This is a genomic window from Streptomyces sp. NPDC012935 (genome assembly GCF_042900345.1).
Classification (GTDB): domain Bacteria; phylum Actinomycetota; class Actinomycetes; order Streptomycetales; family Streptomycetaceae; genus Streptomyces.
Genome location: NZ_JBIBBC010000007.1, coordinates 57,672 through 113,945, shown reverse-complemented (window position 1 = coordinate 113,945; position 56,274 = coordinate 57,672). Strand labels below are relative to the sequence as shown.

At 69.8% G+C, this 56,274-nt stretch carries 50 protein-coding genes, 1 pseudogene and 1 riboswitch (2 of these 52 running past the window's edge); of the genes and pseudogenes, 12 read left to right on the top strand and 39 right to left on the bottom strand.

Annotated elements, in window-relative coordinates; all coding sequences use genetic code 11:
- Positions 1-1,465, bottom strand: partial view of a putative bifunctional diguanylate cyclase/phosphodiesterase gene (locus tag ACFY5C_RS18985; protein ID WP_389445604.1) — the 5' end (the start) only. The gene continues 1,586 nt to the left of window position 1, outside the view; the window shows 1,465 of its 3,051 coding nt (coding positions 1-1,465); the start codon lies at positions 1,463-1,465; its stop codon lies beyond the left edge, outside the window.
- Positions 1,466-1,918: 453 nt separating this feature from the next.
- Entirely contained in the window at positions 1,919-2,869 is a 951-nt protein-coding gene (locus ACFY5C_RS18980) for a 2-hydroxyacid dehydrogenase (RefSeq protein ID WP_389445602.1), read from the bottom strand.
- Positions 2,870-2,945: 76 nt separating this feature from the next.
- On the opposite strand from ACFY5C_RS18980, the gene ACFY5C_RS18975 reads away from it, so the two are divergent.
- Together ACFY5C_RS18975 and ACFY5C_RS18970 are read left to right on the top strand one after the other, a co-directional pair.
- Positions 2,946-3,944 carry an aldo/keto reductase gene (locus ACFY5C_RS18975; RefSeq protein WP_389445601.1) on the top strand — a complete coding sequence of 333 codons (999 nt, stop codon included), beginning with the start codon at positions 2,946-2,948 and terminating at the stop codon, positions 3,942-3,944.
- A 787-nt stretch (positions 3,945-4,731) separates the two neighbouring features.
- Positions 4,732-5,868: a PQQ-dependent sugar dehydrogenase gene (locus ACFY5C_RS18970; RefSeq protein WP_389446104.1), complete on the top strand. Its 1,137-nt coding sequence runs from the start codon at positions 4,732-4,734 to the stop codon at positions 5,866-5,868.
- A 10-nt stretch (positions 5,869-5,878) separates the two neighbouring features.
- Here the strand turns inward: ACFY5C_RS18970 and ACFY5C_RS18965 are convergent, their stop codons facing one another.
- The 7 genes from ACFY5C_RS18965 to ACFY5C_RS18935 all read right to left on the bottom strand — a co-directional run bounded on the left by ACFY5C_RS18965 (position 5,879) and on the right by ACFY5C_RS18935 (position 13,778).
- Entirely contained in the window at positions 5,879-6,094 is a 216-nt protein-coding gene (locus ACFY5C_RS18965; protein WP_389445600.1) for a DUF6191 domain-containing protein, read from the bottom strand.
- Positions 6,095-6,141: 47 nt separating this feature from the next.
- A complete protein-coding gene (locus ACFY5C_RS18960; protein ID WP_389445599.1) occupies positions 6,142-9,186 on the bottom strand; it encodes an AAA family ATPase in 3,045 nt (1,014 codons plus the stop codon).
- 158 nt (positions 9,187-9,344) lie between these two features.
- A complete protein-coding gene (locus tag ACFY5C_RS18955) occupies positions 9,345-9,527 on the bottom strand; it encodes a hypothetical protein (protein WP_389445597.1) in 183 nt (60 codons plus the stop codon).
- 215 nt (positions 9,528-9,742) lie between these two features.
- Positions 9,743-10,321, bottom strand: a complete 579-nt coding sequence (locus ACFY5C_RS18950) for a hypothetical protein (RefSeq protein WP_389445595.1) — start codon at positions 10,319-10,321, stop codon at positions 9,743-9,745.
- Between the two features lie 55 nt (positions 10,322-10,376).
- Complete coding sequence (locus ACFY5C_RS18945; RefSeq protein ID WP_389445593.1) at positions 10,377-10,952, bottom strand: GNAT family N-acetyltransferase; 576 nt, start codon at positions 10,950-10,952, stop codon at positions 10,377-10,379.
- The gene (locus ACFY5C_RS18940) at positions 10,930-13,158 is read right to left on the bottom strand and encodes an MMPL family transporter (protein WP_389445592.1); all 2,229 of its coding nucleotides are present in this window, start codon (positions 13,156-13,158) and stop codon (positions 10,930-10,932) included. The genes ACFY5C_RS18945 and ACFY5C_RS18940 overlap by 23 nt, the downstream gene beginning before the upstream one ends.
- 212 nt (positions 13,159-13,370) lie before the next feature.
- Positions 13,371-13,778, bottom strand: a complete 408-nt coding sequence (locus ACFY5C_RS18935; RefSeq protein ID WP_389445590.1) for a hypothetical protein — start codon at positions 13,776-13,778, stop codon at positions 13,371-13,373.
- A gap of 187 nt (positions 13,779-13,965) precedes the next feature.
- Here ACFY5C_RS18935 and ACFY5C_RS18930 point away from each other — a divergent pair, with 187 nt between their 5' ends.
- On the top strand, positions 13,966-14,772 hold the full coding sequence (locus ACFY5C_RS18930) for an SAM-dependent methyltransferase (protein WP_389445589.1): 807 nt from the start codon (positions 13,966-13,968) through the stop codon (positions 14,770-14,772).
- A 57-nt stretch (positions 14,773-14,829) separates the two neighbouring features.
- Here ACFY5C_RS18930 and gatB read toward each other — a convergent pair whose 3' ends face one another.
- The 6 genes from gatB to ACFY5C_RS18900 form a co-directional block, all read right to left on the bottom strand.
- Complete coding sequence (gene gatB, locus ACFY5C_RS18925; RefSeq protein ID WP_389445587.1) at positions 14,830-16,344, bottom strand: Asp-tRNA(Asn)/Glu-tRNA(Gln) amidotransferase subunit GatB; 1,515 nt, start codon at positions 16,342-16,344, stop codon at positions 14,830-14,832.
- A 15-nt stretch (positions 16,345-16,359) separates the two neighbouring features.
- Entirely contained in the window at positions 16,360-16,599 is a 240-nt protein-coding gene (locus tag ACFY5C_RS18920) for a hypothetical protein (RefSeq protein WP_328423132.1), read from the bottom strand.
- Positions 16,596-18,089: an Asp-tRNA(Asn)/Glu-tRNA(Gln) amidotransferase subunit GatA gene (gene gatA / locus ACFY5C_RS18915; RefSeq protein WP_389445585.1), complete on the bottom strand. Its 1,494-nt coding sequence runs from the start codon at positions 18,087-18,089 to the stop codon at positions 16,596-16,598. The genes ACFY5C_RS18920 and gatA overlap by 4 nt, the downstream gene beginning before the upstream one ends.
- Before the next feature lie 5 nt (positions 18,090-18,094).
- Complete coding sequence (gene gatC, locus ACFY5C_RS18910) at positions 18,095-18,391, bottom strand: Asp-tRNA(Asn)/Glu-tRNA(Gln) amidotransferase subunit GatC (RefSeq protein ID WP_007384860.1); 297 nt, start codon at positions 18,389-18,391, stop codon at positions 18,095-18,097.
- 93 nt (positions 18,392-18,484) lie between these two features.
- Positions 18,485-18,979, bottom strand: coding sequence for a cupin domain-containing protein (locus ACFY5C_RS18905; protein ID WP_389445583.1), 495 nt, complete (start codon positions 18,977-18,979; stop codon positions 18,485-18,487).
- A gap of 40 nt (positions 18,980-19,019) precedes the next feature.
- Entirely contained in the window at positions 19,020-19,391 is a 372-nt protein-coding gene (locus tag ACFY5C_RS18900) for a DUF4267 domain-containing protein (protein ID WP_389445581.1), read from the bottom strand.
- Positions 19,392-19,478: 87 nt separating this feature from the next.
- Here ACFY5C_RS18900 and ACFY5C_RS18895 point away from each other — a divergent pair, with 87 nt between their 5' ends.
- Complete coding sequence (locus tag ACFY5C_RS18895) at positions 19,479-20,066, top strand: TetR/AcrR family transcriptional regulator (protein WP_389445580.1); 588 nt, start codon at positions 19,479-19,481, stop codon at positions 20,064-20,066.
- Between the two features lie 197 nt (positions 20,067-20,263).
- Here ACFY5C_RS18895 and ACFY5C_RS18890 read toward each other — a convergent pair whose 3' ends face one another.
- The 5 genes from ACFY5C_RS18890 to ACFY5C_RS18870 form a co-directional block, all read right to left on the bottom strand.
- A complete protein-coding gene (locus ACFY5C_RS18890; RefSeq protein ID WP_389445579.1) occupies positions 20,264-22,498 on the bottom strand; it encodes a putative bifunctional diguanylate cyclase/phosphodiesterase in 2,235 nt (744 codons plus the stop codon).
- A 272-nt stretch (positions 22,499-22,770) separates the two neighbouring features.
- Positions 22,771-24,963 (bottom strand): NAD-dependent DNA ligase LigA, encoded by a 2,193-nt coding sequence (gene ligA / locus ACFY5C_RS18885; protein ID WP_389445578.1) that lies wholly within the window; start codon positions 24,961-24,963, stop codon positions 22,771-22,773.
- A 15-nt stretch (positions 24,964-24,978) separates the two neighbouring features.
- Positions 24,979-25,989 carry a methionine synthase gene (locus tag ACFY5C_RS18880; protein WP_389445576.1) on the bottom strand — a complete coding sequence of 337 codons (1,011 nt, stop codon included), beginning with the start codon at positions 25,987-25,989 and terminating at the stop codon, positions 24,979-24,981.
- Between the two features lie 195 nt (positions 25,990-26,184).
- On the bottom strand, positions 26,185-26,874 hold the full coding sequence (locus ACFY5C_RS18875) for an SDR family oxidoreductase (protein ID WP_389445574.1): 690 nt from the start codon (positions 26,872-26,874) through the stop codon (positions 26,185-26,187).
- Positions 26,875-26,901: 27 nt separating this feature from the next.
- Positions 26,902-27,441 carry a TIGR00730 family Rossman fold protein gene (locus tag ACFY5C_RS18870; protein WP_328879048.1) on the bottom strand — a complete coding sequence of 180 codons (540 nt, stop codon included), beginning with the start codon at positions 27,439-27,441 and terminating at the stop codon, positions 26,902-26,904.
- Between the two features lie 50 nt (positions 27,442-27,491).
- Between ACFY5C_RS18870 and ACFY5C_RS18865 the strand changes: the two genes are divergently transcribed.
- Both ACFY5C_RS18865 and ACFY5C_RS18860 read left to right on the top strand, forming a co-directional pair.
- Positions 27,492-27,815, top strand: a complete 324-nt coding sequence (locus ACFY5C_RS18865; protein WP_389445572.1) for a DUF427 domain-containing protein — start codon at positions 27,492-27,494, stop codon at positions 27,813-27,815.
- Positions 27,816-27,852: 37 nt separating this feature from the next.
- The gene (locus ACFY5C_RS18860; protein WP_389445570.1) at positions 27,853-28,632 is read left to right on the top strand and encodes an alpha/beta fold hydrolase; all 780 of its coding nucleotides are present in this window, start codon (positions 27,853-27,855) and stop codon (positions 28,630-28,632) included.
- Positions 28,633-28,693: 61 nt separating this feature from the next.
- On the opposite strand, the gene mnmA is transcribed toward ACFY5C_RS18860, so the two are convergent.
- Positions 28,694-29,824 (bottom strand): tRNA 2-thiouridine(34) synthase MnmA, encoded by a 1,131-nt coding sequence (gene mnmA, locus ACFY5C_RS18855; protein ID WP_389445568.1) that lies wholly within the window; start codon positions 29,822-29,824, stop codon positions 28,694-28,696.
- Positions 29,825-29,884: 60 nt separating this feature from the next.
- Here mnmA and ACFY5C_RS18850 point away from each other — a divergent pair, with 60 nt between their 5' ends.
- Positions 29,885-30,550, top strand: a complete 666-nt coding sequence (locus ACFY5C_RS18850) for an N-acetylmuramoyl-L-alanine amidase (RefSeq protein WP_389445566.1) — start codon at positions 29,885-29,887, stop codon at positions 30,548-30,550.
- 3 nt (positions 30,551-30,553) lie between these two features.
- On the opposite strand, the gene ACFY5C_RS18845 is transcribed toward ACFY5C_RS18850, so the two are convergent.
- The 3 genes from ACFY5C_RS18845 to ACFY5C_RS18835 form a co-directional block, all read right to left on the bottom strand.
- Positions 30,554-31,729, bottom strand: coding sequence for a cysteine desulfurase family protein (locus tag ACFY5C_RS18845; RefSeq protein WP_389445564.1), 1,176 nt, complete (start codon positions 31,727-31,729; stop codon positions 30,554-30,556).
- A 754-nt stretch (positions 31,730-32,483) separates the two neighbouring features.
- Positions 32,484-32,756, bottom strand: coding sequence for a DUF4190 domain-containing protein (locus ACFY5C_RS18840; RefSeq protein WP_389445563.1), 273 nt, complete (start codon positions 32,754-32,756; stop codon positions 32,484-32,486).
- A gap of 57 nt (positions 32,757-32,813) precedes the next feature.
- On the bottom strand, positions 32,814-32,966 hold the full coding sequence (locus ACFY5C_RS18835) for a hypothetical protein (RefSeq protein ID WP_328879055.1): 153 nt from the start codon (positions 32,964-32,966) through the stop codon (positions 32,814-32,816).
- Positions 32,967-33,114: 148 nt separating this feature from the next.
- On the opposite strand from ACFY5C_RS18835, the gene ACFY5C_RS18830 reads away from it, so the two are divergent.
- Complete coding sequence (locus tag ACFY5C_RS18830) at positions 33,115-33,741, top strand: TetR family transcriptional regulator (RefSeq protein WP_389445562.1); 627 nt, start codon at positions 33,115-33,117, stop codon at positions 33,739-33,741.
- A gap of 754 nt (positions 33,742-34,495) precedes the next feature.
- Here the strand turns inward: ACFY5C_RS18830 and ACFY5C_RS18825 are convergent.
- Positions 34,496-35,359 (bottom strand): thioesterase family protein, encoded by an 864-nt coding sequence (locus ACFY5C_RS18825; RefSeq protein WP_389445560.1) that lies wholly within the window; start codon positions 35,357-35,359, stop codon positions 34,496-34,498.
- A gap of 189 nt (positions 35,360-35,548) precedes the next feature.
- On the opposite strand from ACFY5C_RS18825, the gene ACFY5C_RS18820 reads away from it, so the two are divergent.
- Complete coding sequence (locus ACFY5C_RS18820) at positions 35,549-35,674, top strand: hypothetical protein (protein WP_389446123.1); 126 nt, start codon at positions 35,549-35,551, stop codon at positions 35,672-35,674.
- A gap of 70 nt (positions 35,675-35,744) precedes the next feature.
- Here the strand turns inward: ACFY5C_RS18820 and ACFY5C_RS18815 are convergent, their stop codons facing one another.
- The 5 genes and pseudogenes from ACFY5C_RS18815 to ACFY5C_RS18795 all read right to left on the bottom strand — a co-directional run bounded on the left by ACFY5C_RS18815 (position 35,745) and on the right by ACFY5C_RS18795 (position 43,080).
- Positions 35,745-36,500 (bottom strand): hypothetical protein, encoded by a 756-nt coding sequence (locus tag ACFY5C_RS18815; protein WP_389445558.1) that lies wholly within the window; start codon positions 36,498-36,500, stop codon positions 35,745-35,747.
- 8 nt (positions 36,501-36,508) lie between these two features.
- Positions 36,509-41,017, bottom strand: a complete 4,509-nt coding sequence (locus ACFY5C_RS18810; RefSeq protein ID WP_389445557.1) for a putative T7SS-secreted protein — start codon at positions 41,015-41,017, stop codon at positions 36,509-36,511.
- Entirely contained in the window at positions 41,014-41,457 is a 444-nt protein-coding gene (locus ACFY5C_RS18805; RefSeq protein ID WP_389445556.1) for a hypothetical protein, read from the bottom strand. The genes ACFY5C_RS18810 and ACFY5C_RS18805 overlap by 4 nt, the downstream gene beginning before the upstream one ends.
- Complete coding sequence (locus ACFY5C_RS18800; protein WP_389445554.1) at positions 41,450-41,809, bottom strand: hypothetical protein; 360 nt, start codon at positions 41,807-41,809, stop codon at positions 41,450-41,452. Before ACFY5C_RS18800 ends, ACFY5C_RS18805 begins: the two co-directional genes overlap by 8 nt.
- Positions 41,810-41,970: 161 nt before the next feature.
- A pseudogene (locus ACFY5C_RS18795) lies at positions 41,971-43,080 on the bottom strand (IS630 family transposase).
- A gap of 203 nt (positions 43,081-43,283) precedes the next feature.
- Between ACFY5C_RS18795 and ACFY5C_RS18790 the strand changes: the two are divergent.
- Positions 43,284-44,522, top strand: a complete 1,239-nt coding sequence (locus tag ACFY5C_RS18790; protein ID WP_389445552.1) for an alpha/beta hydrolase — start codon at positions 43,284-43,286, stop codon at positions 44,520-44,522.
- Here ACFY5C_RS18790 and ACFY5C_RS18785 read toward each other — a convergent pair.
- From ACFY5C_RS18785 to ACFY5C_RS18745, 9 genes are all read right to left on the bottom strand, one after another.
- Positions 44,431-45,087 carry a trimeric intracellular cation channel family protein gene (locus tag ACFY5C_RS18785; RefSeq protein WP_389445550.1) on the bottom strand — a complete coding sequence of 219 codons (657 nt, stop codon included), beginning with the start codon at positions 45,085-45,087 and terminating at the stop codon, positions 44,431-44,433. The genes ACFY5C_RS18790 and ACFY5C_RS18785 overlap by 92 nt on opposite strands.
- 63 nt (positions 45,088-45,150) lie before the next feature.
- Positions 45,151-46,494: an ABC transporter ATP-binding protein gene (locus ACFY5C_RS18780; RefSeq protein ID WP_389445548.1), complete on the bottom strand. Its 1,344-nt coding sequence runs from the start codon at positions 46,492-46,494 to the stop codon at positions 45,151-45,153.
- Complete coding sequence (locus ACFY5C_RS18775) at positions 46,491-47,588, bottom strand: ABC transporter ATP-binding protein (protein WP_389445546.1); 1,098 nt, start codon at positions 47,586-47,588, stop codon at positions 46,491-46,493. The genes ACFY5C_RS18780 and ACFY5C_RS18775 overlap by 4 nt, the downstream gene beginning before the upstream one ends.
- A complete protein-coding gene (locus ACFY5C_RS18770; protein ID WP_328879062.1) occupies positions 47,585-48,592 on the bottom strand; it encodes an ABC transporter permease in 1,008 nt (335 codons plus the stop codon). The genes ACFY5C_RS18775 and ACFY5C_RS18770 overlap by 4 nt, the downstream gene beginning before the upstream one ends.
- Before the next feature lie 69 nt (positions 48,593-48,661).
- A complete protein-coding gene (locus ACFY5C_RS18765; RefSeq protein WP_389445544.1) occupies positions 48,662-50,434 on the bottom strand; it encodes an ABC transporter substrate-binding protein in 1,773 nt (590 codons plus the stop codon).
- 37 nt (positions 50,435-50,471) lie between these two features.
- The gene (locus tag ACFY5C_RS18760; RefSeq protein WP_383607520.1) at positions 50,472-51,470 is read right to left on the bottom strand and encodes an ABC transporter permease; all 999 of its coding nucleotides are present in this window, start codon (positions 51,468-51,470) and stop codon (positions 50,472-50,474) included.
- A 362-nt stretch (positions 51,471-51,832) separates the two neighbouring features.
- Positions 51,833-52,591, bottom strand: a complete 759-nt coding sequence (locus ACFY5C_RS18755) for an enhanced serine sensitivity protein SseB C-terminal domain-containing protein (RefSeq protein WP_389446103.1) — start codon at positions 52,589-52,591, stop codon at positions 51,833-51,835.
- Between the two features lie 211 nt (positions 52,592-52,802).
- Positions 52,803-53,594, bottom strand: a complete 792-nt coding sequence (locus ACFY5C_RS18750; protein WP_389445542.1) for an enhanced serine sensitivity protein SseB — start codon at positions 53,592-53,594, stop codon at positions 52,803-52,805.
- Positions 53,595-53,676: 82 nt separating this feature from the next.
- Positions 53,677-54,351: an AAA family ATPase gene (locus ACFY5C_RS18745; RefSeq protein WP_389445540.1), complete on the bottom strand. Its 675-nt coding sequence runs from the start codon at positions 54,349-54,351 to the stop codon at positions 53,677-53,679.
- Positions 54,352-54,519: 168 nt separating this feature from the next.
- Positions 54,520-54,618: riboswitch (glycine riboswitch) on the top strand.
- A gap of 166 nt (positions 54,619-54,784) precedes the next feature.
- Between ACFY5C_RS18745 and gcvT the strand changes: the two genes are divergently transcribed.
- Positions 54,785-55,906 (top strand): glycine cleavage system aminomethyltransferase GcvT, encoded by a 1,122-nt coding sequence (gene gcvT, locus ACFY5C_RS18740; RefSeq protein WP_389445538.1) that lies wholly within the window; start codon positions 54,785-54,787, stop codon positions 55,904-55,906.
- Positions 55,907-56,026: 120 nt separating this feature from the next.
- Positions 56,027-56,274: the 5' portion of a glycine cleavage system protein GcvH gene (gcvH, locus tag ACFY5C_RS18735; RefSeq protein ID WP_328423188.1), read on the top strand. It continues 130 nt past the right edge of the window; 248 of the gene's 378 nt are visible here — the first part of the coding sequence; it begins with the start codon at positions 56,027-56,029; its stop codon lies beyond the right edge, outside the window.

Below are 56,274 nucleotides of genomic sequence, written 5' to 3'. Positions count from 1 at the left end.
CGTCTCCGGACCGGAAGCGGCACTCGATGCGCGTAGTGGGTTCCTCAAGTGGGCTGGCGGCGAGGAAGCGGCGCACCTCGTGCACCACGCAGCCCAGGTCCTCCGGGTGGATGAGATTGGCCAGTTCCGAGCCCACCAGCTCCTCCGCGGAGCGGCCGTAGACCCCGGCGGCGGCCGGGGACACGTACCGGAGGATGCCGTTCGGCGCTGCGATCATGATGACGTCGCTGGAGCCCTGCACCAGGGAGCGGAAGTGGTTCTCCTTCTGGGCGAGTTCCTGGGTGAGCGTGATGTTGTCGAGCAGCATGATGCCCTGGCGCATCACGAGGGCGAGCACGACGGTGCCGCCGGTGATGAGCACGACCCGGTCGACGCTGCGGCCGTTGAGGACGTTGTAGAGGATCCCCAGCGTGCAGACGGCGGCCGCGAGGTACGGCGTGAGGGCGGCCAGGGAGCCGGCGATCGGCCGGGTGACCGGGTACCGGCTGTGCTCACCTCCCTGCGGGGGCGTGTGGTGATGGCTTCCACCACGCTGCCCGGGCACCTGTCCGGGCACGTGCTCGTGCACCACACGCGTGTGCCCGGCGCCTTCCTCCCGCTCACCGTCTCCGTGCCGGGGCGCGGCCCACGGGGCGTACGCCAGGAGCAGCGAGCCGGCGAACCAGCCCGCGTCGAGCAGTTGGCCGGAGCGGTAGCTGTTGTGCATCAGCGGCGAGGTGAACAGGGCGTCGCACATCACGGTCAGCGCGAGCGCGCCGATCGCGGTGTTGACCGCGGTGCGGTTCGCCGACGAGCGACGGAAGTGCAACGCGAGCACCATGCTGACCAGGGCGATGTCGAGGAGCGGGTAGGCGAGCGAGAGCGCGGTGTGCGCCACGCTGTCTCCCCCGCTCGAGTCGATCTTGGCCGCCTGGGCGAGGGCGAGGCTCCATGCCAGCGTCAGCAGCGAGCCGCCGATCAGCCAGGCGTCCAGCGCGAGGCAGACCCAGCCGGCCTTCGTCACCGGTCGCTTGGCGAGCACGAGGAGTCCCACGATGGCGGGCGGCGCGAAGCACAGGAAGAACCCGTCTGCGTAGGACGGGCTGGGCACGGGTCGCTGCAGGACGACCTCGTACCATCCCCAGACCAGGTTGCCGAGGGCGGCCATCGCCGAGGAGAGGGCGAACAGCAGCCAGGCGGGGCGAAAGCGGATACGGCGGCTACGGGCGTAGCGGAAGCAGGACACGGCGGCGGCGCCCGCGGCGGCGGCCAGCCCGAAGTCGCCCATGATCAGCGCGAGTTGCTCCGAACCCCAGCCGAGCGCGGAACCGACGGCGTATCCCGCGCACACCAGGGCCAGAACGAGCTGCGGAACCACTCCCGAGCCGCCCCCGAAGGATGACGGACGGGGCAGCAGCGCCGCCGACGAGGGCTGAGCCCGCAGCCCGGCGTCCAGCGTGGTCGTGGAGGGCGGTGGCGAGCTCACCGGACCCTCCCGGTCCGCGCCGCTCGCGGGTCCCGAGGATCCCGGTGCGCTGGGTGCGCATGCCGCCTGCGGCTGCTGTGCCCGCGGTGGTGATGGCTGTGACGACAGCCGTGAGTGCCGTGTGGGCCGCGGCTGCGCGCAGCCGTTCGCCAGGGTCGCCGCCGACGGCCCCGCCGCGTCGGATTGCTCGTCCATAGGCCGTGCATCGCCCGTCGCCCCCCTCACAAATCTGAAATGTCCATCCCCGGCGCCGAAAGGTGCACGGCGCAGCCCCTGTCGGGGACGATACACCAGTCTCGTCACTCAGGGACATAGCATCTCTACGCTCCGTGACGACCAGCGCATATGCGAGTACGCACCGCTTCCGGAAGGTTGCGGACGGTACTCGAAGCGGGTTTCGGACCTGTTGCGCGCGGCGCACACGGCACCCGCGGGAAGCTCAGCCCGCGAGCGTCACGCGCTTGCCGCGCCCGTCGTAAGGATCACGTTGCGAAGGGGCTCACGGTTCACGTAACGAGTGAGCTGGTCCACCAGCAACCGCTTGGCGCGCGGCAGGAACGCCGACGTCGGTCCGCCCACGTGCGGGCTGATCAGCACGCCCGGCGCACGCCACAGCGGATGCTCCCGAGGCAGCGGCTCGGGGTCGGTGACGTCCAGGGCCGCCGTGATGCGCCCGGTCTCCAGCTCCGTAAGCAGCGCCTTCGTGTCCACGACGCCGCCACGCGCGACGTTGACCAGCAGCGCGCCGTCCTTCATGCGGGCGAGGAAGTCGGCGTCGGCCAAGTGCCGGGTGGCCGCCGTGAGGGGCGTGGAGAGGATGACGACGTCCGCTTCCGGAAGCAGGGCGGACAGTTCGGTGAGCGGAAGCACGGGTCCGCGCGCCGTGGTGCGCTCAGAGCGCGCGACGCGCGCCACCCGCGCGAGTTCAAAGGGTGCGAGCCGGTCCTCGATGGCGGCGCCGATCGAGCCGTATCCCACGATGAGAACGTTCTTGTCCGCCAGCGCGGGCCGGAAGCCACTGAGCCACTCCCCTCTGTCCTGGGCCCGCACGAAGTCGGGAACGCCGCGCAGCGAGGCGAGGATCAGCGTGAGGGTGAGCTCGGCGGTGCTCGCCTCATGCACCCCGCGCGCGTTGCACAGCCGTACGCCCGGACGCAGGTGCTTCAGGCCCGACTCCACGTGATCGATGCCGGCCGAGAGTGTCTGCACGACCTCCACGGAGCTCATTTCCGGCAGGGGACGCTGTCCGATTCCCGGCGGCTTCATGTAGGGGACGACGTAGAAGGCGCACTCGGCCGGATCGGCCGGGAAGGTCTCCTCGCCGTTCCAGAACCGGTACTGCGGGCCCTCCGGGAGGCCCTCGATCTCTTCCGGCGGGATGGGGAGCCACACGTCAGCAGTCATGCCTTGGAGGCTATGTCAGGCGAACAGGAGTGCAGAGGTTAGGTTGGGGTGCCGAAAGAGGGAGGGTTACGGCCACGTGGAGCGCAGGACGATCGGCGCGGCGGCGCTCGCGGTGGGAGCCGTGGGACTCGGGTGCATGCCGATGAGCTGGGCCTACAGCTCGTCGCGACAGCGGGGCGAGGAGTCGCTCAGGGCGGTGCACCGGGCGCTCGATCTGGGCTCGACACTGCTGGACACGGCCGACATGTACGGCCCGTTCACCAACGAGCTGCTGTTGGGGCGGGTGTTGAAGGAGCGCCGCCAGGACGCGTTCGTGTCGACCAAGGTCGGCCTGCTCGTGGGCGAACAGCACATCGTGGCCAACGGCCGTCCCGGCTATGTGAAGCGCGCTTGCGACGCCTCCCTGCGCCGCCTGCAGACGGACGTCATCGACCTCTATCAATTGCACCGTGCGGACCCCGAAATACCGGTCGAGGAGACCTGGGGCGCGATGGCGGAGCTCGTTCGGGCCGGAAAGGTACGGGCGTTGGGACTGTGCGCGGTGGGTGCGCGAGGTGGCCGCCGCTCCGGAAACCGTCTGCACGACGCGACGATCCGCCAGCTGCAGCGGGTGCAGCAGGTCTTCCCCGTGAGCGCCGTACAGGCGGAGCTGTCGGTGTGGTCGCCGGAGGCACTGGAGACGCTGCTGCCGTGGTGCGAGGCCCGCGGCATCGGCTTCCTGGCCGCGATGCCGCTGGGCAACGGCTTCCTCACCGGCAGGCTCACCCCCGGCGAGGGCTTCGAACCGGACGACGTCCGCGCCCGGCACCCGCGGTTCACCGCGGAGATGATGGCAGCGAACCAGCCGATAGTCGCCGGCCTGCGCCGCATCGCCTCCCGACACGGGGAGGGCGTCACAGCGGCGCAGGTGGCACTGGCGTGGGTACTGGCCCAGGGCCGGCACGTGGTCACGGTGCCGGGGGCGAAGCAGGAGCGCTGGGTGGACGAGAACGCGGCGGCCGGGGGGTTGCGGCTGACGGAGACGGACCTGGCGGAGGTGGCGGAGTTGCCGGGAGCCCTGGGCTCCTGGGACTGACACCGCCAGATCACGCAACACCGCCCTGGCTGCCGACACCGAGCGCCATTTGATCCCGGCTCCCCGGTCCCCGGTCCCCGGTTCGAAGTCCCAGGCCCCAGGTCCCAGGTCCCGGCCAAACGGAAGCACCGGGTTTGCTGGAACGCCAGGACCGGAGCAATGCGGCCGACGCAGACCACCTTGCTGGAAGCGGCGCAACTGCCGGGAGCCCAGGCGCCCCGGCCGCCCCGAAGTCCCGGCCGGGCGGAAGAGCCGGGTTGGTGAGCAGGCCAGGACCGGACGCAGCCGCCGGAGGCGCACACGGCGGGGTTTCGCGGCTGCCTGGGACCACCAGGAGCCCCTGGGCCTGACGACACAAGGGTCCTGGTTCGAAATCGCCGGGCCACAAGCGGATATTGGGCCGGACGGCCGGAGGGCGGACGGACCGAGAGCAGGGGCGGCCAGCCGGAGGGCAGGCTGCCGGGGGCTGGCGGACTGCCGGAGGGCCGCCGGGTCGAAGGGCCGGCCGGCCCGCTGTGAACCCCTTCTCGGTGGCCCGCAGCCCTGCTTCGGGCCCGTCCCGTAGGGAAGTCTCGGTCGCGGGACGCTGCCCCCGCTGACCGCCGAGACGGGACTCGACCGCAGGTCACAGGCGCCGGCTGCCTGCCAGACACGGACGGGACGCCCGCACGGCGGAGGTTCGAGGTTCATGGTTCGGGAACCTGTGAGGCGCGAGCGGTGTAAGAAAAGTAGAAGCCGCCGCGTCGAAGGGACCTTGATCGTGCAACGTCGAGTTGTGACGGCCGTGATGGCCGCGGCCGCACTCCTGCTGACGGCCGGCTGTTCCTCCGACGACGGGGGATCTCCGGGCGAGGGCGGAGCCGCGGCGCCGAGCAGGAGTACGGCCGAGGGGTCGCCCTCCGGGCAGGCCGCCGAGGAGACCCCGTCGGCGAAGGGCTCCGCCAAGGTGGTGCGCACGGTCACCGAGGGCCTGAACACCCCCTGGGGCCTGGCTCCGCTCCCCGACGGCGACCTGCTCGTCTCCTCCCGCGACGAGGCCACGATCACGCGGGTCGACGGCGAGACGGGCAAGAAGACTGAGCTGGGCGAGGTACCGGGGGTGTCCCCGGCGGGCGAGGGCGGCCTCATGGGCCTGGCACTGTCGCCGGACTACGCCTCGGACCACATGATCTACGCGTACTTCACCTCGGCCTCGGACAACCGCATAGTCCGCGTCCTGTATGACGAGCAGCGGCCCAGCGGTGAGCAGCTCGGCGCACCCGACACGATCTTCAGGGGCATCCCCAAGGGCTTCATCCACAACGGCGGCCGGATCGCCTTCGGCCCCGACAAGATGCTGTACGCGGGTACGGGCGAGAGCGGTGACACGGGCCTGTCCCAGGACAAGGAGTCCCTGGGCGGCAAGATCCTCCGCATGACGCCGGAGGGCGAACCGGCTCCGGGCAACCCGATCGCCGACTCCCCCGTGTACTCGTACGGCCACCGCAACGTCCAGGGCCTGGCCTGGGACTCCAAACAGCGCCTGTTCGCAGCCGAGTTCGGCCAGGACACCTGGGACGAGCTCAACGCGATCAAGCCCGGCGACAACTACGGGTGGCCGGAAGTCGAGGGCAAGTCGGACAACGCCGATTACCGCAGCCCCCTCGCCCAGTGGGGCACCGACGAAGCCTCCCCCAGCGGTATCGCCTACGCCCAGGGGTCCGTCTGGATGGCGGGCCTGAAGGGCCAGCGTCTGTGGCGCACCCCCCTCAAGGGGACCGAGGCGTCGGCCGACCCCCAGGCCTTCCTGGAGGGCGAGTACGGCCGACTGCGGACGGTCGTTCCCGCGGGCGGCGACAAGCTGTGGGTGACGACGAGCAACACGGACGGTCGGGGCAGCCCGAAGGACGGGGACGACCGGATCCTGGAGGTGCAGGTGACCTGAGCGGCCGCCGTCACTCCTCCCCGTCGCGCGTCCCGTCAGCCCCTTCGCCATCCCCCTCGACCCTCGGTTCTGGTGGCCGTACGACGACCTTCCCGGACGCGAGATCTATCGGTCCGCGCCCGGGGTCGTTGTCCCCGACGTCCTCGCGGGTCAGTTCCAGGCGGTTCTGTTCGTCGGTGGTGTGCTTGCGGCCGGGCGCGAAGAGTTCCTCGAACGCGTTGAACACGGAACCTCCCTGAGCCTGCGGCGTCCCTTACAGCGTAAACCTCGGGTTCATGTCCCGGAGGTGAGCGTTTCGGTCGCGAACATCCCCGTCCGATGCGCCACGGCCGCAGCCTCGCCCCTCCCCGAGACGCCGAGCTTGCCCAGGATGTTCGACACGTGGACGCTGGCCGTCTTGGGGGAGATGAAGAGTTCCTCGGCGATCTGGCGGTTGGTGCGGCCGGCGGAGACCAGGCGGAGGACGTCTCGTTCGCGGGTGGTGAGGCCGAGGGAGTCGGCCGGGTCGGCCGGGGGCGGGGCCGTCGTGAGGGCGAGGCGGGCTCGCTGGGCGAGCTGCGTCGTGGCGTCGACGAGCGGGCGGGCGCCCAAGTGGGTGGCGGCGGCCCGGGTCAGGCGGAGCAGTTCCGAGGCGCGGGCGCGCTCGTCGTCGCCGCCGACGGCGAGCAGGGCCTCGGCCAGGCGGTGGCGGACCCGGGCGAGGTCGTAGGGCCGCTCCAGGGCCTCGAAGGCGGTGACCACGTCCGACCAGGTGTCGGTTTCGGTCCGGCCGTCGGCCCGGTCGAGTTCGGCCCGGGCCCACTTCTCGTATGCGAGCCACAGGGGCGCGCCCGTGGTGAGCTTGCGCACGGCCTCGTAGAGCCGTTGCAGGAAGGCAGCGCGGCCCTCCTGGGCGGTGGACAGCGACTGGACGCGGGCGTCGGACTCGGCCACGGCGGCGGCCAGCAGCAGCGGCCAGGCGTAGCGGTGGGTGCCGGGCGGGAAGCCGGCGTCCAGGACCCGGTCGGCCTCCGCACGGGCGTCGAGGAGACGGCCCTCGGCGGCGGCTGTGCCGAGGGCCAGCGAGGCCATCGGCAGGTTGTTCTGCGGCATGGGGTCGTGGGTGCCGTAGGAGGCGCGGGCGGCGGCGAGATGGCGGGCGGCCTCGGTGACCTCTCCGCGGGCGAGTGCGAGATGGGCGAGGCTGTTCGAGGCCCCGCCGCGCGGCTTGGCGGACTGCCCCGTGCGCTGGGCGTTCACCGCGGCGTCGGCGGCCTCGTCCCAGCGGCCCAGGGAGACCAGCGACTCGGCGAGGTTCGTCCAGACCCACGCCTCGGAGTCGCGCAGCCCCCACTCCTGAGTGAGGCGAAGTCCCTCGCGCAGGATGCCGACGGCGTCCTGCGAACGGCCGATGCCTTCGAGCGCGGACGGCAGGTTCACATGGCTCCGGCCCACCACCGTGGTGATGCCACGGGTCAGTACCTCTTCCTTGACCTCGTACATCTGGGCCAGTCCGGCGTCGATGTGGCCGGCGTCGACCATGAGGCCGCCGAGGGTGAGGCGCGCGTTGAGTTCGATGTCCTCGGCGCCCACCATGCGGGCGTACTCCACGGCCCGCTCGGCGGCCGACATGGCGTCAGGGCCTGGGGCACGCAGCATCGACCAGTTGGCCGCGGTGGCCAGCACCTCGGCGTGCACCTCGGACGGGGGCAGGCCGCGCACCAGCTGCTGGGCGGTGCCCAGCTCCTTCCAGCCGTCGCCGCGGGCCAGTGACTGGACGAGCCGGGAGCGCTGGACCCAGAACCAGGCTGCGCGCATCGGATCGCTCTCGTCCTCCAGCAGGTGCAGGGCGCGTTTGGTGATCTTCAGGGCGCGTTCGCGTTCCCCGCAGAGCCGTCCGGCGACGGCGGCCTCGGCCATCAGGTCGAGGTAGCGCAGGGGTGTGGTGTCGGGGTCGCAGCCGCAGGGAGGGTAGACCTCGGTGTAGTCGACGGGGCGCAGGGTGGCCCGGATGTCCTCGGGGGCGGAGTCCCACAGCTCCATCGCGCGTTCCAGCAGCCGCAGTTGCTCGGAGTGTGCGTGCCGGCGGCGGGCGGTGACGGAGGCGTCCAGGACTGCGGGCAATGCCTTGGCCGGGTCGTGGGCGTGGTACCAGTAGCTGGCCAGCCGCATCACGCGCTCGCCGGCGGGGACGAGCGTGGGGTCGGCCTCGAGGGCTTCGGCATAGCGGCGGTTGAGACGGGAGCGCTCGCCGGGCAGCAGGTCGTCGCCGACGGCCTCGCGGACCAGGGAGTGCCGGAAGCGGTAGCCGTCGCCGCCGGGTGCGGCGATGAGGATGTTGGCGTTGACGGCTGCCCGCAGCGCCTCGATGAGGTCGTCCTCGGCGAGTTGGGCGACGGCGGCGAGCAGCCGGTACTCGACGGTGGAGCCGCCCTCCGCGACGATCCGGGCGACCCGCTGGCCGCTTTCGGGCAGGCCCTCGACCCGGACGAGGAGCAGGTCGCGCAGGGAGTCGGTGAGGCCGGCGCAGCTGCCCTCGTGGGCGGCGACGGCGAGTTCCTCGACGAAGAAGGCGTTGCCGTCGGAGCGTTCGAAGATCTCGTCGACCTGCGCCGGGGCGGGCTCGGTGGCGAGGATGCCGGCGATCTGGCGGCCGACCTCGGCCCGGTTGAAGCGGCCGAGTTCGATGCGGCGGACCGTGCGCAGCCGGTCGAGTTCGGCGAGGAGCGGGCGCAGCGGGTGGCGGCGGTGGATGTCGTCGGAGCGGTAGGTGGCGAGGACGACGAGGCGGCCGGTGCGCAGGGTGCGGAAAAGATAGGCGAGGAGGTGGCGGGTGGAGGCGTCGGCCCAGTGCAGGTCCTCCAGGGCGACGACGACCGTGCGGCCGGCGGCGACGCGCTCCAGGAGGCGGGCGGTGAGCTCGAAGAGTCGCGCCATGCCCTCCTCGTCGGAGCGGTCCGCGCCGCGGGTCGGGGCTGCCTCGCCCAACTCGGGCAGCAGCCGGGCCAGTTCCTCCTCCTGGCCGGCGGCCGCGGCGGCCAGCTCGCCGGGCAGTTCGCGGCGCAGCGCGCGCAGGGCGGTGGAGAACGGGGCGAACGGCAGCCCGTCGGCCCCGATCTCGACGCAGCCGCCGAGCGCGACGACGGCCGCGCCCTCGCCCGCCGCGTTGGCGAACTCCTCCACGAGGCGAGTCTTGCCGACCCCTGCCTCGCCGCCGATCACCAACGCCTGCGGTTCGCCCGCGGCGGCTCGGGCGAGGGCGTCGTTCAGAGTCTCCAACTCGGCTGCGCGACCGACGAACACGGGACTGACGGACCGGCTCTCCACGGGTCCGAGCATCGCATGCGCTGCGGCGAGTCCGGCATCGGTTTTCCGGGGGCTGTCGCCCCCGGAAAACCCCTTCGTCCCTGAACGGGGCCCGTCCTCAGGTGCCGGACGGGCCGAGTCGGCCGCGACCGGCGCCGGGAGGCGGCCGTAATCCCCCGTTACCGCCGCCTTCACGCGGCACGCGGATGCCGGAGCCTGCGGAGGCGGGATGTATGCGACTCCGCCACCGCCGCGCCCTTGGCGGAGCGCTTCGCGGCGCGGCGGACGCGGATGGCCTCGCGGACCATGCGGTCGTGCTCGGCCTCGCGGATCATGTCGGCGGAGCGGATGTGGTGGAGGTCGTACTCGAACATGGCAGGACCCTCGTTTTCCCTGGTGAGACGCTATTTCCGAGATCGCTTTGTGCGATGGGTCAAGCTTCGTCTCCAAGGTGGGTCCGCCACATCGGGAGAGTTCCGCATCTTCGGCGGCCGCGGGGCCTTAGACGCGCCTGAGGGGCCTCAGGGCGCCGTCTAAGGTCCTTACGGCGGTCCTGAGGCCCCTCGGGACCTGCGGTGATTGAGGTGGTTCAGCTTGCTGAGGGCAGGCCGAGCAGCGCGTCGGTGTACTTGAGCACCGCCAGCAGCAGGCCGATGACGCCGAGCGCGACACCGCCCCAGGCGACCGACTTGATCCACGGGGCCTGCGGCTTGCCGGGCGCGCCGAACGCGGGACGGGCCAGCACGACGACGCCGACGATCAGCGCGGCCAGCGCGAACACGCCGGCCCACAGGGCGGAGGTCTGCCAGGCGTCGCCGTAGACCTCCTTGATCTGCTGGGAGACGCTCGCGTTCGAGGCGGTCTCCAGCTGGCCCACGAGGGTCTCGCGCGCGGCGGCGACCGTACCGATCCAGCCACCGGTCAGAGAGACGACGCCGAGCGCCGCGGAGACGACCGCGCCCGCGCCCTGGCCGACAGCAGAGGGGCTCGCTTCCGTGGCCTGAGCGGTCACCTCGTCCTCGGCCTCGATGTCGTCGTTCTCCGCGACCTCGTCGGAGCCGGTGGCGTCGGTGGCGTCGCTCGCCTTGACGACGTCCACCTTCTCCTCGTCGGTCTTCGCCTCAGTGCCTCGGTCGGCGCCGGTCTCGTCCACTGTCTTCGTTCCCATGCCTCGCACCGTACGGACGCTGTATGAGAGGTCTCTTAATGATCGTTGAGGCCTCTTACTGATCAGTGTGGACGGCACGCGTGCGTGCCTCACGCCACTCGGGGGCCAGGATCGACCACACCTCGACGTCGTGCCGCACCCCACGATAGGGGTAGCTCTCCCTGCGTACGCCCTCGCGGGTCATGCCGAGGCGGCGCGCCACGTTCAGGCTGGGCGTGTTCCCGGCGGAGGCGATCCACTCGACGCGGTACATGCCGCGCTGCTCGACGGCGAAGTCGATGAGTACGCGCATCGCGCGCGTCACGAGCCCCCGCCCGGTGCCGGCGGGCTCCAGCCAGCAGCCGACCTCGCAGTTGGCGCTGTCGGCGTCGAAATTGGGGAAGAGCACCCCGCCGACCAGCTTGCCCTCCAGCCAGATGCCGTGCAGGGACCCGGTGTCGGCGGCGCGCATGTCGGCGTACCGCTGCAGTACCTCGCGTGCGGAGTCCACGTCCGTGGCCTTCGACCCGAAGGGAACGAACTGGTTGATGAACTCCCGCCCCCGATCCAGATGGGCGAGGAGCTCCTCCGCGTGCCACGGCTCCAGTGGCCGCAACTCGGCTCCGTCGTCACCCAGCGATATCGCGTACATCGCCCCGCTGCTCCTTCTCCAGTTCCGCCACGACATCGGTGAGCCTCTCATGGGCGGCGCGGGACTCGGGCGGCTCGATGCTGATGCGGGGCAGGCGCTTGTCGAGCCAGCGGGGCAGCCACCAGTTGGCGCCGCCGAGCATGTGCATCAGGGCAGGGACGAGGAGGGTGCGCAGGACGAAGGCGTCCAGGGCGACGGCGGCGGCGAGGGCGATGCCGAACATGGCGATCACGCGGTCGCCGCTGAGGACGAAGGCGAGGAAGACCGAGATCATGATGACCGCGGCTGAGTTGATCACCCGGCCGGTCTCGGCGAGGCCGATCCGCACGGCCCGCCGGTTGTCACCGGTCTCCAGCCACTCCTCGTACATCCGGCTGACCAGGAAGACCTGGTAGTCCATGGAGAGACCGAACAGGACGGACACCATGATCACGGGGAGGAAGGGTTCGATCGGCCCGGCGCGGCCCAGCCCCAGCAGCTCGCTCCCCCAGCCCCACTGGAAGATCGCGACGACGACACCGAAGGCGGCGGCGACCGCGGCGACGTTCATCGCGGCGGCCTTCAGCGGGATGCCGACCGACCGGAAGGCGAGCAGGAGCAGCAGGCAGCCCAGGCCGATGACGACGCCGACGAACAGCGGCAGCTTGCCGACGATCACGTCGGCGAAGTCGTCGTAGCCGGCCGTCATGCCGCCGACGTGCACATCGAGCGAGGTGCCGGTCTCGGCGCGCGGCAGGACCTCGGAGCGCAGCCGGTCGACGAGGTCGCTGGTCTGCCGCGACTGTGGTGATGACTCCGGTACGACGGTGAGGTAGGCGGTGTTTCCGCCGCTGTTGTACGTCACCGGGGTCACCGCCGCGACGCCCTCGGTGGTGCGCAGGGTGGTGTCGAGGTTGTCGAGGGCGAGCTTGTCGTCGCCGCCGTCGACCTGGGTGACGAGGGTGAGCGGGCCGTTCACGCCGGGGCCGAAGCCGGCGGCGAGGAGGTCGTAGGCCTGGCGGGTGGTGGCGGACTGAGGGTTGTTGCCCTGGTCGGAGGTGCCCAGGCGCAGGCCGGCGGTGGGCAGTGCGAGGACCGTGATCACGGTCAGGGCGATCGCGCCGAGCGCCTTGGGGTGGCGCTCCACGAAGGCCGACCAGCGGGCTGCGAATCCGGTCGGCAGCTCGGGCTGGGGTCCGTGCTCAGCCAGCCGGCGCCGCTCGCGACGGCTCAGGGCGCGCATGCCGATGAAGGACAGCAGGGCGGGCAGCAGGGTCACGGACGCGGCGACCGTCAGGACCACGGTGAGCGAGGCGGCTATCGCGACGCCGTTGAGGAAGCTCAGCTGCAGGATCAGCATGCCGAGCAGGGCGATGCACACCGTGGCACCCGCGAACACGACGGCCCGCCCGGTGGTCGCGACGGCGTTCGTGATCGACTCGGCGACGGGCAGCCCGCGTTTCAGCCCGCGCCGGTGCCGGGTGACGATGAACAGCGCGTAGTCGATGCCGACGCCGAGCCCGATCAGCATGCCGAGCATGGGCGCGAAGTCGGCGACGGTCATGGCATGCCCGAGGAGCGCGATCCCGGCGTACGCGGTGCCGACGCTCACCAGCGCGGTGGCGATGGGCAGCAGCGAGGCGGCGAGCGACCCGAAGGCGAGGAAGAGCACGACGGCCGCCACGGCCACCCCGACGATCTCGGCGATGTGCCCGCCGGGCGACTCGGTGAGCCCGACGGCGCTGCCGCCCAGCTCTACTTGGAGCCCGTCGGTCTCGGCGTCCTTGGCCGCGCTCACGACGGCCTGTGCGTCCCCCTCGTCGAGGCTCTCGGCTCCGGCTTCGAAGGTGACGGTGGCGTACGCCGTGTGCCCGTTCTCGCTGATCTGCGCGGCGCCCTGCTTGTCGTACGGGCTGCTCACGGCCGCGACTCCGGGCAGTTCCGCGATCTCGTCGAGGGTGCGCGTCATGGTCTGCTCGACGTCGGTGGCGCGCACGGTGCCGGAGTTGGTGTGCCAGACGACGGTGCCGCTGTCGCCGCCGAGGCCGGGGAAGCCGTCTTCCAGCAGCTGGGTGGCGCGGCCCGATTCGGTGCCGGGGACCTGGTAGTCGTTCGAGTAGGCGGAGCCTGTCACGGCGGCGGCCGCACTCATCCCGCCGAAGGCAAGCAGCCAGAGCAGTACGGCGACGAGGCGGCGCTGGACACACCAGCGTGCGAGGGCTGCCACGAACGTGCTCCCTGGACTATTTATGGATCTTTGACCGGGAACAGTCGTTCATATGAAGTGAACAGCCCGCAAAGAACGCGTGAGCGATGTGAAGCAAACTCTCGCAGGCGAAAATGATCGTTTGCCGCGTTCGTGCGCTTATTCACACGAGTGGGAGGCAGATCACAGGACAGTAACAGCCACTCTGTCGCTGATGAGTGGCACCTTTCGCGTCAGTCGAACTGATCCCCCAGCGCCATCACCATCACCCCGGTGACGAGCAGCCACAGCGCCCGCCGGGTGCGACCCCGCGAGCCGAGGAACGCGGCGAGCGCGCAGAGGGCGGCGCCGAAGGCGTAGGCGGCCGGGACGAGGGGCGGTGCGGAACCGGTGGCGCGGAGCATCGAGGCGGCCAGTCCGGCGAGGGCGAGGAGCGCCCCGGTCACGGCCGCCGTCCAGCGGGCCCGCCGCGCCACCTGCGCCGGATCCTCGGGGTCCGCCAGGTCTTCGACGTCCGCCAGGTCTTCGACGTCCGCCAGGTCTTCGACGTCCGCCAAGTCCCTACCGTCGTCCAGGTCCTCGGGCGTCTCGGTCCGGTCCTCCCCCGTCTCGGATATCTCGGAATCACCGCGTCCACTCATGGCGGGCGAGCGTAGCGGGTCGCGCTGGGAAACCGGATGCCGGGCCGTCCGGGCGGCTGCTAGTTTCCGGAGGTCAGCCATGCCGCGGCACACCGCCGCCGACCTGAGCAGGTGCATTGTTTGAGCGTCCGGGCGAGCTCCTCCGTATCCCCTTCCGCCTTCCCGGACTCAAGGAGCCCGTTCACCGATGCCGGACATCACCCCGAGGACCTCGAATGAGGACCTCACCAAGCGGCTGACCCACCCGCGCTATCCGCGCAGCAACAGCTACGACCCTCGCTGGGTCGTGGAGAACCAGATGGGCCCGAACGCGCTCTGGCTGCTGGAGTGGCTCGCCCCTGCCCTCGGCCTTGACGCCCTGCGCCCCGGCGCGCGTGTCCTCGACCTGGGCTGCGGACGGGCGATGACCTCCGTCTTCCTGGCCCGGGAGTACGACGCCCAGGTCACCGCTGCCGACCTGTGGATCAAGCCCGACGACAACGCGGGGCGCATCGCCGAGGCCGGTTTCGCCGACCGCGTGCTGCCCGTGCACGCCGAGGCACACGACCTGCCGTTCGCCGAGGGCAGCTTCGACGCGATCGTGAGCGTCGACGCGTACCAGTACTTCGGCACCGACGACCTCTATCTGCCCACCCTGACGCGGCTGCTCCGGCCCGGCGGGCGGATCGGCGTCGTCGTGCCCGCGCTGCGGGAGGAGCCGACCGGCCTCGAACCGCCGGAGCATCTCGAACGGTGGTGGGAGCCGGACTACTGGTGCTTCCACTCCGCCGACTGGTGGCGACGCCAGTGGACCCGCAGCGGCGCCGTCGAGGTCGAGGCCGCCGACTGGCTGGACGACGGCTGGCGGGACTGGCTGCTGTGGTGCGAGGTGATCGCCGAGGAGAGCCCGGAGGAGTGGCATCGCACGATGGCACGCCAGGTCGGCGAGATGCTGCGCCATGACGAGGGCCGCGCGCTGGGCTTCGTACGGCTCGCAGGACGCCGTAAGCCGTAGCGCCGAGCACGGCAACGGCCCCGGAGGACTTGCCTCCGGGGCCGTACGCGCTTCGGCTCAGCCCTCGCTGACGCCCAGCTGCTGAAGGATCAGCTCCTTCACGCGCGCCGCGTCGGCCTGGCCACGGGTGGCCTTCATGACCGCGCCGACCAGGGCGCCGGCCGCGGCCACCTTGCCGCCGCGGATCTTGTCCGCGATGGCCGGGTTGCCGGCGATGGCCTCCTCGACGGCCGTGGTGAGCGCGCCCTCGTCCGAGACGACCTTCAGACCGCGCTTGTCGACGACCTCGTCCGGGGTGCCCTCGCCCGCGAGAACGCCCTCGATGACCTGGCGGGCCAGCTTGTCGTTCAGGTCGCCCTTCGAGACCAGCTCGGTGACGCGGGCCACCTGCGCCGGCGTGATGGCCAGCTCGTCGAGCGACTTGCCCGACTCGTTGGCGCTGCGGGCGAGTTCACCCATCCACCACTTGCGGGCGGAGGCTGCGTCGGCACCGGAGTCGATCGTCGCGACGATCAGGTCCAGCGCACCGGCGTTGAGGATCGCCTGCATCTCGACCGCCGAGATGCCCCACTCCGCGAGGAGCCGGGTACGGCGGACCAGCGGCAGCTCCGGGAGACCCGCCCGGATCTCCTCGACCCACTCGCGCGAGGGGGCCACCGGAACCAGGTCCGGCTCGGGGAAGTACCGGTAGTCCTCGGCCTCTTCCTTCACGCGGCCCGAGGTCGTCGACCCGGTGTCCTCGTGGAAGTGCCGCGTCTCCTGGATGATCGTCCCGCCACCGCTGAGCACGGCGGCGTGCCGCTGGATCTCGTAGCGGGCCGCGCGCTCCACGGACCGCAGCGAGTTGACATTCTTCGTCTCGGACCGCGTGCCGAACTTTTCGGTGCCGTTCGGGCGCAGCGAGAGGTTCACGTCGCAGCGCATCTGGCCCATCTCCATGCGGGCCTCGGAGACGCCGAGCGCCTTGATGAGCTCGCGCAGCTCACGGACGTACGCCTTGGCTACCTCGGGAGCACGCTCCCCCGCGCCCTCGATCGGCTTGGTGACGATCTCGATGAGCGGAATGCCCGCGCGGTTGTAGTCGAGCAGCGAGTGCGAGGCGCCGTGGATACGGCCCGTGGCACCGCCGACGTGCGTCGACTTGCCGGTGTCCTCCTCCATGTGGGCGCGCTCGATGTCCACACGGAAGGTCTCGCCGTCCTCCAGCTGCACGTCGAGATAGCCGTTGAAGGCGATCGGCTCGTCGTACTGGGAGGTCTGGAAGTTCTTCGGCATGTCCGGATAGAAGTAGTTCTTCCGGGCGAAGCGGCACCACTCGGCGATCTCGCAGTTCAGCGCGAGACCGATCTTGATCGCCGACTCCACGCCGATCGCGTTGACGACCGGGAGCGCGCCGGGCATGCCGAGGCAGGTGGGACAGGTCTGCGTGTTGGCGTCCTGACCGAGTTCGGTCGAACAACCGCAGAACATCTTGGTCTTGGTGCCGAGTTCGACATGGACCTCGAGGCCCATGACGGGGTCGTACGACGCCAGCGCGTCCTCGTACGACACCAGGTCGGTCGTGGTGGTCACGGTGAAACTTCCCTCTCAGCCCAGCAGGACGTCGTCGTCGCCCAGCCGCTTCAGCTCGCGGTAGAGGATGGCGAGGCCGGTGACGATGGCGGCGGCGGACACGGTGGCGTCGATCAGGACCAGAGTGTCCTTCTCGGCGCGGGCCGTCTTGAGCCGCTTTGCGACGCCGAACGCGCCGAACGCGGTGGCGGCCATGGACAGGTACGTACCGGACTTGGACTTCTTGAAGCCCTTGGCCTTGGTCAGTGCACTCACAGCGACGGAGCCTCCTCGATCAGCGGGTGCCCCCACCTTTCCACGAAGGCGGCCTCGACAGCAGCGCCGACCTTGTAGAGGCGGTCGTCCTTCATCGCCGGAGCGATGATCTGCAGGCCGACCGGGAGGTTGTCCTCCGGAGCCAGACCGCAGGGCAGCGACATGGCCGCGTTGCCCGCCAGGTTGGTCGGGATGGTGCACAGGTCCGCGAGGTACATCGCCATCGGGTCGTCGGCACGCTCGCCGATCGCGAAGGCGGTGGTCGGCGTCGTCGGGGAGACGATCACGTCGACCTGCTCGAAGGCCTTCTCGAAGTCGCGGGTGATGAGCGTGCGGACCTTCTGGGCGCTGCCGTAGTACGCGTCGTAGTACCCGCTCGACAGGGCGTAGGTGCCGAGCATGATGCGGCGCTTGACCTCGGGGCCGAAGCCCGCCTCGCGGGTGATCGACGTGACCGCCTCGGCGGAGTTCGTACCGTCGTCGCCGGTTCGCAGGCCGTAGCGCAGGCCGTCGAAGCGGGCGAGGTTGGAGGAGCACTCGGAGGGCGCGATCAGGTAGTACGCCGAGAGCGCCAGGTCGAAGGACGGGCAGTCCAGCTCGACGATCTGCGCGCCCAGCTCCTTGAGCAGCGCGACGGACTCGTCGAAGCGCTGGATGACGCCGGCCTGGTAGCCCTCGCCGCGGAACTGCTTGACGACGCCGACGCGCATGCCCTCGACACTGCCGTTGCGGGCGGCCTCGACGACCGGCGGGACCGGCGCGTCGATCGAGGTGGAGTCCATCGGGTCGTGCCCGGCGATGACCTCGTGGAGCAGGGCCGCGTCCAGGACCGTACGGGCGCAGGGACCGCCCTGGTCGAGGGAGCTGGAGAAGGCGACCATGCCGTAGCGGGACACCGCGCCGTACGTCGGCTTCACGCCGACCGTGCCGGTGACGGAGGCCGGCTGGCGGATGGAGCCGCCGGTGTCGGTGCCGATGGCGAGGGGGGCCATGTGCGCGGCCAGCGCGGCGGAGGAGCCGCCACCGGAGCCGCCGGGGATCTTGGTGAGGTCCCAGGGGTTGCCGGTCGGGCCGTAGGCGCTGTTCTCGGTGGAGGACCCCATGGCGAACTCGTCCATGTTGGTCTTGCCGAGGATGACGACGTCGGCGGCCTTGAGCCGCTTGGTGAGCGTCGCGTCGTACGGCGGGATCCAGCCCTCGAGGATCTTCGAACCGACGGTCGTCGGAATGCCCTCGGTGGTGAAGATGTCCTTCAGCGCGAGCGGGACGCCGGCCAGCGGGCCGAGCTTCTCGCCCTTGGCCCGCTTGTCGTCGACGGCACGGGCCTGTGCGAGGGCACCCTCGCGGTCGACGTGCAGGAAGGCGTGCACCTTCTCGTCGACGGCCTCGATGCGGGCCAGGTGGGCCTCGGTGACCTCGACCGCGGTGAGCTCGCCGGAGGCGATCTTCGCGGCGGTCTCGGCGGCCGTGAGCTTGATGATGTCCGTCATGGCGATTAGTCCTCCCCCAGGATCTGCGGCACCTTGAAACGCTGCTGCTCCTGGGCCGGGGCGCCGGAGAGCGCCTGCTCGGGGGTGAGCGACGGACGGACCTCGTCCGCCCGCATGACGTTCGTCAGCGGGAGCGGGTGCGAGGTCGGCGGTACGTCTTGGTCGGCGACCTCACTGACGCGGGCGACCGCGCCGATGATGTCGTCCAGCTGTCCCGCGAAGTGCTCGAGCTCTTCGGGCTTCAGCTCCAGACGCGCCAGCCGGGCGAGGTGGGCGACCTCCTCGCGCGTGATGCCAGGCATGCAGCGATCCTCTGGGGTGAGTGTGTGTGGTTTGGCCCAATCCTATGGGGCGGGGACCTGTGCCCGTGAAACGGTTTCCCAGGGCCTCGTCCGTCAGCGACGGCGCCCCTCCCAGACCTCGCTCCTGAGGAAGTGGTTGTCGTACAGCTCCTGCACCTCCAGCAGGCTCTCCGGGGTGGCCTCGCCGAGGGCGACGCGCTGGAGGTGGCGGAAGTACTCGAAGCGCTCGACACCGGGCGTGATGACGATCAGGAGGTCGGCATCGGCGCCCGGCACGGCGGCGAAGGCGTGCGGCTTGCCGGGCGGTACGACGACGAGGTCGCCGGGGCCGGCGGTGACGACGTCGTCACCGGAGAGGATCTCGGCGGCGCCTGCGAGCAGGAAGAACATCTCGGCGGAGTTGTCGTGCCAGTGCGGTTTGGCGCCGTCGGCGCCGCCCTGGAGCGTGACGCGCTGGGTGGACAACGCACCGCCCGTCCGGCTGCTGTCGGCCAGCAGCCGCATGGTGGTGGGCGCGCGGCCGACGACCTCGGCCTCGGCCTCGCGGACGATCACGGACTCGTCGAACTTCGGGATGAACAGTGACATGCCGAACCCCCGGGGCCGGTCTTGACGTACTCGGACGAGGTCAGACGAGGAAGAGCAGGGCGGCGGTGATCAGGACGACGACCGCCGTGGCGAAGTGGATCCCGAAGGCGACGGCCTTCGTTCCGCCGTGCCGCAGCACTATCAGTGTGTCGCAGAGCGGCACGATCGCCACGGCGAGCATGAACCAGGCCTCGGCGCGGCTGCCCACGAAGAACAGCAGCGCCAGGCCCAGCAGGCCGAAGGTGCCGTCCCTCAGGCCCTTGATCGAGAGGTAGGCGCCGGCGTCGCCGTCCGGCCGGGCGGGGACGCCGTAACCGGTGGCGGCGGAGGCGGGCTGGAACAGGAACCGGTACCCGAGGAACACGCAGAACAGGTTGAGCACGACGGCCAGGGTGTAGGCGGTCACGGTCATGTCTTCACTCCTCGCTAGCACTGCTAGGGACAGGAGCGAAGCTAGCAGAGCATCGACAGATGTGCTAGCGCTGCTAGTATTTCTGGCATGTCGATCCAGACGCGCCGGGAGCGCGAACGAGCGGAACGCGAGCGGTTGATCGTCACGGCCGCGCGGGAACTCGCCGAGGCGGAGGGCTGGGACGCGGTGACGACCCGTCGGCTGGCGGCGGAGATCGAGTACAGCCAGCCGGTCCTCTACAGCCACTTCAAGGGCAAGGACGCGATCATGGCCGCGGTCGCGGTGCAGGGCTGCGCGGACCTGGCCGACGAGCTGCATGCGGCCCGTACGGCGGCGCAGGGCAGGCGCGCGGCGCTGGCGGCGGTGGGCGAGACGTACACGGCGTTCGCACGTCGCCGGCCGGCGCTCTACGACGCGATGTTCACGCACCGGGTGGATCTGCCGTTCGCCACTGACGAGGCGCCGGAGCCACTCAAACGGGCCTTCGGGGAGATCGCGGCGGCGGTGGAGCCGATCGCCGGGCCGGGCGAGGACCTGGGGGTGTTGACGGAGACGTACTGGGCGGGGCTGCACGGTCTGGTGACCCTGATGCGCAGCGGGCGGCTACCGGAGAGGGATCATGAGCAGAGGTTGGCGCTGCTGATCGGACACTTCACGGCAGGCGCGAGTCGCTGAACCGGTTCGGTGGCAGCTTGCGGCTGGACAACGCCCTGAGGGGCGCGGGGCTGTGTCCATTTTCGGTGGCAGCCTGCGGCCGGACAGCGCCCTGTGGGCGCGGGGCTGTGTCCATTTGCGGCTACCGCCGCCTGGGCGCGACCGGCCACGACGGTGCCGCAGCCGCCGCACCACCCCTCGCGGCACTCACAGGAGACCTACTCGGCGGCCGGCAGCGCCGCGCGCGGCCGCTGCCACCCGCGCGATCCCCGCGCCAGCAGCCATGCCGTGGTCTCCTCGGGCGGCATCGCCGCAGCGACCAGCCATCCCTGTACGGCGTCGCAGCCCAGGTCCCGCAGGCGTTCCCAGGTCTCGTCGTCCTCGACGCCCTCGGCGACCACGAGCAGGCCGAGCGAGTGGGCGAGGTCCACGGTGCAGCGCACGATCTCCGCGTCCTCGGTGTCCACCGCGAGCCGGGCCACGAACGAGCGGTCGATCTTCAGTTCGCTCACGGGCAGCCGTCTGAGGTGCACGAGGGAGGAGTACCCGGTGCCGAAGTCGTCGAGGGACATCTTCACGCCGTGCCCGGTCAGCGCGGCGAGCGTGTCCGCGGCCCGCTGCGGGTCCTCCAGCAGAACGTGTTCCGTTATCTCCAGTTGGAGCGCTCCCGCCGGGACACCGTGCCGGGCGAGCCGCGCGGCGACCGAGCCGGCGAATCCGGGGGTGTGGACGTCACGCGGGGAGACATTGACCGCGACCGGCACGAACAGGCCCTGGGCCCGCCACTGCGCGACCTGGCCGAGCGCCGTCTCCAGCACGTACTCCGTCAGATGGGGCATCAGCCCGGACGACTCGGCGATCGCTATGAACTCGTCCGGCGGCACCTTCCCGCGCTCCGGATGCACCCAGCGGACCAGGGCCTCCAGGCCGGCGACCTGTCCGTCGAAGCGGACCTTCGGCTGATAGTGCAGCTCGACCTCGTGCGCGTCGAGCGCCCGGCGCAGATCTCCCAACAGGCCCAGCCGGTCCGGGGTGTTGGAGTCCCGCTTCGACTCGTAGACCTCCACGCCCGTACGGTCCCGCTTCGCCTGGTACATCGCCACGTCCGCGCGCCGCAGCAGCCCCTCGGCGTCGAGCGCGTGGTCGGGGAAGACCGCGACACCGGCGCTGGCCTCCAGGACCAGGGTGAGGCCGTCGAGGTCGAGCGGGGAGCTGAGGGCGGCGACGAGGCTGCGGGCCATCCGGGTCGCGGACGTCGTGGAGTCGGCGACCGGCAGTAAGACGGCGAACTCGTCACCGCCGAGCCGGGCGGCCTCCGCTCCGCGCGGCAGGGCGAGCCGCAGCCGGTCGGCTATCTGCAACAGCAGCCGGTCACCGGCGAGATGACCGAGCGTGTCATTGACCGATCGGAAACGGTCGAGGTCGATCAGCATGAGGGCGGACCGGGCGCCGATGCGTTCGGCGTCGTCGAGCGCGGTCCAGATGCGCTCCAGCAGCCACTGCCGGTTGGGCAGCCCGGTCAACGGGTCGCGCAGTTGCTCCTCGGCCCGGGCCCGGGCGATCCACAGGGTGGAGTCGAGGGCGACGAGGGGGATGGAGAACAGCGGCAGCAGCAGGGGCTTGGCGGTGGCGACCACGCACACCAGCGGGGCGATGCCGAGCAGCGCGACCGCGACCAGTCCCTGTCTGACCAGGGCGGTGCGGGCGACGGTGGGCAGGCCGCCGCGCGGCGCGTGCAAGTACCAGAGCAGGACACGGGTGACCGCAAGATAGGCAGCGGCGACGAGCACCACGCCAGGGGCGGTGTAGAGCGTCCAGGTGTCGGGGTTCCAGGGGTTCTCGACGGTCGGCACCCGGCCGAAGGCGGCGAGCACGAGGGCTCCGGCGGCGATGCCGAGGATGTCCACCGCGCCGTGCAGCACGCCCTGCAGCCAACGCCCCCGCCGGGCGATGCCCACCAGGACGACGACGGTGAGGCTGACCATGCCGGCGGGCACCCAGCCGTACAGCATCAGCACGGCGAGGGTGAGGGCGGCGCCGGATCCGGTACCGCCCCACCAGCGGGCGCGGCCGAGGGCGACCAGGTGGCCGACGATGATGCCGGTCAGCACGGCCAGGGACCAGCCGACGGTGCCGGACGGGAAGAGGGCGTGGTCGCCGGAGAACGCCCGGTAGAACCCGGCGCCGAGAACGAACCCGGCCGCCGCGACGACCGCCGCGGGCAGCGCGGGCCAGGACAGGTGCCGTTCGTGATCGGAGCCGGGCAGCCCGTCGGCGCGCTCGGCGCCGAATGACACGGCGGTACGCCCCTCCGCCATGACCGTTCGCCCGGCGGCGCTCCCCGCGCCTCTTTCCGCCCGCGAACGCTCCGCGGTCCGTGCCGCCCACCCCCGCCACGCGCCGGCCATCCGGCGCAGCCGTGAGTCGGGGGCGGCGCTCTCGGTCGGTTCCATTCCCGTCCCTCTCACAGCCGGCGGTGCCCACGCCACGCGGCCCGATGCCCGACAACAACCTTCAACGGCACCGCGTTGGAAAACCCTTCCCCTCGCCCTTCAGGACTCTGCAGAGCCAAGGGGATGCCCCGACCGCAGCTGGGCACGGCAGGCGCACACCTCAACAGTAGGCCGCAGAAGGCTTCCACGGGCAGCGGTCGTCGACGGTTGCCCGAATGCGCCCCAGCCACCCGTATGCATCTGGTATGCGCCGATCGGGGGGCCTTCAACCGCTACTCCTCTGCGGGGAGCGCAACTTCGGCCGCTGCGTCGGGCCCCTGTTCCAGGAGGACGTTGAAGCCGTCCTCGTTCAGAACTGGCACCTTGACCTGCATTGCCTTGTCGTACTTGGACCCGGGGTTGTCACCTACGACAACAAAAGATGTCTTCTTCGAAACGGAACCGGTCACCTTCGCTCCGCGAGTTTGCAGCGCCTCCTTGGCGCCATCGCGTGTGAAGTGCTCCAGAGTGCCGGTGACGACGACGGTAAGCCCTTGCAGCGGACGCGGTCCCTCGTCCTCCCCGGAGCCCTCCTCCTCCGTGCGGACACCGGCCGCCTTCCACTTGCGCAGGATCTCCTGGTGCCACTCCTCGGCGAACCACTCCTTCAGCGAGGCGGCGATGATCGGGCCGACGCCGTCGGTGTTCGCCAACTCCTCCTCGCCGGCCTGCTCGATACGTTCGATGGAGCGGAACTCGCGGGCCAGCGCCTCGGCGGCGACCGGGCCGACGTGACGGATCGACAGGCCGGTGAGGATGCGGGCGAGCGGGCGCGCCTTCGCAGCGGCGATGTTCTCCAGCATCGCGACCGCGTTCTTCTTGGGCTCGCCCTGCTGGTTGGCGAAGATCGTGACGATCTTCTCCTCGCCGGTCTTCGGGTCGCGCTTGGGCAGACCACTGTCCTGGTCGAGGACGTACGCCTTGATGGGCAGCAGCTGCTCGACGGTCAGGTCGAACAGGTCGCCCTCGTCCAGCAGCGGCGGGTCGGACGGCTCCAGCGGCTTGGTGAGCGCGGCGGCGGCGACATAGCCGAAGTGCTCGATGTCCAGTGCCTTGCGGCCCGCGAGATAGAACAGGCGCTCACGCAACTGGGCCGGACAGCTGCGGGCGTTCGGGCAGCGCAGGTCGACGTCGCCCTCCTTCATCGGCCTGAGCGCCGTACCGCACTCCGGGCACTCGGACGGCATGACGAACTCGCGCTCGCTGCCGTCCCGCAGGTCCGCCACGGGCCCGAGAATCTCCGGGATCACGTCACCGGCCTTGCGCAGCACCACCGTGTCACCGATGAGGACGCCCTTCGCCTTGACGACGTCCTGGTTGTGCAAGGTGGCGAACTCCACCTCCGAGCCCGCAACCGTGACCGGTTCGACCTGGGCGTACGGCGTGACCCGGCCCGTACGGCCCACGCCCACACGGATGTTGATGAGCTTGGTGTTGACCTCCTCCGGCGCGTACTTGTACGCGATCGCCCAGCGCGGCGCGCGCGAGGTCGAACCGAGGCGACCCTGGAGCGGGATCTCGTCGAGCTTGACGACGACGCCGTCGATCTCGTGCTCCACGGAGTGGCGGTTCTCGCCGTAGTACGCGATGAACTCCCGGACGCCGTCGAGGCCGTCGACCACCCGGGCGTGCGTGGAGGTGGGCAGGCCCCAGCTCTTGAGCAGGTCATAGGCCTCGGAGAGGCGGGTCATGCCCTCGTACCCCTCCAGGGCGCCGATGCCGTGGACCACCATGTGCAGCGGAAGCGTCGCCGTGACCTTCGGGTCCTTCTGCCGCAGCGACCCGGAGGCCGAGTTGCGCGGGTTGGCGTACGGCTTCTCCCCGGCCTTCACACGCCGGGCGTTGAGGTCCGCGAAGGCCTCCATCGGGAAGTAGACCTCGCCGCGGATCTCGACGAGCCGCGGCACACGATCGCCCGTCAGCCGATGCGGGATCTCCGCGATCGTCATCACATTGGGCGTGATGTCCTCGCCGATCCGTCCGGTACCACGGGTGGCGGCCCGGGTGAGCCGGCCGTCCTCGTACGTCAGGTTCACCGCGAGGCCGTCGACCTTGAGCTCGCACAACAGGTGGTAGTCGGGGCCGCCTACGTCCCGGGCCACTCGCTCCGCCCAGGCCGCGAGGCCCGCGTCGTCGAAGACGTTGTCCAGGGAGAGCATGCGCTCGCGGTGCTCCACCTCGGCGAGGTCCGTCTCGTACTCGACGGCGACCTTCTGGGTCGGCGAGTCCGGTGTGCGCAGCTCCGGATACTCGTCCTCCAGCGCTTCGAGCGAGCGCAGGAGCTCGTCGAACTCCGCGTCGCTGATGACCGGAGCGTCCTTCACGTAGTACCGGAAGCGGTGCTCCTCGATCTGCTCAGCGAGCTTCGCGTGCTTCTCCCGTGCCTGTGCGGGCACCGTCGTCTCCGCTTGCTTGTCGCCGGCCACCGTATGGTCCTCCCGTTACTCTGGGTTGTCCGCGAGGGATCTCGCCGCCCGGGCGCAGTGGGCGAGTGCCTTGCGCGCGTACTCCGGGGAGGCCCCCGCGAGTCCGCACGACGGCGTGAGGGTGACCGCCTCCGCGAGAAGCCCCGGTGACAGCCCCAGCCTGCGCCACAGCGTCCTGACACCCATGACGCTACCGGCAGGGTCTGACAATGGGCCGTCCGTGCCGGGGACGACACCTGCGAAGAGCCGGGTGCCGCCTTCCACCGCCTCGCCGATCGCATCGTCGTCACGTTCGGTGAGGAGCGAGAAGTCGAAGGAGACCGCCGCCGCGCCCGCCCGGCGCAGCAGGGCGAACGGGACGTCCGGTGCGCATGAGTGGACCACGACGGCCCCGTCGCCGTGAACCCCGAAGACGTCGCGGAGGGTGGCCTCGACGATCTGCCGGTCCACGGCACGGTGGGTCCGGTAGCCGCTGGCGGACCTCACCTGCCCCCGCAGTACGGCGGCGAGGGAGGGCTCGTCGAGCTGGAGGACGAGCCGGGCGCCGGGTACGCGGCGCCGTACCTCCTCCAGGTGCTGCCGCAGCCCCTCGGCGAGCGAGGCGGCGAGGTCACGGCAGGCGCCGGCGTCGGAGAGAGCGACCTCGCCGTTCCTCAGCTCCAGGGCCGCGGCCAGCGTCCAGGGCCCGACGGCCTGGACCTTCAGCAACCCCTCGTATCCCTGGGTGAACTCCTCCAGCGCATCGAGGTCCTCCCCCAGCCACGACCTCGCCCGTCTGGTGTCCCGCCCCGGCCGGTCCCCGATCCGCCATCCGCTGGGCTCCACGCGCGCGTACAGCTCGACGAGCATCCCCGCCGTCCGCCCGATCATGTCCGCGCCGGGGCCGCGGGCGGGCAGCTCGGCGAGAAACGGGAAGTCCTCGAAGGACCCGGTGATGGTCTTGGCGGCCTCACGGGCGTCGCCGCCGGGCATGGAGCCGATGCCGGTGGCTCCGCCGAAGCCGGCCTGGGTGGTGTTGTTGCTCACCCCCGAAGCCTACGTAACCCCTCCGGGGTGGCCCTTCGCGGTGGGCAGCCGCGGTAGGCAGGCGTGGTGAGGCCGTGTCTGGGGGTTCTCGCCCCCAGACCCCCGCTTCGGCCCTGCGGGCCTCGTCCTCAAACGCCGGACGGGCTGAACTGCCGGCCGGGCTGAACTGCCAGGACCGGCGCCCGGGCCGTGCCGTCAGTTTCCCGGCCGCACCGTCAGGTCGTTGACCTCCGCGTCCCGCGGGAGGTCCAGGGCCATCAGGATCGTCGTGGCGACCGACTCGGGGTCGATCCACTGCGACTCGTCGTACTCCTTGCCCTCCTGCTGGTGGACCTTCGCCTGCATCGGGCTGGCGGTGCGGCCGGGGTAGACGGACGTGACCCGGACGCCGTTGTCGTGCTCCTCGTTGCGCAGGGAGTCGGCCAGGGCCTTCAGGCCGTGCTTGGACGCGGCGTACGCGGACCACTCGGCGCTCGCGCGCAGACCCGCGCCGGAGTTCACGAAGATCACGTGACCGCGGGCGGTGCGGAGTGGGGGAAGGAAGTGGCGGGTCAGTTCCGCCGGGGAGATCAGGTTGACGTTCAGCTGGTGGCGCCAGGACTTCGGGGTCAGGTCGCCCACCGGTCCGAGGTCCACGACCCCGGCGATGTGGAGCAGGGAGTCCACCCGGCCCGGAAGCGTCTGGTGGGAGAAGGCCCAGGACAGCTTGTCCGGGTCCGCCAGGTCGCCGACCAGTGTCTTCGCGCCGGGGAACTCCGCCGCGAGCTCCTTCGCGCGGCCCGCGTCGCGCGCGTGGAGGACGAGATCGTCCCCGCGCGCGTGCAGGCGGCGGGCGACGGCCGCGCCGATTCCGGAGCCCGCTCCGGTGATCACATGTGTAGCCATGCCCGCCATGCTCGCATCAGTGCCCGGTCACTCCACTCCCTGGCTCTCCTCCAGGTACGCCAGCGCCCCCACCGGCTCCTCCGCGAAGAACACCAGGTCGGTCAGGGGACGGGGCAGGAAGCCCTCGTCGTCCATGCGGCGGAACTGTTCCTTCAGGCCGTCGTAGAAGCCCGCGGTGTTGAGCAGGACGACCGGCTTGTCCGTGTGGCCGTGCTTCTTCAGCTCCAGGATCTCCGTCGCCTCGTCGAGGGTCCCGGTGCCGCCGACCATGATCACCACGGCGTCGGCCTTCTCCAGCAGCAGCTTCTTGCGCTCGGCCAGGTCCTTCGCGATCACCATCTCGTCGACACCCGGGCGGACCTTGGAGGCCAGGAACTGCACCGAGACCCCGACCAGCCGGCCGCCCGCCTCCTGCACCCCGTCGGCGACCACCTTCATCAGCCCGACGTCGGAGCCGCCCCACACGAGCGTGTGCCCGCCCTTGCCCAGCAGCTTCGCGAACTCGCGCGCGGGTCGCGTGTAACGGTCGTCGAGGTCGGCGGCGGAGAGGAAGACACAGATACGCATGCAGCCACCGTACGCGGGAAGAACCGGGGGCCCGCGAGCGCTTTTCCGATATGACTCAAGGACACACGATCACGATCGAGCAGGGCACGCGACGCGTGCGGGTCGTCCGCGGCGACCAGATCCTGGCTGAATCCGACCGCCCGCTCCTCCTGCGGGAGACGGGATGTCCCGTGCGCTACTACATCCCTCCGGAGGACGTACGCCTGGACCTGCTGACGCCCTCGGAGACGCACTCCTACTGCCCGTTCAAGGGAACGGCCTCCTACTGGTCGCTGCCCGACGCGGCGGACCTCGTCTGGGCCTACCCGGACCCGAAGCCGGACGTGGCCGAGATCAAGGACCACCTGTGCTTCTACGAAGTCGAGGTGTCGTAGACGATTAGGGCCGTCCCATACGGCAATCTCCACAGGCATGGACAAGAACACCATTTCGCACGACGGCACCTCCATCGCGTACCAGAGCAGCGGGCAGGGACCGGCGGTGATCCTGGTCAGCGGGGCGATGTCCACCGGGGCCACGGTCGCGCCGCTGGCCGCGCCTCTCGCGGATCGCTTCATGGTCGTCTCGTACGACCGTCGGGGGCGCGGCGAGAGCGGTGACACCGAGCCGTACGCGGTGGAGCGCGAGGTCGAGGATCTTGCCGCGCTGATCGAGGCGGTGGGTGGCGAGGCGGCGCTTTACGGCGTCTCGTCGGGCGGCGCCCTGGCGCTCGAGGCGGCGGCGAGCGGGCTGCCGGTGCGTCAGGTCGCCGTGTACGAGGTGCCGTTCGCCGTCTACGAGGGCGGCGCGAAGGAGCGCGCGGAGTACACCGAGCGGCTGACCGAGGCGCTGGCGGAAGGCCGGCGAGGGGACGCCGTCGAGCTCTTCCTGCGGCTCACGGGCATGGCCGAGCAGATGATCCAGGGCGCCCGCCAGTCCCCCATGTGGCCCGGCCTGGAGACCATCGCGCCGAGCCTGGCGTACGACAACGCCGTGATGGGGGACGGTCTGCTGCCCCGCGACCGGCTGGCCTCGATCGGGGTGCCGGTGCTGGCCGTCGCGGGCAGCCTGAGCCCCGGGTGGATGCGAGAGGCGACGCGGGCGGTCGCTCAGACCGTGCCCGAGGGGACGTACCGGAGCCTGGAGGGGCAGACCCACATGGTGGAGCCGGACGTTCTCGGGCCGGTGCTGGCGGAGTTCTTCGGGGAGTGACCGGGACGGGAGTGGGGCACACGCGGGTGCCTGGAGTTCGGCCCTGCCCAGCCGCCTCGCCTCAGACGGCCGCGGTCGTCGCCCGCACCGTCGACGCGATCGTCGCCGAGCCCACCACGCGCGTGCCGTCGTACAGGACGATCGCCTGGCCGGGGGCCACTCCGCGGACCGGGTCCGTGAAGGTGACCTCCAGGGTGCCGTCGACCAGTTCGGCGGTCACCTCGGTCTCGCCGCCGTGGGCGCGCAGCTGTGCGGTGTACGTGCCGGGGCCGGACGGGGCGGTGCCGCACCAGCGGGGCTTGATGGCGGTCAGGGCGCTGACGTCGAGGGAGTCCGCCGGGCCGACCGTCACCGTGTTGTTGACCGGCGAGATGTCGAGGACGTAGCGCGGCTTGCCGTCGGGTGCCGGGGTGCCGATGCGCAGGCCCTTGCGCTGGCCGATGGTGAAGCCGTACGCGCCCTCGTGGGTGCCGAGCTTCGCACCCGACTCGTCGACGATGTCGCCCTGCGCCTTGCCGAGGCGGTTCGCGAGGAAGCCCTGGGTGTCGCCGTCGGCGATGAAGCAGATGTCGTGCGAGTCGGGCTTCTTCGCCACCGCCAGGCCGCGGCGCTCGGCCTCCGCGCGGATCTCGTCCTTCGTCGTCAGGGTGTCGCCGAGCGGGAACATCGCGTGCGCGAGCTGCTGCTCGTCCAGGACGCCGAGGACGTACGACTGGTCCTTGGCCATGTCGGAGGCACGGTGCAGCTCGCGGGTGCCGTCCTCGTTCAGGACGACCGTCGCGTAATGGCCGGTGCAGACCGCGTCGAAGCCGAGGGCCAGGGCCTTGTCCAGCAGGGCCGCGAACTTGATCTTCTCGTTGCAGCGCAGGCACGGGTTCGGGGTGCGGCCGGCCTCGTACTCGGCGACGAAGTCCTCGACCACGTCCTCGCGGAAGCGGTCGGCGAGGTCCCACACATAGAACGGGATGCCGATGACGTCGGCGGCGCGGCGGGCGTCGCGGGAGTCCTCGATGGTGCAACAGCCCCGCGCGCCCGTGCGGAAGGATTGGGGGTTCGCGGAGAGCGCGAGGTGGACGCCGGTCACGTCGTGGCCCGCCTCGGCCGCGCGGGCGGCGGCGACGGCGGAGTCGACCCCGCCGGACATGGCGGCGAGGACACGGAGGGGGCGGGAGGGCTGCGCGGTGTCAGTCATAACCCTTCCAGGGTACGGGGGCGCGGGAACCAGGACCCGCGAGTATCCGTTGACGATCACATGGGACAGCGGAAGGCTCCGAAGGACGGCGACCAGAAGGTCGGCCGTCGCGCGTTGCTGATCGGTGGGGCAGTGGCGGCGGCGGGGACGGCCGTGCTGGCCCGCGACGAGCTCGCGCGGCTGTGGTGGCGGGTGCCGGGCGTGGAGAAGCCGCGCAAGGAGGGCGAGGTCGACTACACCGGGGCGCGCTGGGTGGCGGCGTCCGACGCGAACTGGCGGCGGGCGGACCGACCCGACGACTACGGCATAGACATGGTGATCATCCATGTCACCCAGGGCAGCTTCGACAGCGCGGTGAAGGTGTTCCAGGACCCGGAACACGGTGCGGCCGCGCACTACATCGTCCGCAAGGACGGCCACGTCACGCAGATGATCCGAGAGCTGGACGTGGCGTACCACGCGGGCAACCGGGACTACAACGAGCGCAGTGTCGGCATCGAGCACGAGGGCTTCGTGGAGCGGCCCCAGGACCTCACGGACGAGATGTACGAGGCCTCGGCGCGGCTGACGGCCCGGATATGCGCGCGCTATGACATCCCGGTCGACCGGGAGCACATCATCGGTCACGTGGAGGTGCCGGGGACCGATCACACGGATCCCGGGGAGCACTGGGACTGGGAGCGGTACATGAAGCTTGTGCGGGCGGCGCGTACGGCGCCCGCATAGCACCTATGTGAGGCCCGCCGCCCGTGCCCGCTCCACCGCCGGGCCGATCGCCTTGGCGACCGCCTCGACGTCGGCCTCCGTGGAGGTGTGGCCGAGGGAGAAGCGGAGGGTGCCGCGGGCCAGCTCGGGGTCGGTGCCGGTGGCCAGGAGGACGTGGCTGGGCTGGGCGACGCCCGCGGTGCAGGCGGAGCCGGTGGAGCACTCGATGCCCTGGGCGTCGAGCAGCAGGAGCAGGGAGTCGCCCTCACAGCCCGGGAAGGTGAAATGCGCGTTGGCCGGGAGGCGGCCGCCGGGTGCCGGGTCGCCGCCGAGGATCGCGTCCGGGACGGCCGTACGGACCGCCTCGACCAGGGCGTCGCGCAGGGCACCGATCTCCCGGTCGAACCACTCGCGCTGCTCGGCGGCGAGGCGGCCGGCGACCGCGAAGGAAGCGATGGCGGGGACGTCGAGGGTTCCGGAGCGGACGTGGCGTTCCTGGCCGCCGCCGTGCAGGACGGGGACGGGGGTCTGATCACGGCCGAGGATCAGGGCTCCGATGCCGTACGGGCCGCCGATCTTGTGGCCGGAGACCGTCATCGCGGCGAGCCCGGAGGCGGCGAAGTCGACGGGGACCTGACCGAAGGCCTGGACGGCGTCGGCGTGCAGAGGGATGTCGAACTCCCTTGCCACGTCGGCCAGTTCACGGATCGGCATGACGGTGCCGATCTCGTTGTTGGCCCACATCACGGTGGCCAGGGCGACGTCGTGGGGGTCGCGGGTGATGGCCTCGCGCAGGGCGTCGGGGTGGACACGTCCGTGAGAGTCGACCGGGAGGTACTCGATCGTGGCGCCCTCGTGCTCGCCGAGCCAGTGGACGGCGTCCAGGACGGCGTGGTGTTCGACGGGGCTGGCCAGGATGCGGGTGCGGGCGCCGGCCGGGTCGGCGTCGCGGCGGGACCAGTAAAGGCCCTTGACCGCGAGGTTGTCGGCCTCGGTGCCGCCGGCGGTGAGGACGACCTCGCTGGGGCGGGCGCCGAGCGCTTCCGCGAGGGTTTCGCGGGCCTCCTCGACGGTTCGCCTCGCGCGGCGGCCGGATGCGTGGAGGGAGGAGGCGTTGCCGGTGACGCTCAGGTGGGCGGTCAGCGCCTCTGCCGCCTCCGGGAGCATGGGGGTCGTCGCGGCGTGGTCGAGGTAAGCCATGGTGAGCCCGATTCTACGGGCGCTGCCGGGCGGCCTCGTGCCCAGGTTGGCGCGGAGTGTGGCTGGATCGTGCCTTGTCCGCGTTGTCGTGCCTTGCCCGCGTTGCAGTCGACTTCGGCGGTGCCCCCCCCCCCCCCCCGCCGCTGCAGCACACGCCCACCCTTTCCGCCCTGCGGAACGACTGCCCGCGGGCGTTGACGGTTGGGGCGGCCACTCCCGCGGCTCCGGCGGCGCCCACTCCGCGATCGACCGACGGCGCGCGGCAGTCACCCAGCGACGGCGGGCCGACGATGGAGGGCAGGCGGCGGCCTTGGCGACAGGCCGACGGCAGGCGGCAGGCGGCAGGCGGCAGGCGGCACGCGAACCACTCCCGCAGTCCCAGCAGCTTGCCAGCGGACGACGGACGGCGGTCGGCGGACGGCAGGCGGCGCGCAGAACACTCTGCAATCCCAGCAGCTTGGCCAGCGGACCGCGGGCGGCAGGCGGCAGCAGAGGGCCGGCAGTCAGCGCTCGGAGCCTGCCGGTCGACCGACGATGCGCAGCGGTCAACCGAGGGCAGGCGGCAGCCAGCGCGCAGAACACTCCGCAGTCCCGGCAGCTTGGCTGCGGACGGCGGCGGCCCCGGCCCCGGCGGCCTGCATGCGGCGCCCGGCGGTCCGTCCGCGGCTGCGGTTCGTCGCGTGCCGGGGGCCGTCGGGGCCGGAGGCCGGGTTGCCGTCGGCGCCGGAGGCCGGGGGCCGGCCTTCCGGAACTTCTAGAAGCTCCAGGACAGCGTGCTGTCCGCCTGCACGAAGGCCAGCAGGACGAGCAGGTCGGCGACGCCGAGGCCCATGCCCAGGTAGGCGCGGCCCCTGCGCTTGGTGCCTCGCCACAGGGACACTGCGGCCAGGACGATGGCGGTCGGGCCGAGGAAGAGGTTGAAGACGAGGAGGCCGAGAAGGCCGAGGATGAAGGACGCCACGGCCATGCCGTCGGCGTCGCGGGTGCGGGTGCCGGGGCGCGTGGTGGCCGGTGCGGTGAGGTGCATGGGGTGTCAGCTCCCGAGAAGTCGGTGCGGATGACGAAGTCGGTTCGGACGACGGAGTCAGTTGCGGCGGGCGTGACGCTCGCGGGCGGCGAAGATGCCCAGCCAGACGGCGATCACGGCGGCGGCAACGGCCGTGAAGGCGAGCGGTGCGTGGGCCACGGTGCCCAGCAGCACACCCAGCAGCAGGAGCGCGGCGACGAGGAACAGCATGGGATGGAGCCCCCTTCGAGATCCCTCTCGCTGGAGATCTCTCTCGTTACGTTTCGGTGAACAGTTGTAGTAACAGTTGTTCACTGACTCCAAGTCTAGCGCGCCCCACGGCTTTTCAATTCCAGAGAACAGTTGTTAACTGCATGGTATGAGTCACACCTTCGGTATCCGGCAGGCCCAGAAGCAGAAGACCCGTCAGTCCCTCCTGGACGCGGCGCTCGCACTGCTGGAGGAGCAGAGCCTGAGCAGTCTGGGCCTGCGCGAGGTCACCCGTGCCGTCGGCGTCGCCCCCACTGCCTTCTACCGGCACTTCCGCTCCACCGCCGACCTCGGAGTCGCCCTCGTCGAGGAGGCGCTGGGCAGCCTGCACCCGATGATCCGTACGATCGTCAGCTCCGTCGGCGACAGCGACCAACGCATCGAACGCGCCGTCGACCTGATCGCCCGACATGTCGAGACCCACCCTGCCCACGTCCGCTTCATCGCCCGGGAGCGGCACGGCGGCGTGCAGTCGGTGCGGGAGGCGATCCAGGACCAACTGGCCCGGTTCGCCGAGGAGGTGAAGGTCGCGCTCACCAAGGACCCGGTCTCCGAGGGCTGGAACGACGACGACCTCCTCATGCTCGCCAACCTCTACGTCGACCAGATGCTGATGGCGGCCTCGCTGTTCCTCGACGCCCTGGAGACGCCGGAGGAGGAGCGGCGACGCGTCGCCCAGGTCGCGACCCGCCAGATGCGGTTGATCAGCATCGGCCGGGAGCACTGGCTGGACTGAGGAACCGAGGAGCGGCACGACGCGGTACGCGACAGGGGCGGCACCCCCGTTCACCGGGAGTGCCGCCCCTGTCGTACGGCTGGTACGCCTCGTACGGCCCCTACCTCAGCACGTCAGCTCTTGGTCGCCGTTGCAGTCGCAGTCGCCGTCGCCACCGCGCTCGGCGCACCACTCGGCGCCCCGCCGGGAGCGGCACCGCCGCCCGGACCCCCGCCTCCGGGACCACCACAGCCGCCGCCACCCTGACCCCCATCGGGCCCACCGCTAGGCGCACCACTCGGCGCACCCGACGGTGCCAGGGACGGCACACCCGAGGGCTGTGCGGTCGGAGCGCCCGACGGCGCACCACCGGGCACCCCCGACGCAGCCCCGCTCGGCTGCTGACACGACGACTGCCGCTGTCCGGAGTTGCCGCTGTTCGACGTCGACGACGACGAGTCGCCGGACCCGCAGGCCGCAAGGGCCAGGGGCGAGATCGCCAGCAGGGCCACGGCGGGGAGGAGACGCGCACGCTTCATGAGAGACAGCTCCAAGGAAGATGAGGAAACCGAGGAAGTCCTGGGCGGGCACTCAACCAACGCCGCTTAGGGCTCCCTTGAGGCCCGGCTGTCGAGGGCCTGTGCGCCCGGCAAACCGCACCTCAACACACGCCGCCGACCTGCGACTTTCCTTGGATACTCAGCCAACTCGCTGGTACAGGGCCGTGACACGGCCCGGCCGCATCACGATGCGACCTCGCACTCCCGGGGCTGCTTCAGCCGAGCCGCACCCGCGCGAGCTGCCTCGACTGCGCCACCAACCGGTCCGCGCTGTCCCATACTTCCGCGTCCTCCTCCAGGAAGCCGCCGGCGAGGTTGCGGGTGGTGATGGACACGCGGAGGGGGCCCGGTGCCGGGCGGCAGCGGATGTGGACGGTCAGTTCGACCGTCGGGACCCAGCCGGAGATGCCGATCTCGAAGGCCGTCGGGGGCAGTGCGTCGACCGCCAGCAGCAGGGAGAAGGGGTCGGCGTCACGGCCGTCAGCGAGGCCGAACCAGGCCCGCATCTCACCCTTGCCCGAGGGCTGCCCGAGCGCCCAGCCGAGGGTGGACGGGTCGAGCTTGAGCATGAGGCGGTCGGCTATGGCCGAGCTGCCGTCGACGGGGGCCGGGCCGTCCTCGGGGCCGAAGCAGTGGTCCATCGGCGGGATCGCGGGCGGCTTGGCCGTCGTGCGCACGTCGTCGGGGAGGGCGCCGAGGTCGCCGTAGGAGGCGAGGACGCGGATGCGTTCGACCTCGCGGCCCCGCTCGTCGTACTGGAAGAGCGAGGCCTGGCCGGTCGACAGGGTCCGCCCGGTGCGAACGACGTCCGTGCGCACGACCGCCGGGCCCGGCTGGGACGCCGTGAGGTAGTGCGCGGAGATGGTGAACGGGTCGCCGTGCGGGAGGGCGTCCGCGAGGGCGCGGCCGAGGACGGCCAGCAGATAGCCGCCATTTACGGCGCTGATGATCGTCCACCCGGCGGACAGATCGATGTCGTAGACACCGGGTTCGCGCAGGGTCAGCGCGGTGTCGCGGTCGAACTCGCTGTCGCCGATCGTGGCCCGCCGGGCCGTCGGGGCAGAGGCTGCTTCTGGCATGGATGAACGGTACAACAGCTAACTACTAAGCGGTAGCTTTTTGGAGCGAAGGCTCACGCCCTTTCCGGCATGGTTCATGCCCTTTTAGTCCTTTGACCGCATGCGTTCGCCGGGTTGGCGGATGCGGCGGTTGGATGAGCGGTGCCGTGCGATCCGGCCGCTGGAGGCGCGGTGGCCGAGCCTGTCCGTGTGCGCGGACTGACCGACCAGGAAGGGCAGAAGCTGCAGCAGATCGTGCGCCGCGGAAGCACCAGCTCGGTGCGCTACCAGCGCGCGATGACTCAAGACACACCCGGAAGCAACCCGACATCGTGATCAGAATTCACGCGGTGGATCGTGGTTCCGCCGTCGCTCGCTGGGCGTCATTCCACCAAAGATGCGCCATTTACGACTCGTGCCATTCGACGAACCTGTCGACAGTTGCCTGAAGGATTTCAGTTCTCCGCCGGTCGCCCCGGACGGCACGGAGCTGTTCGGCGAGCCCACGAAGACGGCGCCAGGCCACAGGGTCACCGTCTTCGATCGCTTCCGCTTCCGGGGACATCGTCATCACGAGGGTCCGGGCCAATAGCGATCGAGTGGTTTCAGCCGGAGCTTCGGAACCCGGCATCTCCCAACCCGCAGTCAGATAGCGCGCCGGATCGCCCAGCAGCCAGCCGACCAACTGTCCCTGCACGAAGAGCAGGTCGAGGTCAGGTGCGACAGAGAGGCGGAAGCTGCTCGCGTCGGGATGGGGCGCCGAGTTTCGGAGACAGATCAGGTGAGTGGCATCCGGAGCGACCCAGCACGAGTTGGTCTGTGGGCTGGAGAAATTCGCGTTTGCCACTGTGCGCAACCCGCCTGTGATGCGCCTGGCTCGCTCCCAGCCGCTCACATCGAAGTCCGAAGCTGCGGTGGCTTGCGGAAGGTACAGGCAGAGGCTCTGCAGCTCGTGATCAGCCATCCGGAAGCGAAGGTCGTCGTCTTCCGACCAAAGCCACTGCGCGCTACCGAAGGTGGAGACCAGCTCCCCTTCCTTTTCTTGGATATCTTTGTACGCGCCGACCGCGACGAACGGGCCGGAGAGAATAAAGCGCGGCGTATATGCAAGTGCGCCATCCACAATTTGCGCACGGACCGAGTCAGCAATTCTTACTTCCACGGGGGACCTCAACGAATTTGCTTGGCGGGAGGCATGAATGTGCCTCCCGTTCCGGGGATTTTTCCATTGACGATGTCGTCATGTCTGATCGGTGGCCCTGGGTCGGATGGAGAGCCTCCCAGCGCGTCCGCTCCACTGTCGCCCTTGACCCCGGACGGCCCGTATCCAGTAATGACGTCACCTGCGCCTGCGCCAGCCCCCTTGGCCACCACGATATCCTCGCCCTGCCGGAAGATGAGGTTCCCCCTGCCTCCTTCTGACAGGTATACGGCGTCGGGGTCCTTGAGGATTTCTAGGACACGATCATCTCCGAAGTGAGGGTGGTAGTTGCTGGCCTTCCGCATCTTCCCCTGTTCGGCATTCTCGATGATCTTGTCGGCCGCCTTCTGTGCTCGCTCCTCCGGGCACTTCGCCAAGCCCAGAGGGTCCGACCAAACGAGCGGAGACCAGGGGTACGTAAATTCGTTGTCGCCCGCCTCGAGCCCGAGCGGGTCGGGTGAGACGTACCGGCCACAGTGCGGGTCGTAATAGCGTTGGTTGTTGTAGAAGAGCCCTGTCTCTTCGTCTTCGTATTGACCCGGAAACCTGAGCGGGCAGTCCGTTCCATCGTTCCGCTCTTGCAGAGCGGCCCCCCAGAGAGACTGCGTACGCCTCCATGCGATCTTCCCTGTCGGAGTGACGAGCTCTGTCGGGGTGCCAACAAGATCGGTGATGATCGCGTGGAATTCCGCGTCGTACTGCGCTTGTTCTTCACGGAGTTGAGTAGGGGACACGGCGAAGCCGAGGCGTGGGTCACGAACTGAGGAGCGGCACACTCGTGTGGTTTGTGTGAGCGGTCGATGACCGCCGATCTCGTAATCCCAGCTGGTGATGCGTCCCGTTGCTTCGGTGCGTTCGGCGAGGCGAGTGCCGTCCCACGCGAAGTCGGTCGCTGCCCTGGTGCCGTCGCTCGCCAGATGATACTTGGCCACTCGACGTCCTACCGGGTCGTAGGCGTAGCGCCACCGGGTGTCGTCTGGAAGGTTCACCTCCGTGAGGCGGTCCTCCGCGTTCCAGCAGTAGGTCCAGCGCTTCGTCTGTCCGCTGAGGAGCTTCCGGGTCCGCTCGACGAGGCGGCCTTGGCCGTCGTACGTGTAGCGCGTGCGGCCGGAACGGCGCAGCAGAGTGCCGGTTGTCTCCCACGTGCCGTTGTGCTCGGGAGCGTGACGTGTATCCGCCGTGGTGATGTTGCCGGTAGCGTCGTAAGCGTACCTTTCAGCCCAGTTGGCACCGTCCACAGCGGTGACCCGACCCGTTGGAGTGAGGGTGAAGCTTCGCTGGCTTGAGTATGTCTCGCTGACTCTGGCCAGGATTCCGTCAGCGCGATAGTGATATTCGCGTTCCTGAATTGGCGTTGAACCGGGTTCTGTGGAACGCAGGGACTGGCTCGCCAGGCGGCCGGCAGCATCATAGGTCTGCAAGAAGAGCGACGTGGCATCGACGGTGCGGTATATCTCCTGGCCTCCTGCGTTGTACCCGAAATCGAGCACATGGCCTAGGGAGTTGGTGAAAGCTATGGGTTGGTCTTCGGGACTGTACCGCCATGTGGAGACCAAGCCAGTTGGCGTGGTACGGGTCGTTCGACGACCGAGAGCATCGTATGCGTAGTGCATAGTACGGCCGTTGACGGTCTCGGTGAGGGTTCGGCCGAGGGCGTCATATGTGTATCCGACCGTTGCGTCCGCGTTGCTCATGACGGCAGTGCGGCCCTCTGCGTCGTAGGTGAAAGTGGCGCGTTCTCCCGTGCTCGACTGGCGCGTGGTGACTCGCCCCCGGGCGTCGCGCATGTACGTCAGCATCTCGCCCGCGCCGTTGGTCCGGGTGCGCAGACGTCCTGCAGCGTCGTACGTGTATGTCAGCGTGCGGCCGTTGAAGTCTGTCTCCGCGGTGAGTCTGCCCGCTTCGTCGTACAAGTAGGTCCAGGTGAGGCCACTCGGATTGGTGACCCTGGTCAGGCGTAGTTCCGTGTCGTAGTCGAAGCGGAAGGTGTTGCCGTCCGTATCCGTCCGGGAGGCGACGAGGTCGAAGTGTGTGTAGCTATACGTGGTCGTACGGCCCGCCCTGTCGGTGTGGGCGAGGAGGTTACCCTCGCCGTCCCAGCCCCATGATTCTGTCGTACCGTCTGGGTACTGGATGTGGGCTGGTTGCCCTTCGACTGTCCAGCCGAAATGTGTCTGCACGCCAAGAGGATCGGTGTAGGTGGTAGGGCGGCCGAAGGCGTCCCTCGTGACCGTCGCCGTGCCGCCCTCGGTGTCGACAGTCACGAGCCGGCGGCCTGCCGCGTCGTGAGTGAAGCGCCGCGTGTGGCCGAGTGCGTTCGTCGTACCGCTCAGGTGCCCGGCCTCGTCGTATGTGTAGGAGGTCTCGGCACCTGCTGGATCGATGGCTGAGAGGAGGCAGCCGCTCTCGTCGTAGCAGTAACGCCAGACGGCGCCTCCGGGACGGGTCACTCGGGTGGGCAGGTTCAGTTCATCGAAGGCGGTCTGCGCCTCACTCTCGCCGGCGACGCGCACAGCGAGGAGATTGCCGACCTGATCGTGCTCGTAGTGGATGGTGTGGCCGAGAGCGTCGGTGACGGTGGCGAGGTACTGTCCGTCGGGGGTCCACGTCTGGCAGCGGGTGTTGCCGAGCGGGTCAATGATGGCGAGGAGCTTGCAGTGCTCGTCGTACTCGTAGGTGGTGCCGTTGCCCAGGGAGTCGGTGTAGACGGTGGTGCGCTGATCGGGCAGATAGCGGAAGCTGCCGGACCACATGCCGTCCGGGCCGAGAGTGCGCAGGACGCGGCCTCCATGATCGTAGACGTATCCGAAAGACGTGCCGTTGCGATCGGTCCAGGTGGTGATGCGGTCGTCTTCGTCGTACGTGTAAGTCAGAGGCCTGCTGGAGGAGTTGGTTTCGGCGATGAGGTTGCCGACTTCGTCGTACTCAAACCGCACCAGGGTGGTGCCCGGGCCGTTTGGGCTGTCCGGGTCGAGTAGGCGCAGGGCGGTGACGCGCGCCATCTCCGGGTGGGTGTCGACGGCCAGGTGGTGGCCGCCGCTGTGGTGTACGGCGGTCAGGTAGCCGGTGGCCGGGTCGTGGTCGAGCCGGATATGGCGGCCTTGGCGGTCGCGGACCTCCGTGAGCGGGGCGCCCCATTCCTCGGAGGGGCGGTCGGGCAGCGGTGTGAAGGTCAGAGTGCGGCCGGTTTGCGGCTGGTGGAGCCGGTAGCTGCCGTCTGCCGGATTGTGGTCGAGGGGCCAGCGCGGGCCATGCTCGGGGAGGACTGTCTCGTTGCACTCGGGATGAGGGTAGGCGAGGAGCTGGCCGTCCGGACCCGCGTAGACGATGCCGCGTTCGTCGACCTCAAGGTGCTGGTCGAGGGTCGAAGCCCAGGAAGGGCCGAACCAGCAGCCTGCGCGATAGCCGGACAGGTGGGTGCGTGCGAGCTGGAGTGGGAGGGAGCACGCAAGGTCGATGTCGGTGCGGGTCAGGGACATCTCGCCGGTGGCGATGTCGACGGGCTCACCCGCCTTGCACTTGTCCCCGTCGGAACGGCAGACGTCCTCAGGTCGCTCGTCGGTGTGGTCGCGACCTTTGTCCGTGCGGCGGATCTCGCGCATCCGCTCGGCAAGACGGCTCGCCGCACGGGAGCCACGAGTGGCCGCTCCCGCGCCGCCGGCGAGACTGAGGGCCGCGTCGGGCATGATCCGGCCAGTCCAGCGGGCGGGCTCAGTGGTGAGGGTGTCCCAGTCGGCGACGGCTTTGGCGAATTCCTTGGGGTGTTGGACGCCGTAGACCACGGAGTCGATGGTCGTGCCGATCGTCATGCCCCACCGTGAGGGGTGCAGCGCCGTGTCGAGTGCGTTACCGAGTCCGCCGACAGCGCCCTCCCACAGGCCCTTTCCGAAGTTCCCTGCCCCGGAGAGGAACTTGTCGAACCAGCCAGGCTCGTCCGGGGCGTCCTCGGCTGCCGCGTCCAGCTTCCGCTTCGCCTCACGTCCGGCCTCGGCTACCTGCACGCGCAGCTTGTTGAGCCTCTCGACCAGGTCGTCCATCGCCGCCGCGCCGGGGTCCTGGGCGGGCGGCTTGTCGGGCAGGACGGTGTCGTCGCGGGCGACGGCGGCGTTGTAGTCGTCCACGTCTTGCTGGTACTTGCGCGACTGTGCGCGGGACTCTGCGGCGTCCTCGATCAGTGGCTTGCACGCGTTCTGCGCATGCTCCAGCACGCGCGCGTAGGCGTGCAGGGCCTGTCCGGCGCGCGCGAAGGAATCGCAGGCCTTGTCCAGCTCCTTGGGTATATGTGAGACGGCCTTGCGGAAGTCGATCGCCGCGGTGCCTGACCACTCGTCCTCGTCCATCATCTTCACGTGGCGCCGGGCATCGGTGAAGGCGTGGGCGTAGGCACGCAGGGTGACGGAGAGCTGGTCCAGCTTCTCAACGCTGCCCGGGATGAGGCCGGTCTTCGTGGCGTCCGGAGATATACCGTGCGCACTCATCCGAACATCCAGTCCTCTACGTCGGTCTGCCAGTCGTTCATGGTCTTCTCGAAGCCACTCTCTTCACTGTTCGGCAGCGTGTAGCCGCCGTGGTCGACCATCCAACGGCTGGCTCCGCCACTGGGCAGAGAGGCGAGATTGTCCTCGGTGGGCGTGAAGCCTTCGATGTTGAGCTCTTCGCAGGTCTGGTAAGCCTGGATGGTCTCGTCGAGCTTGGAGGAGATGTCCTCGGCATACTTGGCCAACTGCTTGCAGCCGTACCCCCACGCCTCCAAGAAGCCTTCCACTGCTGAGCGCACCTCGTCGTTGCCAGCGTTCTTGGCGTCGGCGGCCAACTGGTCCTTCTTCTCCGCGACGCGTTTCGCGGCGACCATGGACTCCGCCATAGGAGCCTGAACCCGCTTTAGTGCGGCGATCTCGACCTTGTAGCCGCTACTCACCAGCAGTCTCCTGATCAGCCGTCGCGGTCGGTTGAGCGCGCAGCATGTCGACTTGATCGGCTCGTATGAGCTGGGGCTGCGCGCTCGCCAGGTCGACCGCCAGCCCCAACCCGGTCGGCAGCAGAGTCAGCAGGTCATCCCCGAATGTGGAAAACCACTCCACAGCCCCGGCATAGCGGGCAAGTTGCCCCAGCGAAGAAAAAATCGGGATCGCGGCGCTGTCCTCCCCCGGGATGCCGAGAACCATCACACCCGGCCGTTCTGGCTTCTGCAGATACCAGCGACCCCGCAGAAATGCCCCACGCACCTCAGGGAGCAGTTCTGCGCTGTTCCCTTCCCCCTTGTCACTCATGCATTGCATCTGAACACGCAAGGTGGGAGCGCCGTCAACTCCGTTCTCTGTGAGGCCAGTCACGCGGATCGCCCCCGGGCCGGGTCGCGTGCGGAATCACGTCCCGGGCGAGGCGACCTGAGCCTTTTAGTGCTCTGACCGTAGGGGTCCGCCGGGTTGATTCAAGATGCGGCTTTGAGGTGGCGTCCGCCCCAGCAGATGTCTCTCGCTGCGGATGCGGGCACGTTCCTTGCGTTCGGCGACGACTTCGCTGTGGCGGGCGTTCGCGTTGCGCCACCGCAGTTAGGCGTGCAGGGCCCGAGTATGCACGGTGTGATTGGGGTGATTGGAGTTGGCGACGGTGAACTGCCGCAGTGGCCCGAAGTGCGCCTCGATCGGTTCGCCCAGGAGGCATAGGGCGGGGTGAAGCACAGCTCGACCTTGTTCATCTTCGCCCAGCGGCGGCTGTCAGGGCCCTTGTGGCGGACAGGTTGTCCGTGATCACGTAGATCGAGGCGCCGTCCGGACGTGCGGCGCTGATCGACTTCAACGCGGCCAGCGTGTTCACAGCACCCTCCCCTACGGCGGTTGACGCCAACGGGTGTCGTCACCGAATAGCAGCCGTGAAAGTACCGGATGCCGTGGTGGGTGGTGGGTGGCGGGTATCCGGTCGGAAGGCTTCTGCCTGGCCCAGCCCGAGCCTGCGGCCGGCCGGATCCTGAGCGGGCCGAACTCGTCGAACGCGAAGACTCGGTCCGGAAACGGTCCAGGAACTCTTCGATTCGGTCCCGCTTCGCCTCCCGCTCGGGGTCCGCGGATTCTTTCCAGGTCTTGGTGCGCTGGAGGGTGACACCGCGGCGGGCGAGCGGGCCGCGTTACGCCGCACGGCTGACGCGGCTGGCCCGGCCGTGGACTTTGCGCAGGTAGGCGACGAGCCTGCGCATTGACCAGCGAGTGAAGGACTGGCCGAACTTGGCCCGGGCGGGTGGTCGCCGTCCGGATGACGAAGTCCTCGTCCTGATCGCTGAGCAGACGGGGATGGCCTCCCGCCCATGAGGGTCTAGGCAGGCCAGGCCGATCTCGTTGAACCGGTGGGTCACATCCCGGACGGTGTCCTCGTCGGCCTGCAACACCAGCTGCGCGATCACCGGCACCCGATTCCCGCCGGCCGAGAGTAGCAGCATCATCGCGCGCTGGTAGCGCACCGAGCTGGTGCTTCCGCGGCGCACGATCTGCTGCAGCTTCTGCCCTTCCTGGTCGGTCAGTCCGCGCACACGGACAGGCTCGGCCACCGCGCCTCCAGCGGCCGGATCGCACGGCACCGCCCATCCAGCCGCCGCATCCGCCAACCCGGCGAACCATGCGGTCAGAGCACTAGGGAGGGCCCACACCCCTTCCAGCGAGGTCCCACACCCTCGGACGAGATGTGCGCAACTTTTCGGCAAGTGCCCCGCTCGTCCGAAACCCGAAGCCCGCTCTGCCCCTCTATGAGGACATGAGTCTCACCGGGGCCCCGTTCCTCTACACGTTGATCGCGCTGTGCGTCGTCGCCGTCGCGCTGCCGCTGGTCCTGTGGTCGCGAGTGCGCGGGCCCAAGGTCGTACGGGGCGCCGCCCGGGTGCTGATGCTGCTCTTCGCCCAGGCCACGGCGGTCGCCCTGGTCTTCACCATGGTCAACAACTCCAACCAGCTGTACGACAGTTGGGGCGATCTGCTCGGCACCAGCGACCATGTGCACGAGGCCGCCGACCTCGGGGCGAGCGGCACCGGCGGGATCGCGCTGGAGAAGCTGCCCACGGTGCGGCAGACCTTCAAGCCGGCCAAGGGGCCGGGCATGCGCGCCGAGGGCGGGGTGCTCGTGACGCAGCTCAAGGGCCGGGTCTCCGGTGTGCACGCCGAGGTCAACGTCTGGCTGCCGCCGCAGTACCACGAGCCCGCCTACCGCGATCACCGGTTCCCGGTCGTCGAGGTGCTGCCGGGCTTCCCGGGCTCGTCGAAGGCCTGGTACGGGACGATGGACGCGCCCCAGCAGTTGGCGCCGCTGATGCGCAGTGGGCAGGTCGAGCCGTTCATCATCGTCTCGCCGCGCACCTCGCTGCTGCCCGGCGTGGACACCGGCTGCGCGAACATCCCGGGCAAGGTGAACGCCGACAGCTGGCTCAGCGTCGACGTGCCGAGGATGGTCATGGACAACTTCCGCGCCCAGGCCGCGCCGGACGGCTGGGCCGTCGCCGGGTACTCGGCGGGCGGGCACTGCGCGGCCAAGCTCGCCGTCGCGCACCCCGACCGCTACCGGGCCGCGGTCAGCCTGTCCGGCTACAACGACCCCGCCGCCGTACCCCAGTCGCTCGCCGCCAGGTCCCCCGCACTGCGGGCCGCGAACAACCCGTATGTCCTCCTCAAGGAGTCCCGAGTCCCGCCGCGCGTGGCGCTCTACCTCTCCGGTCAGCCCAAGGACGGGTACGAGGCTGCCATGGCCGTCGAGCGGGCCGCGAAGCCGCCGACGACCGTGAACGTGGTGTCCATCCCGAGCAGCGCGGGCGGTCACACCATGGCGCTGTGGAAGCCGCAGGTGGTTCCGGCGTTCCGGTGGCTGAGCGAGGTGATGGGGCCCGAGGAGCAGACCCGTACGGCGCCGGGGACTACTCCTCTCGCACCGTCGACCGCCGGTTCCAGGCGCGCGGAGCTCGCCAGTGGAACCGCATCGCCAGCAGCCGCAGCGCGAAGGCCGTGACGGCCGCGAGCGTGCTGGTGAGCGAGTTCAGGGCGCCGTAGTGGATGCACAGGACGGTCATCGTGGCGCCGACGATCGCCGGGACCGCGTACAGGTCGCGGTCCCAGCGCAGCAGTGAGGGCACCTCGTTGGCGAGGACGTCACGCAGCACACCGCCGCCCACGGCGGTCGCGAGACCCAGCGCGGCTGAGGCGGTGAGGTTGAGGCCGTAGTCATACGCTTTCGTGGTCCCGGCGACGCAGAACAGGCCGAGGCCCGCCGCGTCGAAGACGTTCACGCCGGTCTGGATCCGCTCCACGTGCGGGTGGAGGAAGAAGACCAGCAGCGCGGCGAGCAGCGGGGTGAGGAAGTACCCCAGATCCGTGAAGGCGGCCGGCGGTACGGCGCCGATGACCACGTCCCGGAACAGCCCGCCGCCCAGGGCGGTGACCTCGGCGAGGACGGCGATGCCGAAGACGTCGAAGTTCTTGCGGACCGCCAGCAGCGCACCGGAGATGGCGAAGACGAAGATGCCGATCAGGTCGAGCGTGTGCTGGACGGACGGGCTGAACAGTTGCTGGAGCACCCGCACATTCTCACTCAGCGCGAGGCCCCCGCCTTGCAAAGGAAGGCGGGGGCCGGGGCTGGGTTACTTCTTTTCGTCCGGAGTTTCCGCAGCGGACTCCGCGGCAGCCTCAGGCTCGGGGGCCTCGTCGGAAGCGTCGTCCGCCGGCGTCTCCGCGGACTCCGCGGACTTCGCAGCCACCGGCGCCTCCTCGGTCTCCACCGCCTGGTCCACCGGCGCCTCCTCGGCCTCCACAGCCTCGGACTCCGCAGCCGCCGCCGGCGCCTCCTTGGAAACCGGAGCCTCAGCGGTCTCCTCCGCCGGCACCAGCTCCGCGGCCTCCTTGGCCACGGTCAGCAGTACCGTGTCCTGCGGCTGCTGGTCCTCGAAGTTCTCCGGGTGGTGGCAGGCCACCCGCTGGCCGGGCCTCAGCTCCAGCAGCGGCGGCTCCGTCGTCCGGCAGATCTCCGTCGCCTTCCAGCACCGCGTGTGGAAGCGGCAGCCGCTCGGCGGGGAGATCGGCGAGGGCACGTCGCCGCGGAGCAGGATGCGCTCGCTCTTGGCGCCCCGGCGCTTGGGGTCCGGCACCGGCACGGCCGACATCAGGGCCTTGGTGTACGGGTGCATCGGCGCCTCGTACAGCGAGGTGCGGTCGGCGAGCTCGACGATCTTGCCGAGGTACATCACCGCGATCCGGTCCGAGACGTGCCGTACGACGGACAGGTCGTGGGCGATGATCACGTACGTGAGGCCGAGCTCCTCCTGGAGGTCGTCCATCAGGTTCACGACCTGGGCCTGGATCGACACGTCCAGGGCGGACACCGGCTCGTCCGCCACGACCAGCTTCGGCTTCAGCGCGAGTGCCCGGGCGATACCGATGCGCTGGCGCTGACCGCCGGAGAACTCGTGCGGGTAGCGGTTGTAGTGCTCGGGGCTCAGACCCACCAGCTCCAGGAGCCGCTGGACCTCCTTCTTCACCCCGCCCTCGGGCTCGACGCCCTGGAGCCGGAACGGCGCCGAGACGATGCCGCCGATGGTGTGCCGGGGGTTCAGGGAGCCGTACGGGTCCTGGAAGATCATCTGGATGTCCCGCCGCAGCGGACGCATCCCGGCCGTGCTCAGCCGCGTGATGTCCTGGCCCTCGAAGTGGATCGAGCCGCCCGTCGGGTCCTGGAGCCGCGTGATGACCCGGCCCATGGTCGACTTGCCGCAGCCGGACTCGCCGACCACGCCGAGGGTCTCGCCCTTGCGCACCTCGAAGTCGATGCCGTCGACCGCCTTGACCGCGCCGACCTGACGCTGGAGGACGCCCTTACGGATCGGGAAGTGCTTCTGCAGGCCCTCGACCTTGAGCAGCACCTCACGCTCCGCAACGGGAGCCGACGCCTGCGCCGGGACGGCCGCGTCCGATTTCTTCGTCTCACTCACAGCTTCGGCGCAATCTCTTCGGTCCAGATCCGCGTACGGTCCTCCGCCGAGAGGTGGCAGGCGGAGAAGTGTCCACTGCCGACCGGCTGGAGCTCCGGGCGCACGGTACGGGTGACATCGCCCTTGGGGATGTCCGCGTACGGGCAGCGGGGATGGAAGGCGCAGCCCGAGGGGACGTTGATGAGGCTCGGCGGCTGGCCCTTGACGGGGATGAGCCGTTCGGAGGTCTCTCGGTCGATGCGCGGCATCGAGCCGAGCAGGCCCCAGGTGTACGGGTGTTGCGGCCGCTCGAAGACGTCGTCGACGCTGCCGCGCTCCACGCACCGGCCGCCGTACATCACGAGGACGTCGTCGGCGATCTCGGCGACCACGCCGAGGTCGTGGGTGATGAGGACGACCGCGGAGCCGAACTCCTTCTGCAGGTCCCGGATGAGGTCGAGGATCTGCGCCTGGACGGTCACGTCGAGGGCGGTCGTCGGCTCGTCCGCGATGAGCAGTTCGGGGTTGTTGACCAGCGCCATGGCGATCATCGCGCGCTGGCGCATACCGCCGGAGAACTCGTGCGGGTAGCTGTCGATGCGCTTGCCGGGCTCGGGGATGCCGACCCGGTCGAGCATCTCCACGGCCCGCTTGCGCGCGGTCTTCTTGTTGACGTTGTGATGGACCCGGTACGCCTCCACGATCTGGTTGCCGATCGTGTAGTACGGGTGCATCGCGGACAGCGGGTCCTGGAAGATCATCGCCATCTCGCGGCCGCGCAGCCGGCGCACCTCGTCCGGGTCGGCGGAGATCAGCTCCTTGCCACCCAGCCAGATCTCGCCGGACATCTGCACGTTCTTGCCGCGCGCCCCGAGCCGGTGCAGGCCCATGATCGCCAGCGAGGTGACGGACTTGCCGGAGCCCGACTCGCCCACGATGCAGAGGGTCTTGCCCTTCTCCACCTGGAAGGTGAGTCCGTCGACGGACTTGACCAGGCCGTCGTCGGTGGGGAAGTGCACCTTGAGGTCTCGGACCGCGAGGAAGGCGTCGGAGCCGTTCGAGGGTGAGCTGGTCGGCTCGCCCACGGCGGCACCGGTCTTGGAGAGTTCGGTCACGAGAGCCTCACGCGCGGGTCGGCGGCGGCGTAGAGCAGGTCCACCAGGAGATTTGCGATCACGACGAAGAAGGCGGCCAGCAGGGTGACGCCGAGGATCGGGGGCAGGTCGTTGTCGGTGATGCCCTGCACCGCGTACTGGCCGATGCCGGGCAGCGAGAACACGGTCTCGGTGATCACGGCGCCGCCGAGCAACAGGCCCAGGTCCATACCGAAAACGGTGATGATCGGGGTCAGCGCGGCCCGCAGCCCGTGCCGGGCCACGACCTTGCGCTCGCGCAGGCCCTTGGCGCGGGCCGTGCGGATGAAGTCCTCGTTCATCGTCTCCAGCATGCCCGAGCGGGTGAGCCGCGCGTAGATGGCGGAGTACAGCAGGGCGAGCGAGCACCAGGCGGGGAAGAGCGTGTTGGCCCATTGCGCCGGATTCTCGGTGAACGGTACGTAGGTGCGGCCGAAGATCGGCCACTGGAAGGTGAAGAGCAGCAGCGCCAGGTTGCCCGTGAAGAACATGGGCAGCGAGACACCGGCGAGCGCGACGCCCATGAACGTGCGGTCGAAGAAGCTGCGGGGCTTGAGCGCGGAGATCACGCCGATCAGCACGCCGGACACCAGCCACAGCACGGCGGCGCCGCCGGCCAGCGAGATGGTCACCGGAAGGCGCGAGGTGAGCTGCGGCCACACCTCGACGTGGTTCTTGAAGGAGTAGCCGAAGCACGGCGCGTTGCACTGCGTCGTGGTGGGGCCCAGGTCGTAGGTGGCGCCGGCCACGATCCCCTTGATGAAGTGCCAGTACTGGACGTACAGGGGCTGGTCCAGACCGAGGTTCTGCTTGACCGCGGCGATGTCGGCCTTCGTCGGGCTCTTTCCGATGTACTGCTGCGCGAGCTGGTCGGCGGTCTGGCCGGCCATCCGTGGCAGCAGGAAGAAGATCGCGAAGGTGACCGCGGTGACGACCAGCAGCAGGATCACTGCCGCGAGCGTCCGACGGAGGATGTACGAGATCACGGGGACCGGCGCTGGTGCCCGCGGGCCGCAAAGCCCGCGGGCACCAATGCCTTCACCTGCCTTCCGGGGCTACTTCTTGGTCGTGCCGATGTTGAGGTAGTCGTACTGACCGCTGAAGGCCGCCGTGGACACCAGGTTGGTGAAGTTGGCGGGGCGGTAGAGCAGGACCTTGAAGTAGGTCAGCGGGACGAGGGCGGCCTGGTCCATCGCACGCTTGTCGATCTGGGCGTACAGGCTGTTGCGCTCGGAGTCGTCCTCCGTCGCGATGGCCTTCTCCAGCATCTCGTTGATCTGCTTGTCGTTGATGTAGGAGAGGTTGGTGTTGCCGGACGCACCGATCGCGTCACCGTGCAGGATCTGCTGCAGGAAGCCGTAGCCGGACGGCCAGTCGGCACCCCACTGCATCATGTGCAGACCGATGTTCTGCTTCTTGTCGAACGCCGGCACACCCGCGTAGTCGGTGAAGTACTTGCCCGACGGGTACTGCTTCAGGCTGGCGTTGATGCCGACCTTCTTCAGCGAGGCGATGATCGCGGTGGCCGCGTCGATCTCCTGCGGGCGGTCGCTGCGCGCCGAGATGTTGGTGGTGATGGTCGACTTGCCGCAGGCCTTCAGCTGCTCCTTGGCCTTGGCCGCGTCGCCCTTGTTGCCCTCGGTCGCGTAGACGTCCGCCTTCTGGTAGCCGGGGATGTCCGGCGGAAGGACGGTGGTGGCGATGTCACCACGGATCGGGCCGCCCTCGGCGGTCTGCACGGAGACCTTGTCGATGGCGTACTGGACGGCCTTGCGGCACTCGACCTTGTCGAACGGCGCGACCTGGGTGTTGATCGCCATGTAGACCAGGCGGCCACCGTAGGTGTTGTCCGTGTTGGCCTTCAGGTCGGCGCTGTTGACGACCTTCGCCTGCGTCGCGGCTTGGACACCGGTGCCACCGAGGTCGATCGCCGTGCCGGACTGGACGTCCTGGTCGATCGTCTCGGCGTTGACCTTGAGCTTGACGACGATCTTGTCCGGGTACTGCTTGCGCAGCGGGTCCGTCTTCGGGTCCCAGTTCTTGTTGCGGACGAGGACGGCCTGCTTGCCCTCCTCGTAGCTCTCGAACTGGTACGAGCCCGAGGACACGATGCTCTTGACGTAGTCGATGCCCTTGTCCTTGGCCTGGGGCACCGGTGCGGTCTGCGGCGTCGCGACCAGGTAGTCGAACTCCTGGAAGGCACGGTTGAGCTTGAAGACGATCGTGTTGTCGTCCGGCGTCTCGATGGACTTCAGGCCCTCGGCGCTCTTGTCCTTGTACGGACCCTTGTACTTGTCGCCGCCATCGAGGAACTGCTGGAAGTAGTTCGGGCCGAGGGAGAGCACGTCACGCGCGAAGTTGGAGCGCGCGACGGCGTACTTGACGTCCTTCGAGGTGATCGGCGTGCCGTCCTGGTACTTCAGGCCCGAACGCAGCTTGTACGTCCACGTCTTGCCGCCGTCGCTCGGCACGCCCGCGCTCGCGGCGAGGTCCGGCACGAGCTCGTTGCCGGCCTCGCCGGCGCCGGGCTTGAAGGTCATCAGCGGGCGCGCGTAGAGCCGGCTGAGGTTGTACATGTACGCGTAGTACGTGTTGCCGGGGTCGAAGGAGTCCGGCACGTCCGAGTACTCGTAGGTGACCGTGCCCCCCTTCTGCGTGGAGGCGTTGACGACACCCTTGGTCGCTGCGTTGGCCCCAGCCGACTTGTTTCCGTTGTTGTCCGAGTTGTCATCGGCCTTGCTGCAGGCCGAAAGCAGCAAGCTCGCACTGCCGACGACCGCGACCGCGGCCAGCATTGACCTTCGCATGATGGTCTGCTTCCCCTCCATTGTTGGAAATCTTTGGGACTCTCGCCGCGGCCGCGGATCAGCGGCTGCGCGGGTCGAGAGCGTCACGGAGACCGTCGCCGAGCAGGTTGAACGCCAGGACGGTCACGAAGATGGCGAGGCCAGGAACGATCATGAACTGGGGGTCGACCTGGTAGTAGTCGACCGCCTGGTTGATCATTCCGCCCCAGGAAGCCTGCGGAGGCTGGATACCGACGCCGAGGAAGCTCAGGGACGCCTCGAAGAGGATGTTGGTCGGGATGAGCAGCGTCGAGTAGACGATGATCGGGCCCACGAGGTTCGGCAGCAGCTCCCGGAAGAGGATGTACGGACCCTTGGCCCCCATCCCCCGCGAGGCGTCGACGAACTCCCGCTCGCGCAGGGCCAGTGTCTGGCCCCGGACGATGCGGCCCAGGTAGGGCCAGTTGAAGAAGCCGATGACGAAGATCAGCACGCCGATGTGCAGCGGCAGGCCTTCCAGGCCGAAGGCGCCACCCTGCAGGGTGGCGGAGATGGCGATCGCGAACAGCAGCAGGGGGAACGCCAGGAAGGTGTCCATCAGGCGGCTGATGATCGTGTCGACGCGTCCGCCGTAGTAACCGGCCACGACGCCGAGGACGGCGCCGATCGTGTTGGACAGGATCGTGGCGCCGAAGGCGACGACCAGCGAGACCCAGGAGCCCTCCAGGATGCGGGTGGCGATGTCCCGGCCGAACTTCGGCTCCACACCGAGCGGGTGCTCCCAGCTCATGCCGCCGAAGTCACCCTTGGGCAGCGACGTGTTGGGATCGATCAGATCCTGGTTCAGGGCGTTGGGGTCCAGGCCGAACATCGCCTGGATGGGGCGGGAGAGGATCGCGAGCAGGATCAGCAGGATCACGATGACCCCGCCGGCCACAGCCACCTTGTCCTTCTTGAACCGGGACCAGGCGATCTGGCCGAGGGAACGCCCCTCGATCTGGCTCTTCTCGACGCCGGAGAGAACGGCCTCGGGCTGCGCGCCGGCCTCCGCTCCGGTTGTCTCGATCGGTGCGGTCACAGTGAGATTGACCCCTCTCGGCCGGCGGTTGCCGACCCCCCTGGCTGCCGCTGTAGCGGTTGCTTCCACTCGTACACAGGACCGACCGGCCCGTGTCTTGCCGGGAGTCTTCAACGCTTTGGCGATCTGTTGCCAGAGTTGGCGGGGAAAGGATGCGCAACCGTGATGCTGTCTGAGGGGTTCCGTTATCCGAACAGTGGGTATCGGCCGCCGGACGGGGTCCAGTTGGGGCGTATGAGGGCGGACCGGGACCTTCCGATCGCATCTACGCGCGGAGATCGGCCTGGGAAACCGCAGTCCACGACCCTTTGCACCTACGACAGTCGGGTTGCGGACCGATCAGCAGGCTAGCCGACAAATGATCAGTAACGGCCTTGTGCCGGTGGGTAGCCATAGCCGGCCGCCGGTGCCTGCGCGGGGGCGGCGGCGTGTGCCTCGCGGTCGTAGAAGGGGCGGGCGCTCGCTCTCATCCACATGGCGACCGGGTCGTCCTCGTCGGCCATCGCCACGGTCGAGACCGGCAGCCCGTCCGGGACCGCGCCGATCGACTGCGACATCATCGAGCGCACCGAGTCGACCGCGGGCGGACTGGTGTCGTAGACGTCGAGCCCGATGGCGAGATACGGCGCACCGAGCGCCGGCTGCACCCAGGCGCGGCGCAGCGAGCGGACCGCCGCGGTGCGGTGGGCGTTCTGCGCCAGGAGGGCGTAGAACTGCGGGACCTCGATGCCGGGTTCCGACAGGCGCAGCGGTCCGGCGGGCTGGCGGTCCAGGCCGGTGGCGATGCGGCGCAGGTCGAGCCACGGGATGCCGACTCCGCCGCCGGGGGCGTGCGGGTTGAGCCAGAGGCCGTAGTGGTCCGGGTACAGGGTGCGGGCCACGTCGACCCCGTCGACGACTTCGTAGCTGCGGTTCCAGCCGCTGGCCGACAGCTCCTGGGCGGAGGTGACGCACGGGGCGTAGCCGTAGCCGTCGACCTCCATGTTTCCGTACTGGGCGTCCGGGGAGCCGCCCTGGCCGTGCCACAGCAGCATCCAGACCTGGCCGGAGGACGGGGTCGCGAGCGCACGCAGGAGGGCCTCGTAGGCGTCGTAGCGCCCGGGCGTCACCTGGCGCAGCATGTGCTCGACGCTGCCGCTGAGGCTCGCGCTCACCTGTGGTACCGCCCCTTCTGAGAGTTGCCCCGCATCGAGTGACAGCTTAGGCGCCCAGCAGCTCGGGCCTTGTGCTGCGTGCGCGTGTACGGGTGCATGGTGGCTGGTCGAGCCCGCGCGGCTGCGCCGCACTTTGATACCGCCCCGCGCCCCCGGAGGGCGCTGCCCGTGAGGAACGCTAGAAATCCCGCTGGTAAAAGGGGCGCACCTGCTGGCGCATCCAGGCGATCACCGGGTCCTCGGCCACGTCCAGCAGGATCAGGTTGACCGGCCACGGCACCGGGGTGCGGCCGAGGGCTCGGGCCAGGGCGTCCATGGGTGCGGCGCGCAAGTCTCCCTCCCAGAGGGCGAGTTCCACGCCGATGAACATCACCGGGGTGGCCGTCTCGATCGACGCGAGGCAGCGGCGGGCCGTGGTGACCACGCCGGTTTCGGCGAACTCGGCGGAGGCCACCGCGAGGAAGTCGATCGGGTCGTCCTGCCAGTCGGGCTCGTAGAGCTTGACGCGACCCCCGGAGGTGAGGCCGTCCAGGGGGGTGCGGCCCACGCGGCAGAGCTCGGCCACCGCCGCCGGGGGCAGCGGGACGCCGACCACGCCGTCGGGGTTGACGGCGATGCCCACCTGCGGCGGCAGACCGCGGGCGAACTCCACCGCGGGGGCGATGGTGAACGACATGTGGGAGCCGACCACCTGGCGGAACTGTTCCTCGGAGCTGAAGACCGGCACGTACGCCTGGCCCTCGATCTCCACCGTCGGCAGATCCAGCGGTCCGCTGTCCGGGCCGCCGCCGCTGGGCAGGGGCACCCAGACGAAGCTGCGCCCGAGCACCTCGATGATCCGGCCGCCGGCCGAGGGGAGGCCGAGGGAGGCCGAGAGCACCTCCTCCAGTTCGTTGCCGGGCCAACCGCCGTGGGAGTGGTGGTGTGCCCCTGCCGGGAAGTCCGCGGGGAGTTCCGCCGGGAAGTCCATCTACTTCTCAACCGCCTGCTGTGAACCGCTGCTGTGGCTCAAAAGGCTAGCGGGTGGCCGTCCCGGACCGGCCCTCGGCCGGTCAGCCCGTGAACCCGATCCGGCGCAGCACGCCCGCCGCATCCCGGTCGATCAGCACCGCCGAGCCGCATCCCGGGGGCAGGTGGCCCTTCTCCACGGAGCGCAGCAGGTGGGCCGCGGCCCTGCGGTGGCGCACGAAGGCGTACCGCGAGACGCCCCGGCCACGCTCGCGCTGGCCCTCGAGGGCCGTGTCCGGGTCGACGTCGAGCAGCAGCAGGTGCAGGGTGCCGCCGCGGCGGCGGGCCTCGCGGGCCAGCCAGCCGCGCACCCAGGCCTGCGTACCGCAGTCGTGCACCACGACGCCCTCGCCGGAGCGCACGGCGCGGCGCAGGCCGGCGTAGTGCGCGAGGCGGACCAGGGGGCGGTAGACGGCGTAGGGCAGGAAGCCGGGCATCCGGGCGTCCCAGCGGTCCCGGGTGTCCTGGGAGTCGATGCGGGCGCCCTTCACGGTCCGCCGCATCAGGGTGGACTTGCCGCTGCCGGGCAGCCCCGTGATCACGACGAGGTCCTCGGGGCCGAAGAGCAGCGCGTGCGGGCTGTGGCCGGAGCGCTCGCGGAGGTCACGGACCACCGGTGCGACGCGCGTGCCCGGGGCCTCGACGGCCGGGGCCGCGGGCTGCTTGGGCAGCGCCATGCCCGACGTCGTGGCGTACGCCGTGGTGCGCTTCACCGTCATCGTCCTCCTCCGGTTCAGGATTCCCCATCCCCACTGAGCGTAAAGAGAAGGTAATGGATGATCTCCCGCATTTTCGTTCACTTCCTGCCACAACCCCGTTACAGACGTGGCCTGCCGAAGACGGGCCGGGCGTGCAATGATGTCCGCGCCAACTGCATACCGGCCGTTCGAATCCGCGCGGGAGAGTTCCCAGCAGTGCATCGCTGGGGCGCCGAAGGAGCAAGTCCCTCCCTTGAATCTCTCAGGCCCCGTTACCGCGCGGGCGAGGCACATCTGAAAAGCGAGTCCCCCTTTTCGCCGAGAAGAGGCCTGGGCTCCACCCAAGGTGCAAGCCGTGACCTGGCCCGGAGCCGGTCATGGCGAACCTCTCAGGTTCCGATGACAGATGGGGAGGAACGACCTCGCCCGTCATGCCTTGGGAGAAGACCGTCCGATGAGCAGTACAGAAGAACTCCGTCACACCGCGCTCGATGCCCTGCATCGCTCGCTCGGTGCGACGATGACCGACTTCGCCGGCTGGGACATGCCCCTGCGCTACGGCTCCGAGCGCGACGAGCACAACGCCGTGCGCACCCGGGCCGGCCTCTTCGACCTCTCCCACATGGGCGAGATCACCGTCACCGGCCCCGCCGCGGCGGCCCTCCTGAACCACGCCCTGGTCGGCAACATCGCCTCCGTCGGCGTCGGCCGCGCCCGCTACACCATGATCTGCCGGGCCGACGGCGGCATCCTGGACGACCTGATCGTCTACCGGCTCGCCGAGACCGAGTACATGGTCGTCGCCAACGCCTCAAACGCCCAGGTCGTGCTGGACGCGCTGACCGAGCGGGCCGCCGGCTTCGACGCCGAGGTCCGTGACGACCGCGACGCGTACGCCCTGCTCGCCGTGCAGGGCCCGCAGTCCCCCGGCATCCTCAAGTCGCTCACGGACGCCGACCTGGACGGCCTGAAGTACTACGCCGGTCTGCCCGGCACCGTCGCCGGTGTCCCCGCCCTCATCGCGCGCACCGGCTACACGGGCGAGGACGGCTTCGAGCTGTTCCTGAAGCCGGAGCACGCCGTCGAGGTGTGGCAGGCGCTGACCAAGGCGGGCGAGGGCGTCGGCCTGATCCCGTGCGGTCTGTCCTGCCGGGACACGCTGCGGCTCGAGGCGGGCATGCCGCTGTACGGCCACGAGCTGTCGACGTCTCTCACGCCGTTCGACGCCGGGCTCGGCCGGGTGGTGAAGTTCGAGAAGGAGGGCGACTTCGTGGGACGCGAGGCCCTCGCCGAGGCCGCCGAGCGTGCCTCGCAGAACCCGCCGCGCGTCCTGGTCGGCCTGATCGCCGAGGGGCGTCGCGTCCCGCGCGCCGGGTACCCGGTCGTCGCCGGCGGCGAGGTCATCGGCGAGGTCACCTCCGGTGCGCCCTCCCCCACGCTGGGCAAGCCCATCGCGATGGCGTACGTCGACGCCGCGCACTCCGCGCCGGGCACGGCCGGGGTCGGCGTGGACATCCGCGGCAGCCACGAGCCGTACGAGGTCGTGGCGCTGCCCTTCTACAAGCGGCAGAAGTAGCTCCAGAAGTAGAGACTGGCAGCGGCCCATGCGTGAGCCTGCGCACATTTGTGCTGCTCACGCACGTTTCCAGCAGTCCCCCTTCATCACCACTCCCGCGCGTACAGGAGAATTCAGGCCATGAGCAACCCCCAGCAGCTGCGCTACAGCAAGGAGCACGAGTGGCTGTCGACCGCCGAGGACGGCGTCTCGACGGTCGGCATCACCGAGTTCGCGGCCAACGCGCTCGGCGATGTCGTCTACGCCCAGCTCCCCGAGGTCGGCTCGACCGTGACCGCGGGTGACACCTGCGGCGAGCTGGAGTCGACCAAGTCCGTGTCGGACCTGTACTCCCCGGTCACCGGTGAGATCACCGAGATCAACGAGGA

What these genes read in the sequence shown, in the direction of transcription:
- mnmA (WP_389445568.1), bottom strand. Translation starts at nt 29,824, where the DNA reads ATGACTGACACCGCGCAGCCCTCCCGCCCCCTCCGTGTCCTCGCCGCC.
- ACFY5C_RS18980 (WP_389445602.1), bottom strand. Translation starts at nt 2,869, where the DNA reads ATGACTGCTGACGTGTGGCTCCCCATCCCGCCGGAAGAGATCGAGGGC.
- gatC (WP_007384860.1), bottom strand. Translation starts at nt 18,391, where the DNA reads ATGCCTGGCATCACGCGCGAGGAGGTCGCCCACCTCGCCCGGCTGGCG.
- ACFY5C_RS18870 (WP_328879048.1), bottom strand. Translation starts at nt 27,441, where the DNA reads ATGCGTATCTGTGTCTTCCTCTCCGCCGCCGACCTCGACGACCGTTAC.
- ACFY5C_RS18865 (WP_389445572.1), top strand. Translation starts at nt 27,492, where the DNA reads ATGACTCAAGGACACACGATCACGATCGAGCAGGGCACGCGACGCGTG.
- ACFY5C_RS18950 (WP_389445595.1), bottom strand. Translation starts at nt 10,321, where the DNA reads ATGGGAACGAAGACAGTGGACGAGACCGGCGCCGACCGAGGCACTGAG.
- ACFY5C_RS18890 (WP_389445579.1), bottom strand. Translation starts at nt 22,498, where the DNA reads ATGGAACCGACCGAGAGCGCCGCCCCCGACTCACGGCTGCGCCGGATG.
- ACFY5C_RS18745 (WP_389445540.1), bottom strand. Translation starts at nt 54,351, where the DNA reads ATGACGGTGAAGCGCACCACGGCGTACGCCACGACGTCGGGCATGGCG.
- ACFY5C_RS18845 (WP_389445564.1), bottom strand. Translation starts at nt 31,729, where the DNA reads ATGGCTTACCTCGACCACGCCGCGACGACCCCCATGCTCCCGGAGGCG.
- ACFY5C_RS18850 (WP_389445566.1), top strand. Translation starts at nt 29,885, where the DNA reads ATGGGACAGCGGAAGGCTCCGAAGGACGGCGACCAGAAGGTCGGCCGT.
- ACFY5C_RS18935 (WP_389445590.1), bottom strand. Translation starts at nt 13,778, where the DNA reads ATGAGTGGACGCGGTGATTCCGAGATATCCGAGACGGGGGAGGACCGG.
- ACFY5C_RS18945 (WP_389445593.1), bottom strand. Translation starts at nt 10,952, where the DNA reads ATGTACGCGATATCGCTGGGTGACGACGGAGCCGAGTTGCGGCCACTG.
- ACFY5C_RS18955 (WP_389445597.1), bottom strand. Translation starts at nt 9,527, where the DNA reads ATGTTCGAGTACGACCTCCACCACATCCGCTCCGCCGACATGATCCGC.
- ACFY5C_RS18905 (WP_389445583.1), bottom strand. Translation starts at nt 18,979, where the DNA reads ATGTCACTGTTCATCCCGAAGTTCGACGAGTCCGTGATCGTCCGCGAG.
- ACFY5C_RS18765 (WP_389445544.1), bottom strand. Translation starts at nt 50,434, where the DNA reads ATGGAGGGGAAGCAGACCATCATGCGAAGGTCAATGCTGGCCGCGGTC.
- ACFY5C_RS18800 (WP_389445554.1), bottom strand. Translation starts at nt 41,809, where the DNA reads ATGAGTGACAAGGGGGAAGGGAACAGCGCAGAACTGCTCCCTGAGGTG.
- ACFY5C_RS18790 (WP_389445552.1), top strand. Translation starts at nt 43,284, where the DNA reads ATGAGTCTCACCGGGGCCCCGTTCCTCTACACGTTGATCGCGCTGTGC.
- ACFY5C_RS18840 (WP_389445563.1), bottom strand. Translation starts at nt 32,756, where the DNA reads ATGCACCTCACCGCACCGGCCACCACGCGCCCCGGCACCCGCACCCGC.
- ACFY5C_RS18825 (WP_389445560.1), bottom strand. Translation starts at nt 35,359, where the DNA reads ATGCCAGAAGCAGCCTCTGCCCCGACGGCCCGGCGGGCCACGATCGGC.
- ACFY5C_RS18750 (WP_389445542.1), bottom strand. Translation starts at nt 53,594, where the DNA reads ATGGACTTCCCGGCGGAACTCCCCGCGGACTTCCCGGCAGGGGCACAC.
- ACFY5C_RS18830 (WP_389445562.1), top strand. Translation starts at nt 33,115, where the DNA reads ATGAGTCACACCTTCGGTATCCGGCAGGCCCAGAAGCAGAAGACCCGT.
- ACFY5C_RS18835 (WP_328879055.1), bottom strand. Translation starts at nt 32,966, where the DNA reads ATGCTGTTCCTCGTCGCCGCGCTCCTGCTGCTGGGTGTGCTGCTGGGC.
- ACFY5C_RS18810 (WP_389445557.1), bottom strand. Translation starts at nt 41,017, where the DNA reads ATGAGTGCGCACGGTATATCTCCGGACGCCACGAAGACCGGCCTCATC.
- ACFY5C_RS18960 (WP_389445599.1), bottom strand. Translation starts at nt 9,186, where the DNA reads ATGCTCGGACCCGTGGAGAGCCGGTCCGTCAGTCCCGTGTTCGTCGGT.
- ACFY5C_RS18970 (WP_389446104.1), top strand. Translation starts at nt 4,732, where the DNA reads ATGGCCGCGGCCGCACTCCTGCTGACGGCCGGCTGTTCCTCCGACGAC.
- ACFY5C_RS18930 (WP_389445589.1), top strand. Translation starts at nt 13,966, where the DNA reads ATGCCGGACATCACCCCGAGGACCTCGAATGAGGACCTCACCAAGCGG.
- ACFY5C_RS18875 (WP_389445574.1), bottom strand. Translation starts at nt 26,874, where the DNA reads ATGGCTACACATGTGATCACCGGAGCGGGCTCCGGAATCGGCGCGGCC.
- ACFY5C_RS18895 (WP_389445580.1), top strand. Translation starts at nt 19,479, where the DNA reads ATGTCGATCCAGACGCGCCGGGAGCGCGAACGAGCGGAACGCGAGCGG.
- gcvT (WP_389445538.1), top strand. Translation starts at nt 54,785, where the DNA reads ATGAGCAGTACAGAAGAACTCCGTCACACCGCGCTCGATGCCCTGCAT.
- ACFY5C_RS18860 (WP_389445570.1), top strand. Translation starts at nt 27,853, where the DNA reads ATGGACAAGAACACCATTTCGCACGACGGCACCTCCATCGCGTACCAG.
- ACFY5C_RS18755 (WP_389446103.1), bottom strand. Translation starts at nt 52,591, where the DNA reads ATGCTGCGCCAGGTGACGCCCGGGCGCTACGACGCCTACGAGGCCCTC.
- ACFY5C_RS18900 (WP_389445581.1), bottom strand. Translation starts at nt 19,391, where the DNA reads ATGACCGTGACCGCCTACACCCTGGCCGTCGTGCTCAACCTGTTCTGC.
- gatA (WP_389445585.1), bottom strand. Translation starts at nt 18,089, where the DNA reads ATGACGGACATCATCAAGCTCACGGCCGCCGAGACCGCCGCGAAGATC.